Annotated in this window: 51 protein-coding genes (1 of these 51 only partly in view); 23 read left to right on the top strand and 28 right to left on the bottom strand. The window is 72.4% G+C overall.

Going from position 1 to position 56,370, the window contains the following annotated elements; all coding sequences use genetic code 11:
• The 6 genes from ACZ4FV_RS31175 to ACZ4FV_RS31150 form a co-directional block, all read right to left on the bottom strand.
• On the bottom strand, nucleotides 1–158 hold the 5' portion of the coding sequence (locus ACZ4FV_RS31175) for a copper homeostasis protein CutC (protein WP_395858619.1). The gene continues 616 nt to the left of window position 1, outside the view; 158 of the gene's 774 nt are visible here — the first part of the coding sequence; it begins with the start codon at nucleotides 156–158; its stop codon lies off the left edge, out of view.
• Between the two features lie 124 nt (nucleotides 159–282).
• The gene (locus ACZ4FV_RS31170; RefSeq protein ID WP_395858618.1) at nucleotides 283–1,251 is read right to left on the bottom strand and encodes an asparaginase; all 969 of its coding nucleotides are present in this window, start codon (nucleotides 1,249–1,251) and stop codon (nucleotides 283–285) included.
• Nucleotides 1,252–1,367: 116 nt separating this feature from the next.
• Nucleotides 1,368–2,231, bottom strand: a complete 864-nt coding sequence (locus ACZ4FV_RS31165) for an amino acid ABC transporter permease (protein ID WP_465323812.1) — start codon at nucleotides 2,229–2,231, stop codon at nucleotides 1,368–1,370.
• Nucleotides 2,228–2,872, bottom strand: a complete 645-nt coding sequence (locus ACZ4FV_RS31160; protein WP_331770682.1) for an amino acid ABC transporter permease — start codon at nucleotides 2,870–2,872, stop codon at nucleotides 2,228–2,230. Before ACZ4FV_RS31160 ends, ACZ4FV_RS31165 begins: the two co-directional genes overlap by 4 nt.
• A 178-nt stretch (nucleotides 2,873–3,050) precedes the next feature.
• Nucleotides 3,051–4,016, bottom strand: coding sequence for a glutamate ABC transporter substrate-binding protein (locus ACZ4FV_RS31155; protein WP_331770681.1), 966 nt, complete (start codon nucleotides 4,014–4,016; stop codon nucleotides 3,051–3,053).
• Between the two features lie 181 nt (nucleotides 4,017–4,197).
• Nucleotides 4,198–4,965: an amino acid ABC transporter ATP-binding protein gene (locus tag ACZ4FV_RS31150; protein ID WP_395858615.1), complete on the bottom strand. Its 768-nt coding sequence runs from the start codon at nucleotides 4,963–4,965 to the stop codon at nucleotides 4,198–4,200.
• A gap of 148 nt (nucleotides 4,966–5,113) precedes the next feature.
• On the opposite strand from ACZ4FV_RS31150, the gene ACZ4FV_RS31145 reads away from it, so the two are divergent.
• Entirely contained in the window at nucleotides 5,114–6,268 is a 1,155-nt protein-coding gene (locus ACZ4FV_RS31145; RefSeq protein WP_395858614.1) for an ROK family transcriptional regulator, read from the top strand.
• A gap of 62 nt (nucleotides 6,269–6,330) precedes the next feature.
• A complete protein-coding gene (locus ACZ4FV_RS31140) occupies nucleotides 6,331–6,471 on the top strand; it encodes a hypothetical protein (protein WP_395858613.1) in 141 nt (46 codons plus the stop codon).
• A 9-nt stretch (nucleotides 6,472–6,480) separates the two neighbouring features.
• Here ACZ4FV_RS31140 and ACZ4FV_RS31135 read toward each other — a convergent pair whose 3' ends face one another.
• From ACZ4FV_RS31135 to dnaE, 3 genes are all read right to left on the bottom strand, one after another.
• Nucleotides 6,481–6,990: a hypothetical protein gene (locus ACZ4FV_RS31135; RefSeq protein ID WP_395858612.1), complete on the bottom strand. Its 510-nt coding sequence runs from the start codon at nucleotides 6,988–6,990 to the stop codon at nucleotides 6,481–6,483.
• Between the two features lie 93 nt (nucleotides 6,991–7,083).
• Nucleotides 7,084–7,872, bottom strand: a complete 789-nt coding sequence (locus ACZ4FV_RS31130; RefSeq protein ID WP_402230929.1) for an ArsR/SmtB family transcription factor — start codon at nucleotides 7,870–7,872, stop codon at nucleotides 7,084–7,086.
• A 77-nt stretch (nucleotides 7,873–7,949) separates the two neighbouring features.
• A complete protein-coding gene (gene dnaE, locus ACZ4FV_RS31125) occupies nucleotides 7,950–11,546 on the bottom strand; it encodes a DNA polymerase III subunit alpha (protein ID WP_465323811.1) in 3,597 nt (1,198 codons plus the stop codon).
• Nucleotides 11,547–11,696: 150 nt separating this feature from the next.
• Here dnaE and ACZ4FV_RS31120 point away from each other — a divergent pair, with 150 nt between their 5' ends.
• Nucleotides 11,697–12,710, top strand: a complete 1,014-nt coding sequence (locus tag ACZ4FV_RS31120) for a LysR family transcriptional regulator (RefSeq protein WP_395858609.1) — start codon at nucleotides 11,697–11,699, stop codon at nucleotides 12,708–12,710.
• A gap of 103 nt (nucleotides 12,711–12,813) precedes the next feature.
• Here the strand turns inward: ACZ4FV_RS31120 and ACZ4FV_RS31115 are convergent, their stop codons facing one another.
• Nucleotides 12,814–13,392 carry a TetR/AcrR family transcriptional regulator gene (locus tag ACZ4FV_RS31115; protein ID WP_402230924.1) on the bottom strand — a complete coding sequence of 193 codons (579 nt, stop codon included), beginning with the start codon at nucleotides 13,390–13,392 and terminating at the stop codon, nucleotides 12,814–12,816.
• A 263-nt stretch (nucleotides 13,393–13,655) separates the two neighbouring features.
• Between ACZ4FV_RS31115 and ACZ4FV_RS31110 the strand changes: the two genes are divergently transcribed.
• On the top strand, nucleotides 13,656–14,243 hold the full coding sequence (locus ACZ4FV_RS31110; RefSeq protein WP_395858607.1) for a response regulator transcription factor: 588 nt from the start codon (nucleotides 13,656–13,658) through the stop codon (nucleotides 14,241–14,243).
• A gap of 242 nt (nucleotides 14,244–14,485) precedes the next feature.
• Here the strand turns inward: ACZ4FV_RS31110 and ACZ4FV_RS31105 are convergent, their stop codons facing one another.
• From ACZ4FV_RS31105 to ACZ4FV_RS31070, 8 genes are all read right to left on the bottom strand, one after another.
• Complete coding sequence (locus ACZ4FV_RS31105; RefSeq protein ID WP_395858606.1) at nucleotides 14,486–16,210, bottom strand: ATP-binding cassette domain-containing protein; 1,725 nt, start codon at nucleotides 16,208–16,210, stop codon at nucleotides 14,486–14,488.
• A complete protein-coding gene (locus ACZ4FV_RS31100; protein ID WP_465323810.1) occupies nucleotides 16,207–18,015 on the bottom strand; it encodes an ABC transporter ATP-binding protein in 1,809 nt (602 codons plus the stop codon). The genes ACZ4FV_RS31105 and ACZ4FV_RS31100 overlap by 4 nt, the downstream gene beginning before the upstream one ends.
• A gap of 123 nt (nucleotides 18,016–18,138) precedes the next feature.
• A complete protein-coding gene (locus tag ACZ4FV_RS31095) occupies nucleotides 18,139–18,276 on the bottom strand; it encodes a SapB/AmfS family lanthipeptide (RefSeq protein ID WP_395858604.1) in 138 nt (45 codons plus the stop codon).
• Between the two features lie 97 nt (nucleotides 18,277–18,373).
• A complete protein-coding gene (lanKC, locus tag ACZ4FV_RS31090) occupies nucleotides 18,374–20,986 on the bottom strand; it encodes a class III lanthionine synthetase LanKC (RefSeq protein ID WP_402230918.1) in 2,613 nt (870 codons plus the stop codon).
• Between the two features lie 367 nt (nucleotides 20,987–21,353).
• Entirely contained in the window at nucleotides 21,354–22,223 is an 870-nt protein-coding gene (locus ACZ4FV_RS31085; RefSeq protein WP_465323809.1) for a 5-oxoprolinase subunit C family protein, read from the bottom strand.
• Nucleotides 22,220–22,837, bottom strand: a complete 618-nt coding sequence (locus ACZ4FV_RS31080; protein ID WP_402230914.1) for a 5-oxoprolinase subunit B family protein — start codon at nucleotides 22,835–22,837, stop codon at nucleotides 22,220–22,222. The genes ACZ4FV_RS31085 and ACZ4FV_RS31080 overlap by 4 nt, the downstream gene beginning before the upstream one ends.
• A complete protein-coding gene (locus ACZ4FV_RS31075; RefSeq protein ID WP_395858600.1) occupies nucleotides 22,834–23,598 on the bottom strand; it encodes a LamB/YcsF family protein in 765 nt (254 codons plus the stop codon). Before ACZ4FV_RS31075 ends, ACZ4FV_RS31080 begins: the two co-directional genes overlap by 4 nt.
• The gene (locus ACZ4FV_RS31070; protein ID WP_395858598.1) at nucleotides 23,595–24,317 is read right to left on the bottom strand and encodes a GntR family transcriptional regulator; all 723 of its coding nucleotides are present in this window, start codon (nucleotides 24,315–24,317) and stop codon (nucleotides 23,595–23,597) included. The genes ACZ4FV_RS31075 and ACZ4FV_RS31070 overlap by 4 nt, the downstream gene beginning before the upstream one ends.
• Before the next feature lie 154 nt (nucleotides 24,318–24,471).
• Here ACZ4FV_RS31070 and ACZ4FV_RS31065 point away from each other — a divergent pair, with 154 nt between their 5' ends.
• Genes ACZ4FV_RS31065 through pcp form a run of 3 tightly spaced genes read left to right on the top strand, consistent with a single transcriptional unit; the run spans nucleotide 24,472 to nucleotide 26,896 of the window.
• On the top strand, nucleotides 24,472–25,233 hold the full coding sequence (locus ACZ4FV_RS31065) for a DUF969 domain-containing protein (protein ID WP_395858597.1): 762 nt from the start codon (nucleotides 24,472–24,474) through the stop codon (nucleotides 25,231–25,233).
• Nucleotides 25,230–26,198 (top strand): DUF979 domain-containing protein, encoded by a 969-nt coding sequence (locus ACZ4FV_RS31060; RefSeq protein ID WP_395858596.1) that lies wholly within the window; start codon nucleotides 25,230–25,232, stop codon nucleotides 26,196–26,198. Before ACZ4FV_RS31065 ends, ACZ4FV_RS31060 begins: the two co-directional genes overlap by 4 nt.
• A gap of 53 nt (nucleotides 26,199–26,251) precedes the next feature.
• Entirely contained in the window at nucleotides 26,252–26,896 is a 645-nt protein-coding gene (pcp, locus tag ACZ4FV_RS31055; protein ID WP_402230910.1) for a pyroglutamyl-peptidase I, read from the top strand.
• Nucleotides 26,897–26,911: 15 nt separating this feature from the next.
• Here pcp and ACZ4FV_RS31050 read toward each other — a convergent pair whose 3' ends face one another.
• Nucleotides 26,912–27,568: a hypothetical protein gene (locus tag ACZ4FV_RS31050; RefSeq protein ID WP_465323808.1), complete on the bottom strand. Its 657-nt coding sequence runs from the start codon at nucleotides 27,566–27,568 to the stop codon at nucleotides 26,912–26,914.
• Between the two features lie 530 nt (nucleotides 27,569–28,098).
• Here ACZ4FV_RS31050 and ACZ4FV_RS31045 point away from each other — a divergent pair.
• Together ACZ4FV_RS31045 and ACZ4FV_RS31040 are read left to right on the top strand one after the other, a co-directional pair.
• Nucleotides 28,099–28,668 (top strand): hypothetical protein, encoded by a 570-nt coding sequence (locus ACZ4FV_RS31045; RefSeq protein WP_395858593.1) that lies wholly within the window; start codon nucleotides 28,099–28,101, stop codon nucleotides 28,666–28,668.
• Between the two features lie 174 nt (nucleotides 28,669–28,842).
• Nucleotides 28,843–29,532: a class F sortase gene (locus tag ACZ4FV_RS31040; protein WP_402230902.1), complete on the top strand. Its 690-nt coding sequence runs from the start codon at nucleotides 28,843–28,845 to the stop codon at nucleotides 29,530–29,532.
• Nucleotides 29,533–30,252: 720 nt separating this feature from the next.
• Here ACZ4FV_RS31040 and ACZ4FV_RS31035 read toward each other — a convergent pair.
• Entirely contained in the window at nucleotides 30,253–32,034 is a 1,782-nt protein-coding gene (locus ACZ4FV_RS31035; RefSeq protein ID WP_395858591.1) for a histidinol-phosphatase, read from the bottom strand.
• A gap of 205 nt (nucleotides 32,035–32,239) precedes the next feature.
• On the bottom strand, nucleotides 32,240–32,941 hold the full coding sequence (locus tag ACZ4FV_RS31030) for a DUF2306 domain-containing protein (RefSeq protein ID WP_402230899.1): 702 nt from the start codon (nucleotides 32,939–32,941) through the stop codon (nucleotides 32,240–32,242).
• A gap of 157 nt (nucleotides 32,942–33,098) precedes the next feature.
• Here ACZ4FV_RS31030 and ACZ4FV_RS31025 point away from each other — a divergent pair, with 157 nt between their 5' ends.
• Together ACZ4FV_RS31025 and ACZ4FV_RS31020 are read left to right on the top strand one after the other, a co-directional pair.
• Entirely contained in the window at nucleotides 33,099–34,145 is a 1,047-nt protein-coding gene (locus ACZ4FV_RS31025) for a sensor histidine kinase (protein WP_395858589.1), read from the top strand.
• Nucleotides 34,142–34,804, top strand: a complete 663-nt coding sequence (locus ACZ4FV_RS31020; RefSeq protein ID WP_395858588.1) for a response regulator — start codon at nucleotides 34,142–34,144, stop codon at nucleotides 34,802–34,804. The genes ACZ4FV_RS31025 and ACZ4FV_RS31020 overlap by 4 nt, the downstream gene beginning before the upstream one ends.
• 78 nt (nucleotides 34,805–34,882) lie before the next feature.
• Here the strand turns inward: ACZ4FV_RS31020 and fusA are convergent, their stop codons facing one another.
• Complete coding sequence (fusA, locus tag ACZ4FV_RS31015; protein ID WP_402230894.1) at nucleotides 34,883–37,003, bottom strand: elongation factor G; 2,121 nt, start codon at nucleotides 37,001–37,003, stop codon at nucleotides 34,883–34,885.
• Nucleotides 37,004–38,160: 1,157 nt separating this feature from the next.
• On the opposite strand from fusA, the gene ACZ4FV_RS31010 reads away from it, so the two are divergent.
• Together ACZ4FV_RS31010 and ACZ4FV_RS31005 are read left to right on the top strand one after the other, a co-directional pair.
• A complete protein-coding gene (locus tag ACZ4FV_RS31010) occupies nucleotides 38,161–38,634 on the top strand; it encodes a hypothetical protein (RefSeq protein ID WP_402230892.1) in 474 nt (157 codons plus the stop codon).
• Between the two features lie 183 nt (nucleotides 38,635–38,817).
• Nucleotides 38,818–39,600, top strand: a complete 783-nt coding sequence (locus ACZ4FV_RS31005; RefSeq protein ID WP_402230890.1) for a dienelactone hydrolase family protein — start codon at nucleotides 38,818–38,820, stop codon at nucleotides 39,598–39,600.
• Between the two features lie 16 nt (nucleotides 39,601–39,616).
• Here the strand turns inward: ACZ4FV_RS31005 and ACZ4FV_RS31000 are convergent, their stop codons facing one another.
• From ACZ4FV_RS31000 to ACZ4FV_RS30990, 3 genes are all read right to left on the bottom strand, one after another.
• Nucleotides 39,617–40,420 carry an IclR family transcriptional regulator gene (locus ACZ4FV_RS31000; RefSeq protein WP_465323807.1) on the bottom strand — a complete coding sequence of 268 codons (804 nt, stop codon included), beginning with the start codon at nucleotides 40,418–40,420 and terminating at the stop codon, nucleotides 39,617–39,619.
• Between the two features lie 128 nt (nucleotides 40,421–40,548).
• Complete coding sequence (locus ACZ4FV_RS30995) at nucleotides 40,549–42,714, bottom strand: SpoIIE family protein phosphatase (protein WP_395859301.1); 2,166 nt, start codon at nucleotides 42,712–42,714, stop codon at nucleotides 40,549–40,551.
• Nucleotides 42,715–42,759: 45 nt separating this feature from the next.
• Nucleotides 42,760–45,321: a SpoIIE family protein phosphatase gene (locus ACZ4FV_RS30990; protein ID WP_465323806.1), complete on the bottom strand. Its 2,562-nt coding sequence runs from the start codon at nucleotides 45,319–45,321 to the stop codon at nucleotides 42,760–42,762.
• A 330-nt stretch (nucleotides 45,322–45,651) separates the two neighbouring features.
• Between ACZ4FV_RS30990 and ACZ4FV_RS30985 the strand changes: the two genes are divergently transcribed.
• Nucleotides 45,652–46,284, top strand: coding sequence for a hypothetical protein (locus tag ACZ4FV_RS30985; RefSeq protein ID WP_402230886.1), 633 nt, complete (start codon nucleotides 45,652–45,654; stop codon nucleotides 46,282–46,284).
• Nucleotides 46,271–46,945, top strand: a complete 675-nt coding sequence (locus ACZ4FV_RS30980) for a class F sortase (RefSeq protein WP_395858581.1) — start codon at nucleotides 46,271–46,273, stop codon at nucleotides 46,943–46,945. The genes ACZ4FV_RS30985 and ACZ4FV_RS30980 overlap by 14 nt, the downstream gene beginning before the upstream one ends.
• Nucleotides 46,946–47,152: 207 nt before the next feature.
• Here ACZ4FV_RS30980 and ACZ4FV_RS30975 read toward each other — a convergent pair whose 3' ends face one another.
• Nucleotides 47,153–47,941 (bottom strand): NAD-dependent epimerase/dehydratase family protein, encoded by a 789-nt coding sequence (locus ACZ4FV_RS30975; protein ID WP_465323815.1) that lies wholly within the window; start codon nucleotides 47,939–47,941, stop codon nucleotides 47,153–47,155.
• A gap of 50 nt (nucleotides 47,942–47,991) precedes the next feature.
• Between ACZ4FV_RS30975 and ACZ4FV_RS30970 the strand changes: the two genes are divergently transcribed.
• The 3 genes from ACZ4FV_RS30970 (at nucleotide 47,992) to ACZ4FV_RS30960 (ending at nucleotide 49,927) form a co-directional block, all read left to right on the top strand.
• A complete protein-coding gene (locus ACZ4FV_RS30970) occupies nucleotides 47,992–48,303 on the top strand; it encodes a TetR-like C-terminal domain-containing protein (protein WP_395858580.1) in 312 nt (103 codons plus the stop codon).
• 111 nt (nucleotides 48,304–48,414) lie between these two features.
• Nucleotides 48,415–48,879, top strand: a complete 465-nt coding sequence (locus tag ACZ4FV_RS30965) for a hypothetical protein (protein ID WP_331770643.1) — start codon at nucleotides 48,415–48,417, stop codon at nucleotides 48,877–48,879.
• A 127-nt stretch (nucleotides 48,880–49,006) separates the two neighbouring features.
• Nucleotides 49,007–49,927 (top strand): aminoglycoside phosphotransferase family protein, encoded by a 921-nt coding sequence (locus ACZ4FV_RS30960; RefSeq protein WP_465323805.1) that lies wholly within the window; start codon nucleotides 49,007–49,009, stop codon nucleotides 49,925–49,927.
• Nucleotides 49,928–50,057: 130 nt separating this feature from the next.
• Here the strand turns inward: ACZ4FV_RS30960 and ACZ4FV_RS30955 are convergent, their stop codons facing one another.
• Nucleotides 50,058–50,744 carry an NUDIX domain-containing protein gene (locus ACZ4FV_RS30955; RefSeq protein ID WP_465323804.1) on the bottom strand — a complete coding sequence of 229 codons (687 nt, stop codon included), beginning with the start codon at nucleotides 50,742–50,744 and terminating at the stop codon, nucleotides 50,058–50,060.
• Between the two features lie 441 nt (nucleotides 50,745–51,185).
• On the opposite strand from ACZ4FV_RS30955, the gene ACZ4FV_RS30950 reads away from it, so the two are divergent.
• The 4 genes from ACZ4FV_RS30950 (at nucleotide 51,186) to ACZ4FV_RS30935 (ending at nucleotide 54,587) form a co-directional block, all read left to right on the top strand.
• Nucleotides 51,186–51,536 carry a YciI family protein gene (locus ACZ4FV_RS30950; RefSeq protein ID WP_331770639.1) on the top strand — a complete coding sequence of 117 codons (351 nt, stop codon included), beginning with the start codon at nucleotides 51,186–51,188 and terminating at the stop codon, nucleotides 51,534–51,536.
• 26 nt (nucleotides 51,537–51,562) lie between these two features.
• The gene (locus tag ACZ4FV_RS30945; RefSeq protein ID WP_395858577.1) at nucleotides 51,563–52,966 is read left to right on the top strand and encodes an RNA polymerase sigma factor; all 1,404 of its coding nucleotides are present in this window, start codon (nucleotides 51,563–51,565) and stop codon (nucleotides 52,964–52,966) included.
• Nucleotides 52,967–53,035: 69 nt separating this feature from the next.
• Nucleotides 53,036–53,668 (top strand): maleylpyruvate isomerase family mycothiol-dependent enzyme, encoded by a 633-nt coding sequence (locus ACZ4FV_RS30940; RefSeq protein ID WP_395858576.1) that lies wholly within the window; start codon nucleotides 53,036–53,038, stop codon nucleotides 53,666–53,668.
• Nucleotides 53,669–53,792: 124 nt separating this feature from the next.
• Nucleotides 53,793–54,587 carry a class I SAM-dependent methyltransferase gene (locus ACZ4FV_RS30935; RefSeq protein ID WP_395858575.1) on the top strand — a complete coding sequence of 265 codons (795 nt, stop codon included), beginning with the start codon at nucleotides 53,793–53,795 and terminating at the stop codon, nucleotides 54,585–54,587.
• A 61-nt stretch (nucleotides 54,588–54,648) separates the two neighbouring features.
• On the opposite strand, the gene ACZ4FV_RS30930 is transcribed toward ACZ4FV_RS30935, so the two are convergent.
• Nucleotides 54,649–54,939 (bottom strand): type II toxin-antitoxin system RelE family toxin, encoded by a 291-nt coding sequence (locus ACZ4FV_RS30930; protein ID WP_331770636.1) that lies wholly within the window; start codon nucleotides 54,937–54,939, stop codon nucleotides 54,649–54,651.
• Nucleotides 54,940–55,300: 361 nt separating this feature from the next.
• Between ACZ4FV_RS30930 and ACZ4FV_RS30925 the strand changes: the two genes are divergently transcribed.
• Nucleotides 55,301–56,370: acetyl-CoA C-acetyltransferase (locus ACZ4FV_RS30925; protein ID WP_465323803.1), on the top strand; the 1,070-nt coding region annotated here is incomplete at its 3' end.

The following is a 56,370-nucleotide window of genomic DNA, read 5'->3' as shown; positions in this document are numbered from 1 at the left end:
TCGATCAGGCCGAGACTCGGCGTGATGCCGCCCTCGAACAGGTCCGCGCACAGCTCGACGCGGTGCGCGCCCACGCGCTCGGCGGCGAGCGCGCCGGGAACGTCGTCGATGCAGATCTCGTAGGTCAGGGCGGGGGTGGGACCGGCGGTGACGATCATGTCGTGAGTCTCCTGGAGGACAACGGGAGTAGGGGGAGCCAACGGATGTACGGGAGAGCTTGGGGGCGGGCCGGACCCGGACGGCCCGGCGAGGCGACCGCGTCGGGAGGCCGCCGGGCAGGGCCTAGTTCGGGAGGTCGGCCGTCACCCGGACCTCGCCGACCGGCAGACCGCCGCCGAGCACCGGTACGGAAGCCCACTCGCGCGCCGCCTCCGTGTCCACGCCCAGCGCGCGCAGTGCCGCCAGCGCGAGAGCGGTGGTGGCCCGCGGGCTGCCGTCGATCACCTTGACCGCGACCGCGTGCCCGGCCGTCGTCGCGGCCACGAACACGCCCTCGGCGCCGCCCTTGACCAGCGCGCCGGGCAGCAGCCGCATCACCTCGGTGTTGGCCTGCCCTTCCCCGCCCACGAATTCCGGGTGCGCACGCATCGCCTCGGCGACCGTACGCTCGGGCCCGCTCGTCGCGACGGCCAACGCGCGTGCGCCTCGGGCCAGTCCGGTCAGCGTCATCGCGAACACCGGTGCGCCGCAGCCGTCCACGGCGGTGTGCGCGACCGGTTCGCCGGACAGTTCCTCGATGCCCTCGCGGACCAGCCGCTGCAACGGGTGCGCCGGATCGAGGTAGCCGTCGGTGGGCCAACCGGCCGCGACACACGCGGCCAGCATCGCGGCGTGTTTGCCGGAGCAGTTCATCCGCTCGCGCGAGTCCCCCTCACCGCGCCCGATCATCGCCCGGTACGCCGCCTCGTCCTCCGGGCGGCTCGGCGGACACCGCAGCGCGTCCGCGGTCAGGCCGGCCGCCGTCAGGATCTCGTGCACCGCGTGGACGTGGAAGTCCTGCCCGGTGTGGCTGCCCGCCGCGATCGCCACGTGCGCCCCGTGCAGCGGCGCGCCCGCGCGCAGGCAGGCCAGCGCCTGGAACGGTTTGGCCGAAGAGCGCGGGATCACCGGGTCGTTCGGGTCGCCCACCTCGATCGCGGGCCGCCCGTCCGGGGCCAGCGCGACCAGACTGCCGAAGTGCCGGCTCTCCACGAAGCCGGAGCGGACCACCTCGGCCAACTCGGCGTAACGCGGGCTGGGTTCGGGGCGCACGGTGTCCTCCTGGCGGATCGGGTCCTGCGGGGCCTGCGACCGAGTGGCCGCCGGTGACGGGGGTGTCGCGGGTGTTCGAGGGCTCGTCGTCGCGGCGGTCACCACCGGCACGGTCGTCACAGCCGCGCGTCCGAGCGCGCACGAGCGCGCACCAGCGTGCGCAGGCTCCGGCAACCCGCCGGTCGGAAGCCCTGCCGGGCCTCCAGCGTGCGGGCCAGCTTGGACAACGACGCGTTGAGCACGATGTAGACGAGCGCGATGATGATGTAGGTCTGGATCAACAACCGGTTGTAGCTGGCCAACACCCGCCCGCTGTACAGCAGTTCGGAGTAGCTGACGATGAAGCCGAGCGAGGTGTCCTTGAGCAGGCCGACCGACTGGCTGACCAGGGACGGCAACAACCGGCGTACCGCCTGCGGCAGCACGATCAGCCGCATCGTCTGTGTGTCGGTCAGCCCGACGGCCAGGCCCGCCTCGCGTTGCCCCCGGTCCAGGGACAGGATCCCGGCCCGGAAGATCTCCGCGAAGATCGCCGCCGCGGACACCGACAGCGGCAGCACCAGCTTCCAGAACAGCGGCAGGTCCACGCCGTAGTGCGGCAGCCCGAACAGGACCAGATACACCAGCAGCAGCACCGGAACCGTGCGCATTACCTCGATGTACACGGTGGCCGGCCACCGCAGCGCGCGCCGCCGGGACAGCCGGCCCAGGGCCAGCACGATGCCACCGGCCACGGACAGCGCGGTGGCGACCGCCGCGGCGCGCAGCGTGGCCCACAGGCCCTCCAGGAGGTAGCGCCACATCGGCCACGTGGTGTACGGCCGCCACTTGTCCGCGTCCAGCTGACCGTGGTCGGCGAACCGCCGTACGGCCAGGGCCAACAGCGCGGCCACCGCGACGGCGACCACGATGCCGGCGATCCGCATCCGGCGTCGCGCGATCGGGCCGGGCTCGTCGAACAGCACTCGGGACGCGCTCATCGCACGATCGCCACCTTCCGCTCGATGACGCCGGTGAGCAGACCCGCCGCGGCGCAGATGACCATGTAGCCCAGACCCGCACCCACGAACACCGGGATGGGCTGGGCCTCCAGCAGGTTGACCCGGTTGGCGGCGGAGGTCAGCTCGACCACCCCGACCGCCGCCGCCAACGAGGTGTTCATGGTCAGCGCGATGAAGATGTTGCCGATCGGCTGGACCACGCCGCGCAGCGCCTGCGGCAGGATCACCAGGCGCAGCGACTGGCCGAAGGTCAGTCCCAGCGCCCGCGCCGCCTCGGCCTGGCCGATGGACACGGTGTTGATCCCCGAACGCACGGCCTCGGCGATGTAGGCCGCCTCGTAGAGCGCGATCACGATCACCGCGGTGGTGAACAGCGGGAAGATCACCCCGACTTCGGGCAGGCCGAAGACGAACAGGACGAGCAGGACCAGCAGCGGGGTGTTCTGGAAGGTCTCCACGTACACGGTGCCCACTCCGCGCAGGGCGGCGACGGGGGACACCCGCATGGCGGCCACCACGATGCCGATCACCAGGGCGCCGGCGAAGGACAACGCGGTGAGTTCGAGCGTGGTGGTGATGCCGTCGGTGAAGGCGGAGAGATGTCGCAGCACGACATCCATCGGCGATGGCCTTTCGGGAGAGGGCGGAGAGAGGGCGCGGGCGGGTCCCGCCGCGCGGGAAGACCGCTTCGGGGCGCCGGCCGGCGGCTTGGGGCCGGATGCCCGGGCCGGCAGGGGATCCGGCCCGGGGCGGCCCGGGCCGGGAGGGCGTGGCGTGCCGCCCTCCCGACCCGGGGGATCAGGAGCCGGGGACGCCGCCGATCGCGGGCGGCGTCGGCGGGTTGCCCTCGACGACCGTGCCGAGGGTCTGCTTCCAGACCGTCTGCCACGCGCCGTTCTGGCCGATCTTGCGCAGCCAGTCGTTGACGAACGTCTTGAACGCGGCGTCGTCGTGCTTGAGCCCGATGCCGTACGGATCGGCCGTGAACGGCTCGCCCACCACCGTGGTGTCGGGGTTCTGCTTCACGTCCGCGACCAGGAGCGCCTGGTCCTGGACGTACGCGTCGCCGCGGCCCTGGCGCAGCGCCGTGACGCACTCGGGGTCGCTGCCGAAGGTGACCACCTTCGCGTCCGGCGCGACCTGCTTGATCGCGGCGATCGCGGGGGTGTTGGCGCCGGCGATGACGGTCTTGCCGTTCAGGTCGGCGGGCAGCTTGATGCCGCCGGTGCCCTTCTTGACCAGGATGGCCTGGCCCGACGAGTAGTACGGGCCCGCGAACGCGACCTGTTCGGCCCGCTTGGGGGTGATCGTATAGGTCTGGAAGACCACGTCGACGGTGCCGTTCTGGAGCAGCGCCTCACGGGTCTCGGTGGCCGAACTGACGATCTTCACCTCGGGCTTGCCGATGATGTACTTCGCGAGCAGCCGGCCCATCTCGGCGTCGAACCCGTCGGTCTTGCCGGATATCGGGTTGAGCTGCGACCACAGCGGGGCGTCCTGGGAGCCGCCGACGATCAGGTAGCCGCGCTCCTTGATCTTGGCCATCGTGGAGCCGGGCAGGATCGCGGTGTCCGGCGCGACGTCGGCCTGCTTGGCGACGTCCTCGCCGGCGGGCTTGGCGCCGCCGGGGACGTCCGAGGAGGAGCCGCCGGAACAGGCGGCCAGCGCGGTCAGGGACAGTGCCGCGAGGACCGCCGGGGCGGCGGTGCGCAGGCGACGCGGGGACGCGGCGGTGCGCAGGCGACTCAGGGGGAAGCCGGACATCGGGGGGCCTTCCTTCGCAGGTGGGTGTGGGGGACGAGGGCGTTCGGGGCCGGGGAGCGGAGCGGTGGCCCCGACGCTCGGCGGTGCGGTGCCGCGATGGGCCGGGGTCGGTGCCGGCGCGGTGACCCGGGAACCGGGGCTGCGGACTGGCCGGCGGGCGGTGGCGCGGCGGCCGGGGCGGTCAGTGGTTGAGCACCTTGGACAGGAAGTCCCGGGCGCGTTCGGTGGTCGGGGTGGTGAAGAAGGTCTCCGGCGTGCCGACCTCGACGATTCGGCCGTCCGCCATGAAGACCACCCGGTCGGCGGCCCGGCGGGCGAAGCCCATCTCGTGCGTGACCACGACCATGGTCATCCCCTCGCGGGCCAGGTCGACCATCACGTCCAGGACCTCGTTGACCATCTCCGGGTCCAGCGCGCTGGTCGGCTCGTCGAACAACATCACCTTGGGTTGCATGGCCAACGCCCGGGCGATGGCCGCGCGCTGCTGTTGGCCGCCGGACAGCTGCGCCGGGTAGTGGTCCGCCTTGTCGGCGATGCCGACCCGGTCCAACAGCGCCCGGGCCTGCCGGTCCGCGTCGCTCGCGGACAGCCCCTTGACCCGGGTCGGCCCGAGCGTGACGTTCTGCAGCACGGTCTTGTGCGCGAACAGGTTGAACTGCTGGAAGACCATGCCCACTTCGGTGCGCAGCCGGGCCAATGCCCGACCCTCGGCGGGCAGTTCCTCCCCATCCAGTAGAACCACGCCCGAATCGACGTTTTCCAGCCGGTTCAGACAGCGGCACAGCGTCGACTTGCCCGCGCCGGAGGGGCCGATCAGCACGACCACCTCGCCGGCGGCGACGGTCAGGTCCACATCGGTCAGCACGCGGACCGCGCCGAACGACTTGTTGATGGCGCGTGCCTCGACCATGGGCGTCAGTACGGCGGAAGAAGGCGACGCGGACTTCATCAACGCTCCATCTTTGTTCGGAATCGAAGTTTCGTGTGACAGTAGAAGCGAAATTCGAAGGAAGTCAATGCCTTGCTGGTTATTACCTGGTGTGCTATTCCTGTCACAGCCGTACCGCAGCAGGTGTGCCTCGAACGGGAGTGGGACGTTGGCTGGAAGCGCGGGTGACCTGGTGCGACTGGTGGCCAAGGGGCACGGTCGATCCCGGGCGGAACTCGCCCGATTGAGCGGCATGGCCCCGTCGAGCGTCTCGCTGCGCGTGGAGGAACTCATCGACGCGGGCCTGCTGCGCGAGGACGGCGAGGGCGCCTCGCGGGGCGGCCGTCGTCCCCGGCAACTACGGCTGCACGAGAACGCGGGCGTGGTGGTGGCCGTCGACGTGGGTACCCACCACGTGCGGATGGCGGTGCTGGACCTGGCCGGCCGTGTGCTTTTGGAACACGAACTCCCGGGCGACATCGCCGAGGGTCCCGAGCGGGTGAGCGAACGCCTGCTGGAGCACATCCGGGTGACGCTCCGTCAGGCGACGGTCGAGCGACTGCCGCTGCTCGGGGTCGGCATCGGCATGCCCGGTCCGGTCGACCCGGGCGCCGCCAAGGTGGTCGCACCCTCGCGGATGCCGGGCTGGAACGAGTACCCGATCGGCCGCCGGATGAGCGAACTGCTGGGCGTACGCGTGGTGGTGGAGAACGACGCCAATCTGATGGCGGTGGGCGAACACCGCTACGGCTGGCCGGACCGGGACAACCTGATGGCGGTCAAGGCCGGCACCGGGATCGGCTGCGGCATCATCGCGTCCGGGAAGCTGCACCGGGGGCGGGGCGCGGCCGGCGACATCAGCCACGTCCCGGTGCACGTCCCCGAACCGGTCACCTGCTCGTGCGGCCACTCCGACTGCCTGGAGGCGCACGCGAGCGGCGCGGCGCTGCGGCGGACGCTGCGCGCGCAGGGGATCGAGGTCTCCTCGTCGCGGCAACTCGTCGAACTGGTCAACGACGGCGTCCCGGAGGTGACCACACTGGTGCGCAACGCCGGCCGCCTGGCCGGTCAGGTGCTGACCCCGCTGGTGAACTTCTTCAACCCCGACGTACTGGTCCTGGGCGGCGGCCTGTCGGCGGCCGAACCGTTCGTCGCCGCCGTCCGCGGAGCCATCTACGAACGCTGCCTGCCGCTGGCCACCCGCGACCTGGAGATCGCCACCGCCGTGACCGGCCGAGACGCGTGCATGCTGGGCGCCGGGGCACTGGTTCTGGACGAGGTACTGGCCAGCGAATGGGTGGACGACACCCTCAGCGCCCGCTGAGCCGCCGCGGCCGGTGCGCGCGGACGGATCTGTGCAACCCGGTGGTATGGAGCCATCGTGGCGTGCGTCAAGTGACGCTATGTCACCGCGTGGAGGTCCACCGCACCGCCCTGGTGGTCCTGGCCCAGTCCACCGCCGACGTGGTCACCGCCGAGGAGTTCCTCGCGCGGGTACGAGAGCCCGCGGTCGACCGGGAACGGTAGGGCGCCGGCTCAGGCGCCGCCCTCCAGCGCGGCGCGCGCCGGCAGCAGGGCCAGGAGTTGCCGCGTGTGGCCCGGGAGTTCCGCTTCCGCGAGGCCGGTCAACAGGTCGCGCAACGGTACCGGCCGATCTACCAGCGCCGCGTCGTGGGACAGGAGCACCGTGGGCATCGGGGTGTCGAGTTCGGTCTCGCTCAACGTCGGTCCGCTCAGTGCGCACAGGGCTTCGCCCTGGACGCGGATGCGTTCTCGGATCCCGGTATTGCCCCCGGCGAGCGTGAAGACGCGGTCGAGGGTCCAGGTGTCGTGCGCCAGTCGGTTGTCGTACGTCGCGATTGTTCCGGTGGCGACGGAGGAGACGGCCGCGATGGCGCCGGCGCCGACGATGGCGATGTGCGCGAGGATCTCGTCCGCGTTCCACTCGCCCGTCGGTGGGACCGGGCTCGGATCGCCGGAGTCGGCCACCGTGGCGGCGGCGTCCAGCAACGCACGGTAGGCGTCCCGAAGCGGGGTGGTGTCCATTGTGTCCTCATTCTTTGTGATCCTGCGCGGAAGGGGGAGCGCCGGCCGGGAACGGCGGGAACGACTGCGGGACGGGCGGCGACGCCCGCCCGCTCAGTCGTGCGCGGGGGACATCTCCCACGGCGCCTGCGGAAGGACCTCGCCGGTCTCCAACAGGGACTTGAGGTTCGCCAGCACCGCCGGCCACCCCCGGGAAATGCCGCCGAGCATCTCCAGGTTGGGGAGGTTCTCGTGGGTCACGGTGAGTCGGACGATGTCGTGGTGTGGTTCGACGAGGAAGGTGACCACGGACGGCTCCCTGGGCGCCTCGGCGTCGGGGGTGTCCTCGAAGGTGACGACCAGGCGCGTCGGGGGCTCGGTCGCCAGCACGCGACCGACGGCGTCGACGGCACCCGACCCGTCGACGCGTCGGTGCTCCCAACCCGAGCCCGGCTGCCAGTCCGAGACGTTGGCGTGTCCCCAATAGCGTGCCGTCAGGTCCGCGTCGGTCAGGGCCCGCCACACCTGCTCCGCGCTCGCGCGGATGTAGGTGACGTAGACGTAGGTCGGCACGGATGCGGATTCGTCGGTCATGGCGTACTCCTCTGCCCGATTCCTGATGGCACTGATCGTTTGTAGGCGCGGCTTGTCGAACCCCGAGATCCAGCGCTCCTCGATCTCGTGGATCGGCCCGGGATTGAGGTAGTGCAGCCGTTCCCGTCCGCGTCGCACGACGGTCACGAGGTTGGCCCGCTGGAGGATGTCGAGATGTTGCGTCGCCGACTGGCGTGCCATGTCCAGGCGCTCGCACAACTCGCGCAGAGTCTGCCCGTTGTGCTCGTGCAGGCGGTCGAGCAGGAGTCGCCGCGTGGGGTCGGCCAGCGCCTTGAAAACCGAGTCCATCGCTCTCCCTTCCAGGCTCACGCCCAATTATGCAGGTGAATGCCTGCCTATTGTCAACGACGCCGCCACGCCCCACCTCACGCGCTGCCCACCCACGCCTCGGCGCCGAAGGTCGCCTTCACCTCGGAGGCGATGCCCGCCGCGTGCACCGTGGCCGCCAGGGCGTACACGGTGGTCTTGTGCACGCCGCGCACGGTGAGGTGGACCGGGCTGTCGCCCGGATGGGCGGCGAGGATGCGCTTCAGCTCGGCCACCGCGTGCTCGGTGACCCGGTGCTCGGGCAGCGCGAGCCGCACGGGAGGTCGCCCGCCGTGCTCGGCGGAGGACACGTCCAGCACCGTCACCTCCCGGCCGAAGACGTTCACGGTCCCCTCCCGGTCCTCGACCCTGCCCTTGACCGAGACGACGTGGTCCTCGACCAGCGTGTGCTGCACGAGTCGATAGGCGGCCGGGAAGAACAGGACCTCGACGGTCGCGTCCCGGTCCGCGAGGTTCGCGATGGCCCACGCGTTGCCCTGTCTGGTCATCTTGAGCTGGACACCGGTGATCAGCCCGGACAGCCGTACCTCCCCGGTGGTGCGCTCGGAGGCGAGCAGTTCGGCGATCGAGCAGTCACGCGCGCCGGAGAGGATGTGTTCGGCGCCGTCCAGCGGGTGGGCGGAGACGTACAGACCCAACATCTCGCGTTCGCCGGCCAGCAGTTGCCTGCGCGGCCACTCCGCGTCGTCGACGGGGAAGTCGAGGCCGAAGGCCGGCCCCGTGCTCGCGTCCCCTCCCGGGTCGGCGAAGAGATCCTCCTGCCCGAACCCGGCCGCGCGCTTGACCGGGATGATCGCGTCGATCGCCTCCTCGTGGACGGCGGTCAGGCCCTTGCGCGAATGACCCAGCGAATCGAAGGTGCCGGCCTTGATCAGCGACTCCACCGCCCGCTTGTTGAGCGCGGGCAGGTCGGCCTTGGCCAGGAAGTCGGCGAACGAGGCGAACTTCCCCTTCCGCCGACGTGCGTCCACGACGGCCTCGATGACGTTGTCGCCCACGTTGCGCACGGACCGCAGCCCGAACCGCACGTCCTCGCCGACGGCGGTGAACTCCGCGACGGACTCGTTGACATCGGGTTGCAGGACGCGAACGCCGTTCTTGCGGGCATCGGCGAGGTAGACCGCCGCCTTGTCCTTGTCGTCGCCGACGGAGGTGAGCAGCGCGGCCATGTACTCGGCCGGGTGGTTGGCCTTGAGGTAGGCGGTCCAGTACGAGACGAGACCGTAGCCGGCGGTGTGCGACTTGTTGAACGCGTACCCGGAGAACGGCAGCATGACGTCCCACAGCGCCTTGATCGCCTCCTCGCCGAAGCCGTTGGCCCGCATCCCGTCGTGGAACCTGTCCCACTCCGCGGCCAGCACCTCCGGCTTCTTCTTGCCCATCGCGCGCCGCAGCAGGTCGGCGCCGCCGAGCGTGTAGCCGGCCAACTCCCGGGCGATGGCCATGATCTGCTCCTGGTAGACGAGCAGATGGAAGGTGTTCCCCAGGATCGGCTCCAGCGCCTCGCGCAGTTCCGGGTGGATCGGGGTGATCGCCTGGCGACCGGTCTTGCGATGCGCGTAGTTGGTGTGCGCGTTCGCCGCCATCGGGCCGGGCCGGTACAGGGCGTTGACCGCCGCGATGTCCTCGAACCGGGTGGGTTCCATCTGCCTGAGCAGCACGCGCATGCCGCCGCCGTCGAGCTGGAAGACCCCGAACGTGTTGCCCTCCGCGAGCAGTCGGTACGTCCTGGCGTCGTCCAACGGGATCACGACGGTCGCGGGGTCGCCGTCCATCGGGTCCACGGTGGCCAGCGCGATGCCCCGGTTCTCCCGGACGTTCTCGATGGCCTGGTCGATCACGCCCAGGTTCCGCAATCCCAGGAAGTCCATCTTGATCAGCCCCATCGCCTCACACGAGGGGTAGTCGAACCCGGTGATCCGCACCCCGTCCGAGGCGCGCATGTGCAGCGGGATGCGGTCGGTGAGCCGGGTCTTGGACAGGATCACCGCGGCGGCGTGCACTCCGGTGCCGCGGATCAGGCCCTCCACCCCGCGGGCGGTGTCGATCACCCGCCGCACGTCCTGCTCTTCCTCGTACATCCGCCGCAGCTCGCCGGCCTCGGCGTACCGCTCGTGCGCCGCGTCGAAGACGGCGGCCAGCGGAGCGGACTTGCCGTTGTTGTCCGGCGGGAGCGCCTTGGTGATGCGCTCGCCGTGCGCGTACGGATAACCCAGGATGCGCGAGGAGTCCTTGATCGCGTTCTTGGCCTTGATCCGGCCGAACGTGTTCACCATGGCGGTGTACTCGTCGCCGTACTTCTCGGTGACGTAGCGCACCATGCGGTCGCGCCGGCGGTCGTCGAAGTCGAGGTCCACGTCGGGCGGGTTGATCCGCTCGGGGTTGAGGAACCGCTCGAACAGCAGGCCGTGTTCCAGCGGGCACAGCTCGGTGATGCGCGTGGCATAGGCCACGATCGAGCCGGTGGCCGAGCCGCGTCCGGGACCGAGCGGGATCCGGTTCTCCCGGGCGTGCCGGCAGATGTCCGCCACGACCAGGAAGTACGAGCTGAAGCCCATCGGGCCGATGACCGACATCTCGGTCTCGAAGCGGTCCAGCACATGCTCGGGGACGGGGTCGCCGTAGCGCAGGGTCAGGCCCGCCAGGACCTCCTTGCGCAGCCACGACTCCTGGCTCTCGCCCGCCGGCACGTCCGGAAAGTGCGGCATCTCGTCGACGTAGTCGAAGACGTCCTCGTAGGACTCGACGCGCTCGGCGATCAGCAGGGTGTTGTCGCAGGCCTGGGGCAGCTCCGCGAACAGGGCGCGCATCTCGGCGGCGGTCCTGAGGTGGTAGCCGGAGCCGTCGAAGCGGAATCGCCGGGGATCGTCCTTGTTCTTGCCGACACCGATGCACAGCAGGCTGTCGTGCGCGTCGGCCTGGTCCTCGGTGACGTAGTGCGCGTCGTTGGTGGCCAGGAGCGGGAGGTCCAACTCCCGGGCCAGGCGCAGCAGGCCGTCGCGGACATCGCGCTCGATGGCCAGGCCGTGGTCCATCAACTCCAGGAAGTAGTTCTCCCGGCCGAAGATGTCCCGGTAGGCCGCGGCGGCGGCCCTCGCCTCGTCGTACTGGTTCAGCCGCAGTCGGGTCTGGACCTCGCCGGACGGACAGCCGGTGGTGGCGATGATGCCGTCCGGCCGTTCGGCGATCAACTCCCGGTCCATCCGCGGCTTGCCGGCCGGGAACTGGCCCTGGTAGCCGGCCTGGGTGCTGAGCCGGAACAGATTGCGCAGGCCCTGGACGTTGCGCGCCCACATGGTCATGTGCGTGAACCGGCCGCCACCGGAGACGTCCTTGGAACCCTCGCCGTCGTTGCCCACGGCGCGTCGGCCGCCCGGTCCCCAGAACTCCTGCCTCCGGGAGAACCGCGAGGACGGCGCCACGTACGCCTCGATGCCGATGATCGGTTTGACGCCCTCGAAGCCCTTCGCGACCTGCGCGAACTCGTAGGCACCGAACATGTTGCCGTGGTCGCTCATGGCGATCGCGGGCATCCGCTGCCGGGCCACCTCGGCGAACATCGGCTTCAGCTTCTGTGCGCCGTCCAGCATCGAGTACTCGGTGTGGTTGTGCAGGTGGACGAAGGAATCGGGCATGCGTGAGTCATCTCCGAGGGCGAGGGGGCGGGCGCCATCCGCGAAACCGAGCGTTGACCGGAGACATCCAATCGGGCATCGCGCAGGGGGATCAAACAACCATCTCGCCCATTGCCTACAACCCTTGGTTGTGTCCCTAGGATGTGCGGCGTGGACCCCATCGCCGTGCGCACCTTCGTCGCCGCCGTGGACGCGGGGCAGTTCCAGACCGCCGCCGCCCGGCTGTCGATCACCCAGCAGGCCGTCTCCAAGCGCATCGCCGCGCTGGAGCGGGAACTCGGGGTGCGGCTGTTCGTGCGCACCGCGCGCGGGGCCCGATTGACCATCGACGGCCAGGTGTTCCTGCCGCACGCGCGGGCCCTGCTCCTGGCCGAGGAGCGGGCCGCGGCCTCCGTACGTCCGGGCCGGCGCATGTTGCGGGTGGACGTGGTCGGCCGACGGGCCGCGCCGGCCGGTCTGCTGCGCGGCTTCCACCGCGCGCACCCGGACATCGGGCTCGACGTGGTGACCCTGTTCGGTGCCGACGCGGCCGTCGACGCCGTGCGGTCCGGTGCCATCGACGCGACCTTCCGCGCGGTCACCATGCCCGGGCGACAACTGCCGGACGGCGTCGAGGCCACCCCGGTCCTGGACGAGCCGCTGCGGCTGTTCACCGGTCCCGACCACGAGTTCGCCACGGCGACGGCGGTCGAACTCGGCCGGCTCGCCGGACACCGAATCTGGATGCCGAGCAACACCCGCGGCACCGAGTGGGCCGCCTACTACGACGAACTCGCCGCCGCGTTCGGGTTCACCATCGACACGGTCGGCCCCGACTTCGGCCTCGAGGCGCTGCTCGACACGATCGCCGACTCCTCGACCCTGGCCACCTTCCTCAGCGAGCGCACGCCGCTGGTCTGGCCCGTCGGGCACGATCTGCGGCTCATCCCGCTGCGCGATCCGATCCCGGTCTATCCGCACTCGTTGGTCTGCCGCGCCGACAACCCGCACCCCGCGCTGAGCACGCTCCGCGAGTACCTCGCCGGCCTGAAACCCGAACGCCTCGACTCCCAGGTCTGGACACCGACCTGGGCCCGGCGCCGCAGCCGGGCGCGCCGGCCGGACGGCGGCAGCGGCGGCCGTGCCGCCGGCCCGGTGAGGCATGTGGGCGGAGCCGGCATCTAGTGTCCCGACCCGCGCGTCCGCGACCCGTACGGTCGTGCCGACCGGGTCCTGTGGGCGCCGATCGTGGCCGGTGGGCACCGGCCGGTCGATCTCCCGGTCCGGGTCAGCGTTCGAGCCGGCTCAGTTCCGTCTCGATCGCCTCGGTGAGGAGGTCCCGGGCGTGCGATATCGGGAGGATCCCGGCCAGCCAGCGGCCGCTGAGGCCTTCGAGGAGGGCGGTCAGGCGCTCGGCGGCGGCCCGGGCCGCCCGCGGGGGCGCGCTCGGGACGGCCTCGGCGATCAGGTCGCCGATCTCGACCGACCACTCCGCGGTCGCGTTCGCCAGGTCGGTCCGGAGGGATTCGTCGAACACTGCGCTGGCGCACAGTTCGTTCCACGCGGTGCTGTTCTCCCGGACGATCGGGTCGTCCTGCAACTCCAGCAGCAGCCGGTGGCTCAGCTCGGCGCGCGCCGGCATCGGTGCCGCGCCCGGCTCCCGCTCGGTCGTGTACCGGTCGGCGCGGTCGTTGATGAAGCCCAGGGTGGCCCGCAGGACTCCCGTACGGTCCTTGAAGTGGTAGTAGATCAGGCCCGTCGAAACGCCGGCTTCGGCCGCCAACTCCTCGACGCGCAGCCCTCGTACCCCCCGGCGTGCGATGACGCGTGCGGCGGCTTCCATGATCGTGATGCGACGGTCGGACACAAATCGACACCCTAGCGCGTGTCCTCATTTCCCCATCCGACCCTCGCCAGGACATCCGGGAGGCGCCGGTCACGATCGCCACCGCGTCACGATCGAGACCGGCCGCGAGCGATCGTGGTCGGACAGGAAACGCGAGCCGTACAGCAAACTGTCGCCCAAACGAATCAACCGGTTACCGGGTGTCGTGTGTGCCGTGGGGCGGGGTAGCTATCGAGATGCTCGACGGGCAACCACGGGACGTCGATGTCGACTGGGGGGCGAACATGATCCGGGTTCTATTGGTGCACGACACGGAGCTGATCCGTTCGGCGCTCGCCGCGCTGCTCGATCGGGAGGAGGACATCGAAGTGGAGGCGGAGAGTTGGGACGGGGCCGCTCGACGGGCGCGATCCCAACTTCCGCACGTGTGCGTGGTGGACGTGGACTGTCCGGGGGCCTCGCTGTTACCGATGCGGCCGGTCGACCCGGACTGCGCGCTCCTGGTCCTGGCCACCACCGCCCGGCCCGGCAGTCTGTGCCGGGCGGCCGAGGCCAAGGCCCTCGGCTTCGTGGACAAGGACGCCCAACCACCGCAACTACCACGTGCGATAAGACTGGTGGCCGCCGGTCGGCGCTACGTGGACGGCTCGCTCGCGCTCGACCTGTTGCAGGCCGCGACCGCGCCGCTGACCCCGCGCGAGCTGCGCGTACTCTCACTTGCCGCCGAAGGGGCCTCGGCCCCGGAGATCGCCCGCAACTTGCGGCTGAGCATCGGCACGGTGCGCAACTACATGTCCGCGATCACCCGAAAGACGGGTGCGCGCAACCGGATCGACGCGATCCGGATCTCACAGGACGCGGGCTGGGTTTAGACCGGCCCGGTCGGATTCGGGCACCGCGCCGGAGCCCGGGTTCGACCGCACTCGGCGTGCGGGTATCCGCACGGACGCCCCGCCGAGAGCGCGATCCGGACGCTGTTCGACTCGGATCCGTTCGACTCGGATGCGTTCCCCGCAGGACCGTTTCCCTCGGATGCATTCCGCCGGGATCCGCCGTGTCCGGATTCGCCGCCTTCGGATCCGCCGCATCGGTCGCGTCCGGGGATCCGTTCCGCTCAGATGCGTTCGGCATGCCAGTGTCCGACCAGATCGCGGTAGAGCGGTGAGCGGTCCAGGAGTTCGCGATGGGTGCCACACACCGCGTGTGCGCCGTCCAGGACCAGGATGCGATCGGCGCGGCGGGCCGACGTGATCCGGTGGGCCACCACGATCAGCGTCCCGGGCCGGGCGGCGAAGGCCCGTTCGGCCCGCTCCTCGGCGATCGGGTCCAGATGACAGGTCGCCTCGTCCAACAACACCAGCGGGGCCGGCGACAGATGTGCCCGGCCCAGCGCGATCAACTGGCGCTCGCCCTGGGACAGGGACGCGGGGTCCACGAGCGCGTCCAGGCCGCCCAGTCGACGAACCAGCGGAAGCAGGCCGACCGCTTCCGCCGAGGCGGTCAGCGCCGCGTCCTCGGCGCCGTCCGGGCACAGGTACAGCAGGTTCTCCCGCACGCTGCCGGTGAACACGTACGCCTGCTGCGGGATGAGTACCCGCAGCCGGGACGGATCGCCGCCGACCGGACGCACCGAGCGACCCCCGACGCGCACCTCGCCCCGGTCCGGGGCCAGTAGAGCGGCGACCAGCGCGACCAGCGTCGACTTGCCGATCCCGCTCGGGCCGACCACCACGACGTGTTCGCCGGACTCGATGCTCAGATCGAGGTCGCGCAGGACCGGCTGCGCGTTCGGCCCGTAGGCGAAGGTCACCCCGCGCAGCTCCACCCGGGGTGGCCCATCCGCGTCCGGGACCGCCCGCGCGGCCGGCGCCGGAGGGTTCGCGGGGGGCTCGGTGAGCCGGTCGAGCACCACCAGGAGCCGGGTGCCGGCCGCGCCGAGCGCGTTCATCAAGGTGTGCAGGGCGGGCAACAACGACTGGGTCAGGTAGGTCAACGCGCCGAGCAGGGCCCCGGCGGTCAGTCCTCGGCCCAGCAACCACGGGGTGCTGATCAGCAACAACAACACCGGAAGTTGCCCGGCCACCGCCAGGGCCAGGGCCCGGGCGGCGGCCCAGCGGGCGAGCGAGCGCGCCGCCCGGGCCTCGGCCTCGATCAGCGTGTGGGTCCGGGCCGCGACCGGCTCGCGAGCGCCCGCCGCGAGCACGTCGCGCAGGCCCTCCGCGACCTCGCCGAGGCGCGTCGACAGTGCCTCGTCGGCGTCCAGGAAGGTGCGCTGCCGGGCCGCCATCGGCACCAGCGTGGCCACGAAGAGCAGCAGACCGAGCACCAGCGGCGGGCCCACCACGAGCAGCAACTCCGGCGCCAGCGCGCCCAGTCCGATCAGCGCGCCGAGCGCGGTGAAGACGAACGAACGGGCCACCAGGACCAGTCCGGCGAAGCTGTCCCGGGCGATCTCGGTCTGATTGGTCAACCGGGACACCACCGCACTGTCCGACCCGCGGGAGGGCGCCGCGATCGCATCGCCCAGCGCCCGTGCCGCCACGCGCCGCACCAGACCGTCGCGCAACGGCTCGACCAGATCCGCCAGACCGCGAAAGATCCCACCCGTGGCCAGGCCGCCGAGCACGATCGCCGCCGCCGCGACCGCCAGCCAGACCAGGCCGAGCGCGGTATTCCCGGCCAGGAACCCCTGATCGACGGCCATTGCCACGCCGTAACCGACCAGGAACGTCTGCGCCGCCTCCAGCAGCGACCAGGCCGCGAGCCGGGCCACCACCAGCCGCCGTCGGCTCACGAACCGCCGAGCCAGGGCCCACACGCGAGACCGTTCGCCCCTCATGCGCGGTCCCCGTCGGGCCCGGTCGCGTCGACCCGTTCGCCGGAAGTCCGCCCCACCGCATCCGGATTCGCCGCAGCCGGATTCGCGAACACCGCCCGGTAGTCCGGGTCCTCCCACAACAGTTCGTGCGTTCCGATCGCCCGCACCCGGCCGCCGGCCAACCACACGACCCGGTCCGCCCGGGCGGCCGAGGAGGCCCGGTGGGCGACCAGCAGCCGGGTGCCCGCGCGCACGTCTCGGACCAGCGCCCGGCCGACCCGCAGTTCGGTGACGCTGTCCAGACTGGATGTGGCGTCGTCCAGCACGAGAAGTCGACCGGCGTGCGCGAAGGCCCGGGCCAGACCGAGGCGTTGCAGTTCGCCGCCGGACAGTGGCGCGGTGCCCAGGGGCTCCGCGTATCCGGCCGGCAACAACCGGATGAAGGTATCGGCCCCGGCCGCCTCGGCGGCGGCCTCGATCTCGACGGCTGATGGCGCGTACGGCCCGAAGCCGATGCCTTCGCCGATCGTGTCGCCGAACAGCGCCGGTCGCTCGAACGCGTAGCCGACCTCCCGGCGCAGCAGCTCCGGTTCGACCTCGGTCAGCGGCACCCCGTCCAGCAGCACCGTGCCCGCGTCCGCGTCGGTCAGCCGTCCGGCCACCGCGGCGAGCACGGACTTGCCCGCGCCGGAGTGGCCGACCACGGCCATCGTGCTCCCGCCGGGCACGACCAGGTCGACGCCGCGCAGCACCGGTGTCCCGCCGCGTACGACGGTGACCCCGCGCAGTTCCAACCGGCCCGGGCCCCCCGGCGGCAGGTCGCGGTCGCCGGAGCACAGCGCGGGTACGGCGAGCAACTCGGCGATCCGGCCGGCGGCGGCGCGGCTGCGCACGAGCGAGTCGAGGGCGCCGACGGCGGCGCCCAGACCGGCGGCGAGCACCGCGTAGCGTGACGCGGCGAGCAACTCGCCGACGCTCAACTCGCCCTGGGCCAATCGCGTTCCGCCCATGGCGAGGACCGCCGTGGTGAGCAGCGGCACCAGCACGCCGGTGCCGGCCATGGCGCGCCCGTAGACCTGCCACATCCGGCGCCCCTGCGCGCTCAGTTCGGGCAACGGGGCCAGGATTCGATCGAGCTCGCGCCGTGAGCCGCCGGCCGCGGCGACCGAGCGGGCGCCGCCGAGGGCCTCGACCAGGCGGGTGGCGATCTCGGCCTGGACGCGCTGATAGTGCGACACGCTGTCCGAGGAGCCGCGGACGAAGACCCGCAACAACCAGAGCAGCAGCGGTACACCGGCCAGGAACACCGCGAGCAGGCGCAGGTCGATCAGCGCGAGCGCGACCAGTCCGCCGAGCGGCACACACAGCGCGGCCAGTCCGTTCGCCGCGGTGGTGGGCGCGGTGCTCGCCTCGGCGACGTTGCCGGTCAGCCGGGTGACCAGGTCGCCGGGTGTGCAGCGGGCGGCGGCGCGATGGGGGGCCAGGGTCAGCAGATGGTCGACGCCCCGGCGGCGCAACCAGGCGGCGGTACGCGCCCCCGTGACCCCGCCGAGCAGGGTCTCCAGGGTGTCGAAGACGACCCCGGCGACGATCAGGAGCACGCACAGGGTGACCGCGCCGCGCTGCCCGGGGGCGTCGTCGAGCAGCAGGTCGAGGGTGTGGCCGAGGACGGCGGGCAGTGCGATCGCGACACCGGCGGAGCCCGCGCCGCAGACGAACCCGGCCGAGATGCGGCCCGCGCTGTGCCGCAGCGCGCCGGCCAAGAGCCGCCCGGTACCGGAGTACGCGGGCGGCGGCGGGTCGGGGGTCCGGCGCGAGTCGGCCATGCTGGTGCGGTTCCTCGCCTTCGGGAGAGGGGTACGGCATGGGCAGGTCCCGGGCGGAATGCCGCCGCCCGGGACCGCGGTGCCCTCGTCACCTCGGGGTACTCACCCCTGGGTGCGGGTGCGTCAGTGGCAGGTGATCAGGCTCAGGCTGCTGTTGCCGCAGAGCAGGACGCTGAGGTAGCTGCCGCCACCGCCGCCACCGCCGCCACCGTTCAGCTCAACCTCTTCGGTCTCCATCGTCTGCAGGTCGAGAAGTGCCATGGTGTTGTTTCCCTTCGGTTGTCGTACTCGATGGTTCGAGATGGTGCGCCGGCCCCGTGCGGGGCCGGTCTTGCCTCGATCCCGCAAGGGATCGGCTTCAGGGCCGCCGGGTCGGCGGCGGGAGGAAGGGCAGGTGCACGGGTCGGTCGTGCAGCGCGCTGCCCAATGCGAGCAGGCAACCGGCGGTGCCGGTGCTCAGGTCCATCGACAGCCGCATCATCTGCTCGCCGGCGAAGGCCAGTTCCCCCCGATAGGGGAGCGCCCCCCAGGCCAGCGAGTCGATCTGGCGGCGGATGTCGCCCGGTTCGACGCCGGGTCCGTCGGTGGTGGTACGGCTCAGGTGCAGAACCATGCCCGCCGCGCCGCGGAACAGTCCGGGTTGGGCGTAGAACCTGGCCTGCGCGGCCCGGACGATCTCGCCTCGGGCGGCCTCGAACTCGGCGTCGGCACGATGCGCGAGGTAGTCGTCGAGCACCATGCCGATGCCGACGCTGCCGGCCCCGAGGTAGGGCATCGTCCGTCGACCCTCGTCGACCTGGAGGGTACCGCCGACGGCGACCACACAGCGGGCCAGATCACGGCGCAGCGCCTCCGCGGCGGCTTCCAACAGATCCGGCTCGCCCACGCGTTCGTACAGCCGCAGGTACAACAGCGCACTTCCGGCGGCGCCGTACAGCAGCCCGGCCCGGGTCGGTGCGGGTTCGCTGCGGGTCCGCTCGGCCAGCTCCTCGGCGCACGCGAACGCGTGCGCTTGCAGAGCGTGTTCGCCGGTGGAGGCAGCGAGCGCGTCGAGCGCCAGGCCCAGGCCGGCCAGGCCGCTGTGCAGATCGCGGGCCAGCGTGCGTCGGTCCTGGGCGAGGATCAGGTCGACCAGTTCCAGGGCCTGTTCGCGATGACCGAGTCGGTCCAGCGTCCAGGCCACTCCGGCCAGGCCGTCGTAGAACCCGATCGGGGTGCCGGACCGCGGGTTCTTGGCGGCGCGCAGCAGCCATTCCTCGCCCTCCGGACAGGCCGCGGCGCCGGTCTCGGCCAGCGCGTACAGCACCCCGGCCGCGCCGTGTGCGAAGCACGCGCCTCCGCCCGGAATGGCGAACTGCGCGATGTCGCCCGGGAAACAGCGGTCCTCGCGATCCGGGGTGGCCGACGCCCGGATCGCCCGCGCCATCGAATCGCGGCTCTGCGGCCAGTTCGCGGGAGTCACCGGAAGGTAGTCGTGCGTCGACCCCGTCCCGCGCGACACCGCCGGCACCGCGAGCCCGGCCTCGCCGGCGGGCCCGTCCGGGTGCGGGTCGCGCAGGATCTCCTCGACCGCGGAGTCCAACCAGCCCTCGGGGATCGGGAATTCCGCCATGGCGATCCGGACCAGGTGCCGGGCCTTGCCCCGATCCACGGTGAACAGGCTGGTCAGCGGTAGGAACAGGGCGATGCGCAGGCACGCGAGCGCGTACCGGTCCACATCCGCGCCGCGCCGGTCGGCGGGAGCCAAAAAACCCGGGTTGGCGACCACTTGCCGGCGGGTCTCGTCGTCGACCGTGGCGGCCTCGAAGTCGAGCAGCGTCACCGAGCTCTCGTCCTCGGACATCATGATGTTGAACAGGTGCAGGTCGTTGAACACCACACCGCGTGCGTGGATCTCCGCCACGGCGTTCTCGACCAGCCCGTACACCCGCATCGCCCACTGTGTGTACTCGGCGAGGCGCTCGGGCGAGGGATCCGTCTCGATCAGCGGGTGGCGGTGCGCGAAGAAGGTGTTCAGCGGGCTGCCCTGGACGAACTCCAGGACCAGGAAGCGATGATCGCCGAGGGTGAACCAGTCGTGCACCTCGGGCGTGCACACGAGCCCGCTCAGTCGGCGCAGGGCGTCGCGTTCGCGCTCCAGGCGGGTGACCGCGTCCGCGCCGTCCGCGCCGAGTCCGGCGTAGGGGCGGGCCTCCTTGAGCACGACCTGCTCGTCGGTGCGCAGGTCCCGGCCGATGTAGACGCCGCCGCCATTGGAGAAGTGCAGCGCGCGCTCGATCCGGTACGGGAGTTCACCGACGGTGGTGGCGGTACGGGCGGCCAGGTGTGGGGCCAGGAAGGCGGGCAGGGTGAGCCACGAGGGTACGTGGAAGGTGGGTTCCCTGCGGTCCGGGACCAGGGTGCCGGTGTCGTCCTCGATCGCGGGGCACAACACGCCGTTCGCGTCGTGACACGTGCGGTCGGCGAAGCTGCCGTAGCGCACGAACACCGGGCCCTCGCCCCAGCGCAGATCGCTGAGGATGTACGGCCCCGGTTCGCCGGCCAGCAGCGCGGCCAGGTCCGTCGCGACGACCCGACACTGCTCGTCGTCGGCCGGGTAGACGGTGACGAACTTGCCGCTCGCGGCCCGATCGGCGTACTTGGCGTTGCGGGTGTGCAGCAGGTACGGACTCGGCATGCACTTGAAGGCGATGCCGCGCGGGACGCAGTGGTCCCAGATCGCGGCGAGCACCCTGTCGGCGTTGTCCAGGCACGCCGACACGTGGATCTTCCAACCCTGGTCGGGCAACCGGCAGTCCACCGGGCGGAACGCGAGCCAGTCGCCGGAGCGGTGGCGCAGCCAGCCGTCCGGAAGTTCACGACGGGCGGTCTCGTAGTGCGCCGCCGGGCCACCCTCGTCCGTGCGAAGGCGATGCGGCGCGTCGTAGAACTGCCGATCGGCGTCGCAGTAGGCCGCGTAGCCCTTGTTCATCGTGCTCCCTTCCCGGTGGCCGGGGTGCCGTGGGGAACACTGCCGGCGGGTGGGAGCGGCGGACAGTCGCAAACGTCACGAATCATCGGTGAGGAACGAATGCCTCCGGTCGTGAGGAACTCACGTTCGCGGCGGTCGAGTTGCCGGTCACCTGCGGCGGAGTACCGGACCGACGCACCGGCGTCGCCGGTGCGCGGTGCCGGTGAGGCACACACGAAAGCGCCGCGCCGTCGATGCACGATGCCGGTGAATCGCACGGAAGCGCCTGTGCGGTCGGTGCGCGGTGACGACGACGATGATGACGGCGAGCGTGGGCGCCCGTGCCCTCGGCACGTGGTGACGGCGCCGCGGACGGGCGCCCGCGCCGTCAGCGCGCGGTGACGGTGAAGCGCACCGGAGTGCCCGGAACCGCCTGGGCGGCGTGGGCGAGGTACTCCTCGGGGACCACGCCGATCACCGGATAGCCGCCGGTGACGGGGTGATCGGCCAGGAAGAGCACCGGACGCCCGTCCGGAGGCACCTGAACCGCACCCAACACCATTCCCTCGCTGGGCAGTTCGTCGGTGCGTGCCCAGCTCAGCGCAGGTCCCTCGGTGCGCAGCCCGATCCGGTTGCTCGCCGACGCCACCGTGTAGCGCGCGGCTCCGAGCGAGGCGAGGGCGCCGGGAGTGAACCAGTCCTGCCGGGGGCCCGGGATCAGCGGCAGCACCAGTTCGGTGGGCGGCCCCGGCCGCCGCGAGACGTCCGCGCCCGCCGGAGTGGGTCCGGACGGCTCGCCCAGCGCGAGCACGTCGCCGTCGGCGAGCGGCGCCGGTCCCAGGCCGGACAGCAGGTCGGTGGAGCGGCTGCCCAGGATCGGCTCGACCGCCACCCCGCCGGCGAAGGCCAGATACCCGCGCAGCCCGGCGGTCGCGGGGCCGACGTCCAGCACGGCACCGGCCGGCACCCGGATCGCCGCGCCCCACGCGACCGGGCGGCCCTGTACCCGGACCGTGCAGGGTGCGCCGACCACCGCGGCCACGGTGGTCGTGCGCACCCGCACGGCGGTGCCGGTCAGCGTGGTCTCCAGGGTCGCCGCGCCGGACGGATTGCCGACCAGATGGTTGGCATGGCGGTGCGCGGGCTGGTCCAGGGCCCCCGAGCGTGGCACACCCAGGTGCGCGAACCCGTCCCGGCCCAGGTCCTGAACGGTGGTCAGGGCCCCGGCCCGGACCACCTCGACGGCGCGCGCGTTCATCGCTCCACCGCCACGAAACGCACCCGGACGCCGGGCGCGAACAACGCGGCGGGCTCCCGGGCGGCGTCCCACAACACCGCGTCGGTGCTGCCGATCAACTGCCAGCCGCCGGGCGACGAGCGCGGGTACACGCCCGCGTACTCGCCGGCCAGCGCCAGCGAGCCGACCGGCACGGACGTGCGCGGGGTGGCCCGGCGGGCCAGGTGGTAGCGCTCGGGCAGGCCGGTCAGGTAGCCGAAACCGGGCGCGAAGCCGCAGAACGCGACGCGGAAGGTGATCCCGCCGACGATCTCGGGGACGCGTTCGACCGGCACCCGCCACAGGTCGGCCACCTCGGCCAGGTCGGGCCCGTCGTAGCGGACCGCGATCTCGATCCGGTCGCCCGCCTCGGCGGACAGCGGCGGGATCCGCCAGCCGGGCACGTCGGCGGCCAGCGCGGCGGGGTCCGCGAGCCCGTCGAGCAGCACGGTGCGCGCGGCCGGGACGATCTCGCGTACCGCCGGCAGCGTGCCCGCGGCGCGTCGGCGAAGCAGCTCGGCGTGCAGCGCCTCGGCCCGGTCGGCCGTGTCCACCTCCAGGAGCAGCGCGTGTCGGCCCACCGGCAAGGCCCTCACGCGAACGGCTCCAGGGACACTCCGGCGGCCGACAGCGCGCGGCGGACCCGCAGCGCCAGCTCGGCCGCGCCCGGGGTGTCGCCGTGCAGGCACAACGACCGGGCCGAGACGGCGACCCGCTCTCCCGTGATGGCGACGACGGCGCCCTCACGCGCCATCGTCAACGAGCGGGACACGACCCGGTCGCCGTCCTGGACGACGGCACCGGGCTCCCCGCGCGGCACCAGGGTGCCCTGCGCGGTGTATGCGCGGTCCGCGAACGCCTCGGGTACGCAAGGCAGTCCGGCGGACTCGGCGGCTTCGAGCAGACGTGAGCCGGGCAGCCCCAGAACCGGCAGCGCACCACCGGCCAGCAACACGCCGGCGACCACCGCGCCGGCCTGATCCCCGTCCCACACCGTGCGGTTGTACAACGCGCCATGCGGCTTGACATAGGCCACACGGGCTCCGGCGGCGCGCGCGAACACCTCCAACGCGCCGATCTGATAAGCCACTTCGGCGGCCAGCTCGGCGGCCGGCACGTCCATCGCGCGGCGGCCGAAACCGGCCAGGTCGCGGTAGGAGACCTGCGCGCCGATCCGCACGCCGCGTTCGGCGGCCAGTTCGCACACCCGGCGCATGGTGACCGGATCCCCGGCGTGGAAACCGCATGCGACGTTGGCGCTGGTCACCGCGGACAGCAGCGCCTCGTCGTCGGTCAGCGTCCAGCGACCGAAGCCCTCGCCCAGGTCGGCGTTGAGGTCGATCACGGTGTCACTCACGCGCCGTCCATTCGCATCGCCGCGCAGATCATCTCGCACGCGTCGTCCAGATACCGCTCCAGGACCACCGCCGCGCCGGGCGTGTCGCCGGCCGTGAGCAGGTCGACGATCTCCCGGTTGCGCCGCAGGAACGGCTCGTGCAGCGCGCGGGCCGAGGGCATGGCCAGGAAGGCCAGGCGCAGTTCGGCGATCAGCCGGGTCATGTACTCGTCCAGGCGCGGGCTGCCCGCGAGCGCGACCAGCGCCCGGTGGAAGCGCAGGTCGGCGGTGCCGACCTCGGGCCAGTCGCCGATCTCGGCCGCGGCCTCGCCGCCGGCGACCGCCGCGTGCAGCGTGGCGAGCCGTTCCGGGCCGGCCGACGCGGCTGCTCGCAGGCCGGTACCCTCCAGGGCCCGACGGACCGCGTAGATGTCGGTCACATCGTCGGGGTCGAGCATCCGGACGAAGACGCCGCGATTCATCTCGTGGACGACCAGGCGGCCGTCCACCAGCGTGCGGAACGCCTCGCGCAACGTGTTGCGGGAGACGCCGAGGGCCGCGCCCAGGGCCTGTTCGGACAGTCGGGTGCCGGGTGGCAGCGCGCCCTCGGCGATGCGATCCCGCAACACCTCGGCGACGCGTTGTGCGGTGCCGGCGCGTCCGAGCAGGTCGCGATCGGCGGCAAGGCGTCCGAGCGTGTCGTCGGCCGACGGCCGGGCGAGGTCGACGTCTTGGCCCATGTGGGGTCCCCCAGAATGCGACGAGCGGTGCGGGAGGAGTAGATCAAGTTCCCGTACCGTTCACAAGGTCTTGTGGGATTGTTCAACAATAGCTTAGCCTCCTCGGCACCTCCTCGTCCCCCTGTTCGAGGACCCGAGCGTGGAAGGCTGCGCAATGATTGTGCTCCTCGGCGTCCTACTGGTGATCGTAGGGTTCGCCACACGACGCAACCCCCTGCTGGTGGTCGGTGTCTCCGGCGTGGCCACCGGCCTGCTCGGTGACCTGTCACCGCGCGAAGTGCTCGCCGCCTTCGGCAACGGCTTCGCGTCCAGCCGGGGCGTGACGATCTTCGCGATCACCCTGCCGGTGATCGGCCTGCTGGAGCGCAACGGCCTCCAGGAGCAGGCCCGGACCCTGATCGCACGGTTCGGCAAGCTCACCACCGGGCGCTTCCTGGTGTTGTACCTGGGCCTGCGCCAAGTCACCGCCGCCGTCGGCCTGGTCAGCCTGGGCGGCCCGGCCCAGACGGTCCGGCCGCTGGTGGTTCCGATGGCCGAGGGCGCCGCCGAGCGCAGCCACGGCGCGCTCCCGGACAAGACGCGCGAGAAGATCCGTTCGCACGCCGCCGGCGCCGACAACGTCGGCCTGTTCTTCGGCGAGGACTGCTTCCTCGCGGTCGGCTCGATCCTGCTGATCACCGGCTTCGTGAACACCACCTACCACCAGCACATCGAGCCGCTGCACGTGGCGCTGTGGGCGATTCCCACCGCCGTCTTCGCGTTCCTCATCCACGGCGGACGACTGCTGCGGCTGGACCGCACGCTGGCCCGCGAGTTCGCGGCGGTGTCCGCCGCCGGGCCGCCCGCCGAGACCGCCGCCGTATCCGCCGCCGCAGGTTCCGCCGCCGGCACCGTCGCCGAGGGGAAGCTCAAGTGATCAAGGTCGAGTGGTTCTTCTGGCTCGTCGGCGCCGTCTTCCTGGTGATGGCCGCGCAGATGCTCGTGGACCGCAGCAATCCCAAGCGATTCGGCAGCGCCGCGTTCTGGGGCCTGCTCGGCGCGGGTTTCATCTACAGCACGCGGGTCGTGGAGAAGACCTCCCCGGCCGAACCGCTGGGCGTGGCCGTACTGGTGATGGTGTGTCTGGCCGGCTTCGGCTTCACCGGCAAGGGCACCGTGCACACCACCGACCGCGAGCAACGGGTGGCCATCGCCGCCCGACTCGGCAGCCGGATCTTCATCCCGGCACTGACCATCCCCGTGGTGGCGATGGTGTGCGCGGTGCTCGTGAAGAAGTGGCACATCGGTTCCGAACCGATCCTGCAAAAGGGCAGCGAGACCATCCTGGGCCTGGGAGTCGGCGCGATCGTCGCGCTCGTGGTGGGCATGCTCGTGGTCCGCGAGAAGCGGGTCAGCGTGCCGATCCACGAGGGCCGTTCGATGCTGGAGGCGATGGGTTGGGCCCTGCTGCTGCCGCAACTCCTGGCCACCCTCGGCTCGATATTCCAGGTCTCGGGGGTCGGCAAGCAGGTCGGCGTGATCACCTCGAAGGTGTTGCCGGACGGCAAGATCTACATCGCGGTGATCGTGTACTGCCTGGGCATGTTCCTGTTCACCACGATCATGGGCAACGCGTTCGCCGCGTTCCCGGTGATGACCGCGGCGGTCGGCTGGCCGGTGCTGGTGGTCGAGGGCGGCGGCGACCCGGCGGTGGTCCTCGCGCTGGGCATGCTCGCCGGCTTCTGCGGCACGCTGTGCACCCCGATGGCGGCCAACTTCAACATCGTTCCCGCGGCACTGCTGGGACTCAAGGACCAGTACGGACCGATCAAGGCGCAACTGCCCACGGCGGGCGCGCTGCTGGTCGTCAACATCGGCATCATGTCGGCATTCGCCTTCTGAGCCGACCGCACTCCGCCCCTCCACCCGCCCAGCCGTCCCAGGAGACAGCAGCCATGACCCGCGTACTCGTCACCGGATTCGACACCTTCGCCGGTGAGGCCACCAACCCCTCGTGGGAGGCGGTCCGCCTGCTCGCGGACCTGCCCGAACCGGGCCTGGAGGTCACGGCGGTACGGCTGTCCTGCGTGTACGGGGTCGCGTTGGAGGAACTGCGGGCAGCCGTGGAGCGGGTAGATCCCGACCTGGTGCTGTGTGTGGGCCAGGCCGGCGGCCGGCCGGACGTCACCGTGGAACGCGTCGCGATCAACGTCGACGACGCGCGGATCCCGGACAACGCCGGCCGGCAGCCGATCGACGTCCCCATCGTCGAGGCCGGTCCCGCCGCGTACTTCGCCACGCTGCCGGTCAAGGCGTGCGTGGCCGCGGCCCGCGCGGTAGGGGTGCCCGCGTCGGTGTCGCAGACCGCGGGCACCTTCGTCTGCAACCACGTCTTCTACGGGCTGATGCACCTGCTCGCCACCGAACGCCCGACCACCCGGGGCGGCTTCGTGCACGTCCCGTACTCCTCCGACCAGGTCACCGAGCGTGCGGCCCCCTCCCTCCCGCTGCCCACGATCGCCGCCGGCCTGCGCGCCGTGATGACCACGGCCGCGACCCGCACCCAAGACATCACCGCCGCCGGCGGCGCCACCCACTGAATCCAGGCCGTCCGGTCAGGCGTCCGCGGCCGACCAGAACACCCCGACCTCGTCCTCGGCGACCACGACCGGTCCGACATCGCCGGCCACCGTCACCAGGCCGTTCGAGCAGCGCACGGGGTCGTGGTCGCGGGCCGCCAACGGGGTGGGGCTGTCGTTGGCGTAGTAGCGGGCGCGGCGACCGAAGCGGCCGAGCAGCGTCTCCGCGGCCTCGATCGCCCGCTCGTCGGCACGGGCGACCGCCTCCCACGCGAGTGTCCTGAGGCACTCCGAAGCCGCGCGCCAACCCACCTCGTTCAATTGCGCCATCAGCGTGTGCCCGTCGGTGACGGTGAACTCGACCCAGTCGGTGACCAGATTCGCCCATCCGCGCGGGTCACCGTCGTACGTCACGGTCGCGAACCACGAGCGGGGGCCGCGTGCCCGCCGATCCGGCTCGGGCAACTCCGGGTTGTGTCGCCGCATCACCTCCGCGGCCACCCGCGCCCAACCCCGGTTGTCGGGCAGGTCCGCGACAGGGAACGGATACGTGTCCGCGAGCTCCAGCGCGGACGAGCGCCACGGACTCCGACGCGATCCCCGGGCCGCGACGCGAACCACCTTGAGGTGGTCCCGCAACTCGCCCGACGCGGCCTCCCAGGCCACGGCCTCCCGTGTCGTGCCGGCGCTCATGACCGCGAAACGATCACGACCCGGGACCTGTTCCCACCGGCGGCGCGCCCCGGTCGATACTGGTGATCGGTCATCGCGCTCGCTCCCGAAGCCGATGGCTCGAGGGTCCGGGCCGACCGCCGACGCGTCCCCGACCGGCATCGCACGCCGGATGCGGCCGTCGGGCACCGGGGCGGCATCGCGACAGGACCCGCCACCGCGCGTCGCGGTTCGGCGAAACCCGGGTCATCGACGAAGGACCCAAGCCGGGGGAACGGCCTCGAATCCCGACGCCGGAACGCCTCGCGGCGTCGGTGGTCACCCGTTCGGGTAGGCCGGCGCCGAGTTGTGCGAACCGCGCTCGCGGACCCGGTCTCGCGCGGAAACTCCGGGGCCGTGCGCGTGACACAGTGTAGCCGGCCAGCCTCGCCACGGCATTCTCGGCATGCGTGGGGTCGGACGCCCGGCTTGGCTGGAGGTCGCGAGCACGGCTGTCCCAGCGGTAGGTCGCTACCGCGTCCGGGCTCGCCGGAGGTTGCATCATGCGTTCGATGAACAGGCTTGCGGGCGCCGCGCTGCTCGGCACGAGCCTCGCGCTGGCCGCCCCGGCGGTCGGCCACGCCGCCCCCGCCCGGTCCCAGGTCAACCCGGCCGACTGCGCGAAGGCGGTCGCCGCCGCGGCGAAGGCCCAACTGCAGTACGACGCCGCGCTCGCGGAATACGGCAAGGACGCGGCCGCCGCCGGCGGGAAGCCCGACAGGTCCCGGCAGGAGCAACTCGACCGCGCCAAGCACGAGTTCGACGCCGCGGCATCGGCCGCCGCCAAGGCGTGCCCGAAGGTCGAGTCCGCCGGCGAGAAGAACGGTTCCGGCGAGAAGGCCGGCACCGGCGAGAGCGGCCACGACAAGGACCGCGCGGACTCCGCCGAGGATGCGCAAGGCGGCACCGGCGGGTACCAGGGCAGCCACGCCGCGGCTCCCTCGGGCAGCATGCACACCGGTGCCGGCGGGACCTCCACCGGCGCCGGCGGCAGCGAGATCGCACTCGGCGCCGGCCTGTTCGCGGCCGGCGCCGGCGTCCTCGTGCTGCATCGTCGTCGACGCGCGGGCGGCCGGATCTGAGCGGATCCTTCCCGGCCGCAACGCCGCAGCACCGCAACGCCGCAACGCCGCAGTACCGCGTTCCCGCACCGCCCGACCACGGTCGCGCGGTGCGGGAACCGGGCGGAACACACCCACCACGCGGGCGACTTCAGGCCGAGGCCGGTCGCCGGGCACAGTTGTTCGGGAGCATTCGTGGAACCTTCGGCGCCGGCCGACGCCGCACCCGAGCGCAAGCGCGGCAGGGGACCGGTGGGCGCCGCCGCAGCCGCGATGTGCCTGGGTCTCGTACTGATCGTCAACGGCACCGGGGCCGTCGACCCGCCGCCGCAGCCCGGCCAGGCCCGGGTCTATCCGGACCAGCCGCGCCCGGCGCCGCACGATCCGCCTCCGCTGGCCCCCCTGCCGACCGCGGCGCCGATCCGGGTGCGGATCCCGGCGATCTCGGTGGACGCCCCGCTGACCGGGCTGGCGCTCGAGGACGGCGGCCGACTCGCGGCCCCGCCGGACGACGAGGGCAATCTCGCCGGCTGGTACCGCGAGGGCACCGCGCCGGGGGCCGGCGGCACCGCGATCATGGCCGGACACGTGGACACCCGGCAGGGTCCGGCGGTCTTCTACCACCTCGGCGAGCTGCGCCGGGGGAACACCGTCGAGGTCGATCGGGCCGACGGCGACACCGCGATCTTCACCATCGACGCCATCGAGGTCTATCGCGCCGAACGATTCCCCGATCGACGGGTCTACGGTGCCGCGAAAGGGGCGGAGTTGCGGCTGATCACGTGCGGGGCGGGCTTCGACGAGGTCGAACAGCGCTACCGGGGCAACGTGGTCGCGTTCGCCCACCTGACCGGCCGCCGCCCGGCCGACGCACCGGACGGATGACATGCCGCCGCCCCGCCGACCGGGTGGCCGTCGGGGCGGGCGAACAGCGTTGCGATTCGGATCAGTTGGCCGTACCCGCGGCGACGGCGAGCTTGTTCGTGTCCGCCTGGTCCGTGTCCGTGTCCGTGTCCGCGCCGGCGCGTCGGACCCGGACGCGTCGGACCTGGGCTCGCGCATCAGGATCAGGGCGAGTGCGGCGGCGGCCCGGAAGTCGGCGGCGCCGGCCCGGAAGCCGGCCGACATCGCGCTGGTGAAGGCCTCGCGGGCGGCGTCCGCCAACCCGTGGTCACCGGAGGCGACCAGGATCCGGCACGGGTCCGCGACGAGAACTTCGACGACGGCCTCCAGCGCGTGCCGGACGGCTTGGCCCTTCGGCTGGGCCAGGTCCTGTCCGGCGGATCCTGGTGGGTCCGCGCCGCCCGGCACCGCGCCTCGCCGCACCGGAGAAACAGCCGAAGAGAACCACTATGCGGCTGCTTCTCCGGCACGCCGATGCACGGCATCCGCCCTTCGGGCTCCTCGCTGCGCTCACGACGCGGCCCGATCCACCAGGATCCGCCGGACAGGGCCTGTCCGCACCGGCGGGTCCCGCGGTCCGGCCGCGGTCCCCGGCGGCGCATCATCGAATGCTCGGCCGGGTCCCGGCGCGCACCGGTACCCGGCTCGCGGCCGAGGCCGGGGATCGATGATCCCCGGCCTCGGCCGTGCCGTGCGCGTCGGTCAGTCCCGGTGCGAGCCCTTGACGTCGACGAAGATCGGGTTGCTGTAGAACCAGATGTCGCGCCACGGGTCGCCGTCGTTGTTCGGGTGCTGGATCGGCCCGGCCGGGTCGACCCGCGGACCGAACGGGCCGACGCCGTGCCGGTTTCCGTCGCTGCCCCGGAGCCGGATGTAGTACGGCTTGTTCCGGCGCGGCAGCTGCACCTTCAGGGTGTAGGTGCCGGTCCGGCCGGCCACGTCGATGCGCTTGCTCACGCGTGTGTCCGGGGCCTGCCACGAGTCGGCGTCGCGGGACTTGCCGGTGACGGTTCCGGTGATCACGTCCACATGCGCGAGTCGGGGAATCTCGCCGTGGTAGTTCGGCCGGCTCGCCGTGGTGACCCGGATGTAGAGCGTGGCGCCCCGGTTGGCCGCCAGCGGCAGCCGGCCGCCCAGGGTGACCGGCTCGGTGCGACCGTTGTCCGCGACCAGCCACACGTCCAGACCGTCCAGCAACTGGCCGTGGTCCACCCACACCCGCCCGGCGCGCAGGCCCGCCATCACGTCGCGGTAGCCGAAGCGCTCCACACCCACGTGGGTGCGGCTGAACTGCCCCGGCCAGAAGTCGCTGCCGGGCTGCGGGACCCCGGTGTCCACGGGCAGCGGCTTGGAGCCGAGATCGTCGAAGCCCTTGCCGGGCGGGTAGGCGCCGTCCGCGTAAGTGTCGAACATGGTGCGGTGGTTGTCCGAGTTCGAGGTGACCGACCACAGCCGGCCCTCGGCGAGCAACGCGTCCCACATGCCGCCGACCGTCGCGGTCATCCAGTCGAAGCCGCCGTGCGTGCGATAGCTCTCGATCGGGTACCTCGGCCAGCTCTGCGGCGACGGCGCGTTCTGGTACTCGCCGCGCTGGAAGCTGCCCGGCCCCGACTGCCCCTCGCGAAACTTCACCCATTCCGGGTCGGCGTTGGCCTGCGAACCGGGCGCGCCCTCGAAGCCGAGGAAGATCGACGGGTCCGCGTCCTGCCACGCGCGCAATTCGTGCGGGGAGACGATGCCCAGCCGGCTCGGGTGGTTGGCCAACACCAGCACGTCGTCCACGTAGCCCTCGCGCCGGCGCTGCCCGAGCCAGCGGATCGCCTCCACGGCCTTGGCCTCGTTTGCGGCGGTGGCCGGGTCGCCCACCGCGCCGACGTCGAACTTGTTCAGCTTCGCGTCGAACTTCAGCTCGAACTGCCGCAGCAGCTCCACCTCGTTGGCGCCGGGCGCGACCATCAGGGTGGCGTGCTCGGCGGCGGGCACGTACCACTCCAGGCCCTGGAAGATCAGGACCCGGGGGTTCTCCTTGCGTGCCTTGACGATCTCCTCGTGCTCGCGCTGGGCGCCGCCCGCGTTCGCGTGGCCGAAGTTGGCGTGCTCGGTGTAGACGATCCAGTCCAGGCCGAACTGGCGACCCTGCGCCGCCGACTGGGCGAAGCCGTACTTGGCGTCGTGGCTGTAGACGGTGTGCACGTGGTGGTCGCCCACCAGGTAGGCGTACTTGGCGGGCGGACCGTCGTGACCGGGACGCGAACTCGCCTGCACCCCGTCGTCGGACTCGGCCGCGGCGGCCGAGCCGGCGCCGACCGCACCGAGCGCCGACGCGCCCAGGAAACCGGCCCCGAACAGCCCCGCCCGACCGATCAGGCCGCGTCGGGACACGCCCTGCGCGTCGAGCCGGTCCTCGGCCACCTCCGGGTCGGCCCACTCGGGCAGTCGCACTGCGGGGTGATCGGGTTGGTTCGAGTGATCGGCGGTCGCCATGTGGGGTCCTTGCGGTCGGGGGCGTCGGGGGATGCCGCCGTGACGCTATGGGCCGCAGGTGGCGAACGGGCGACGAACATCCCGCGCGCACGTGACGGGCGGAATGATCTTCGGGTGCGCGCCCCCCGCGAGCCCGGGCCTTGCGACGAGACGGAGGGCCCCTGCTCGACGTCGCCGTGTTCCCTCCCCCGCACCGGGGCCCGTCTCACCCGGTCCGAACCAGCGAATCGGGTGTGTCGCCGGGACGCCGCCGCGACGTCGACCGGCCCCGCCCGTTCCGGCGCAGCAGCAGCTCGACCACGATCAGGTTGGGCACCCAGCACAGGAACGGGACCACCTTGTACGCGCTGTCGAAGTCGGTGAACGGGACCAGGATCACCAGCCACAGCCGCAACGTCACCGCCGCGTAGGTGAACGCGAAGGTCCGGTGCATCCACCGGCGGTGCTCCTCGACCGCGCCGCGCCGAATGGCCCGTACGGCCGCCAGCGCGCAGGTCGTCCACAACACCGCGAGCATGCCGAACCCGGCCGTGCCCACCGCGCCGGCGTAGCTCATCGGCGCGAGGGTCAGGCCGGCGACGCCGCCGACCACGATGCACGCCACCACCACCCGACCGCAGACCCGGTGCAGCCTCGGCGCGCGGGCCCGGGCACGGGCCGAGAGCTGTGCCGGGGACAACAGCAGGGCCACGGCGGCGGGCACGATGTGGGCGTAGAAGGCGGCGCGGACCCACGCGGGTCGGTCCGCGTAGTTCGCGGCGATGTCGCCGTCGTCCGCGGCCAGCTCGGCCAGTGAGGTGGTCAGGTAGGGCAGCGGCGCGAAGACCGCGATGGCCAGGGCCGTCAGGGCCAGCCACCAGACCCCCGCCGTGCGCCCTCGGGTCGAGTCGTGCGTCACCGCCGTCATGTCCGTGCGTCCTTTCGCTGCATGCCGGCAACGCTAGGAAGCACGGGGTGCCGCGCTCGCCCCTCGGGGCGGGGGAACCGTCTCCCTCCTGCGAGGGAGGGTGGTCTCCGCCGAGGGGAGGTGGACCGATCCGGCCCCGATCGGTGCAGGATGGGCCATGCGCATTTCCGACGCCTGGCTGACCGTGGCATTCGTGGTCTGCGCGGCCTCGGTGACCGTGTTCATGCCGGCCGGTTCGCCCTATCGCGGCCCGGACGCGGCCGGCCTGGCACTGGCGGTCGCGGCGGCGGTCTGCCTGTGGTGGCGCCGGACCGCGCCGGTCGTGGTGGTCGTCGTCGCGTCGGTGCTGGTGGTGGTCAACTCGGTGGCGGGTTATGCCACCACGGTGACCCAGTGGCCCGCGTGGATCTCGCTGTTCACCCTCTTCTCGCTGCGCGGCGCGCTCGATCGATGGGTCGGCGCGGTGGCGGGGCTGGCCGCGGTGAGCGGCTACGTGTTGTCCGATCGCGAACCGGTCGGCGCGGTGGAGGTGTTCAGCCTGTTGGTGTGCTTCCTGATCGCCACCGTCACCGGCGACGCGGCGCGCAGTCGACGGGCCGCCACCACCGCCGAGCACGCCCGGGTCCGGGCCGAGGAACGCACCGAGTTGGCCCGTGAGCTGCACGACTCGATCGGGCACGCGGTGAACGTGATGGTCATGCAGGCGGGGGTCGGCCGCCGGGTGTTCGCGGCGGATCCCGCCTTCGCGCGCGAGGCGCTCGGCAACATCGAGAGCGTGGGCCGCGAGGCGCTCGGTGAACTCGACCGTCTGGTCCGGGTGATGCACGCGGCCGAGCCGGTGACGGACCTGACCGGCCTGGTCGATCGGGTCCGGGCCGCCGGACGGGAGCTGCGGCTGGACGCCGCGGAGGTCACGATGAGCGCCGGTGTCGCCCGGGCACTGCACCGGATCGTCCAGGAGGCGCTGACCAACGCACTGCGCCACACCGAGGCGGGCCGGATCGACGTGCACCTGGCCCAGGTCGGCGCCACCGTGGTGCTGGAGATCGTCAACCACGGCGGAAACCTTCGGATCGGCCGGCCAGGTCGCGGTCTGGCCAACATGCGCGAACGCGCCCGCCTGGTCGGCGGCGAGGTGGAGGCGGGCCCGATCCGCACCGGATTCCGGGTACGCGCGACCCTGCCCGCACAGGCGCCCTCGTGATCCGGGTCCTGCTGGCCGACGACGACGCGCTGGTCCGCGGCGGCCTGAAGGCGCTGCTTCGGGCCGAGCCCGGCATCGAGGTGGTGGGCGAGGCCGCGAACGGCGTCGAGGCGGTGCGCGCCGCGCTCGCGCTGAAACCCGACGTGGTGGTGATGGACATCCGGATGCCGGTCCGCGACGGGGTCTCCGCCACCCGCGACCTGATGGCCGCGCCGGATCGCCCGAGGGTCCTGGTGCTCACCACGTTCGACCTGGACGAGGTGGTGGACGACGCGATCACCGCCGGCGCGGACGGATTCCTGCTCAAGCGGGCCACCCCCGAGGAACTGGTCACGGCGATCCGCGCGGTCGCCGCCGGCGACGCGGTGGTGTCGCCGGCGGTGGCCCGCAGGTTGTTCGCCTCGCACGCCGCGCGGGTGGGTCCCGACCACGAGCGCGCGGCCCGGCTCACCGAGCGTGAGGCGGACGTGCTGCGGGCGATGGCGCTGGGCCTGTCGAACACCGAGATCGCCCGTTCGCTGCACCTGTCCGTGGAGACGGTCAAGACGCACGTCAAACACGTGCTGGCCAAGCTCGACGTGCGCGATCGCACCCAGGCCGTGGTGTGGGCCTACCGGACGGGCTTCGCCTATCGCGGCACGTCCACCGTCGTGGAGTGAACCGGGATCCCGTCCCCCGGGACGGGACCCGGGTGCGGGGCTGCGCCCGCAGGCGGAGCCCCGCACCCTTCTCGACCGCTACGCCGTGCCGGCCTTGGCCAGGATCGTGTCCGCGACGTGTCCGGGCACCGGTGCGTACGAGTCGAACTCCATCGTGTAGCTCGCCCGACCCGAGGTCCGGCCCCGCAGGTCGCCCACGTAGCCGAACATCTCGGCGAGCGGCACCAGCGCGGCGACCACCTTGGCGCCGGAGCGCTCCGACATCGTCCTGACCTGTCCGCGACGGGCGTTGAGGTTGCCGATCACCTCACCGAGGTAGTCCTCGGGCGTGGTCACCTCCACCGCCATCATCGGTTCGAGCAGGGTCGGCGACGCCAGCCGCGCGGCCTCCTTGAAGGCCAGCGATCCGGCGATCCGGAAGGCCATCTCGGACGAGTCGACGTCGTGGAAGTCGCCGTCGAGCAGGGTGACCCGAAGTCCGGTGAGCGGGTAGCCGGCCAGCACCCCGAACTCCATCGCGGCCCGGCAGCCCGCGTCCACCGACGGGATGTACTCCTTCGGAATCCGCCCGCCGGTGATCTTGTCGACGAACTCGTAGCCGTCTCCCTCCAGTGGTTCGATCGCGATCCGGACCTTGGCGTACTGGCCCTTGCCGCCGGTCTGCTTCCGATAGGTGTAGTCGTGCCCGGGTACCGCCGCGCGCACCGTCTCGCGGTAGGCGACCCGTGGCCGGCCGACGTCGGCGGCCACGTCGAACTCCAGCCGCATCCGGTCGACCAGCACCTCCAGGTGCAGTTCGCCCATGCCCGATACGACGGTCTGGCCGGTGTCCCGGTCGGTCTTGACCCGGAACGACGGGTCCTCCTCGGCCAGGCGCTGGATGGCGGCGCCCAGCTTCTCCTGGTCGGCCCGGGACTTGGGCTCGATGGCCACCTCGATCACCGGGATCGGGAAGTCCATCGATTCCAGCACCACCGGGTGCGCCGGGTCGCACAGCGTCTCGCCGGTGGTGGTCTGGCGCAGCCCCATCACCGCGACGATGTCGCCCGCGCCCACGGACGCGATCTCCTCTCGTTTGGCGGCGTGCATTCGGTAGATCTTGCCGACCCGCTCCTTGCGGCCCTTGACCGAGTTCTGCACCTGGTCGCCGGTGCGGAGCCGGCCCGAGTACAGCCTGATGAAGGTCAGCTTGCCCAGGTGCGGATCACTCGCGATCTTGAACGCGAGGGCCGCGAGCGGCTGTTCGTCCGAGGGCAGGCGGACGACCTCGGGCCGCGTCGGGTCGACCGCGTGGCCCTCGATCGCCCGCACGTCCAGCGGGGACGGCAGGTAGCGTGCGACGGCGTCGAGCAGAGGTTGAACTCCCTTGTTCTTGAACGCTGTTCCACAGAGCACGGGGGTCACGGTGCGACCCTCGTGGAGACCGGAGGCGATGGTGATCCGGCGGATCGCGGCGTGCAACTGCGCCTCGGTGGGCTCCTCGCCCGCCAGGTACGGCTCCAACATCGCCTCGTCGTGTTCGGCCGCGGTCTCCAGCAGTCGGGCACGCCATTCGAGCGCGGTCGCGCGATGCGCGGCCGGGATCTCGACGTCCTCGTACGCCTCGCCCAGTCCGGTCTCGGCCGACCAGAGCAGGGCACGCATGCGCACCAGGTCGACGACGCCGCGGAAGTCGGCCTCGGCGCCGATCGGCAGTTGCAGCACCAGGGCCACCGCGCCCAGTCGTTCGCCGATCATCTCGACGCAGCGACGGAAGTCGGCGCCGGTGCGGTCGAGTTTGTTGACGAAGCAGATCCGGGGCACCCGATAGCGGTCCGCCTGACGCCACACCGTTTCCGACTGCGGCTCGACGCCGGCGACCCCGTCGAAGACGGTCACGGCGCCGTCGAGGACGCGCAGGCAGCGCTCGACCTCGACGGTGAAGTCGACGTGGCCGGGCGTGTCGATGAGGTTGATCCGGTGCCGCACACCCTCCAGTGTCCAGTCGCACGTGATCGCGGCGGACGTGATGGTGATGCCGCGATCGCGTTCCTGGGGCATCCAGTCCGTCGTGGTGGTGCCGGCGTGTACTTCGCCGATCCGGTGCGAGGCGCCCGTGTAGAACAGGATCCGCTCGGTGGTGGTGGTCTTGCCGGCGTCGATGTGGGCCATGATCCCGATGTTGCGGATGCCGGCGAGGTCGCGGGCGGTTCCGGTCATGACTGGTTCTTCTCTCCTGCTCGATGGATGGGTGGAGACGAATCCGGGCAGCCGCCATCGACCCGTGACCCCGTCGGCGAGACCCGGCACCCGGCGGCGCCGCGTGCGGTGGGCGAACGGTACGAAGGGGAAACGGACTTCGTCACATGGCAGGTGCGGTGCGGACGCAAGCGCAGACGCAGAGGCAGGCGCAAGCGCGGACACACAGGCAGGCGCAGGGGCCGCCGGGGCCGGTCGGGACACGACCGGGCACACCTCATCGACCCATGGGCGCACCGCGTGCAGCGGTCGACGACACCGGCGCGCGCCGTCGGGACGGCGTGGCGGTGTGGCCGGACCGGTGCGGCGCGGGGGCGCGGCATGGGGGCCGGTGAGGGTTCGACGTGCGCCGGCGAAGCCGGGACGAGCCGGGCTCAGCGCGGGGCGGCGGCCTTCGGGTCGGCTCGGTGGCGGCTGTGGCGTCGCGGGCCGGCGGGTGGGACGACGGGTGTCGTCCCCCTGGCTACCGGTGGCGAATCAGCCGCGAGGCGACCCGGAGCGATCGGGCCAACGGCCCTTCCACGGCTCCCGGTTCGACGTCGGACGCGCGCTTCGCGGCCGGGTGCCGAACGCGGGGCGCGGCGCTCCGATCCGCTTGCAGGTCACGTCCATGCGGCCACCATAGATCGACAACTCCGGCGCGGTCACCTGGATTTCCGGAGGGACCGGCCGAGGGGCCCGCGGGTGGGGAGGGTGATGGGTCGGCAGGCGGTTCCCGCACCCGCCGTCGGGCCGGGGCGTGCCGGTGTCGGATCGGGCTCGCCCACAGGAGAGCGGGCGAGGAAGCGATGCCGCACAGGGCGGCGAGGGCGCCCCGGTTGCCCGGTCAGGTGGCGGTCGGACCCACGGTCGGCGCCCGATCGCCCCCGGACGGGCCGCGGCGAACCGGTCGAGCGGCAGCGCGCAGGCGGCAGCACATCGGGTCATGCCGGGTCACGCCGAGTCGTGCGGGCGTCGCGCGATGTGGTCGAGTTCGGCGAAGTCGGCGTGTTCGAGCGCGGATGTGGGCAACAATGCGCGCAACGGCGGGCCCGGGAGGACGGACTCGGCGACGACACGGTTCGGGCGGGGCGCGCGTGGGTCCACCCGTCCCGGTGCGGACGGCTACGGGGGGCGGCGTGGAAGCGGAACTGATGACGCTGGCGACATCCGGCGCGACCACGATGGTGGGCCTGATGGTCTCCGAGTCCTGGGCTCAGGCCCGGGCCCGGATCGCCACCCTGTTCGGTCACGGGGATCCGGCCCGAGAGACCGAGATCGAGGAGGACCTCGAACTCTCGCAACGCGAGTTGATCGTGGCTCGGGACGCCGGCGACGACCTGGTGGCGGCGGACATCGAGGCCGAGTGGCGGACCAGGCTGCGTCGACTGCTGCGGGAGGATCCGGTCGTGGCGGCGGAACTGCGCGCGCTGCTGGACGAGTTGGCCCCGGCGGGAGAGGGCGGGTCGGGCGCGGTGCACAACACGATCAGTGGCGGGACCCAACTCGGTCCGGTCGTCCAGGGCCGGGACTTCGACAGATTGACCTTCAACGCGCCCGGAATCCCGCCATCGGTCGATCGGGACCCGGGCGGTCCGGGAGCGCGCCCCTGATCGAGGTCGCCGGATCGATCGGTGACGTGGTGCGCACCGGCCGTTGTCAAGACCGAGTGGGCCCGGTCCGCGCCGCCGTCTCGCCGCGCGCGGCGGGCCCGGGCGTACCAGGGTGGGATGTGGCGGCCTCGTAGCCCGTGCCACCCGCCGCACCGCAATCGCCTGGATGTCGAGGACCTCGAGATGAACGACTCCCACGACCACGACCACGGTCTCGGCTCCGGCCGATGGATCACCGTGCCGACCGGCGACGGTCCGATGCGGGTCTACGCGGCACACCCGCACGGCCCCGACGGCGGCCACGACAACCCCACCGCCCGAGTCGCCGGTGCCGTCGTGGTGCTCCAGGAGGCGTTCGGAGTCAACGAGCACATCCGGGACATCACCCGCCGGTTCGCCGCCCGCGGCTACCTGGCCCTGGCACCCGACCTCTTCCATCGCAACGGGGTGCGTACGCTCGACTACGAACAGCGCGCCGAGGCGATGTCGCTGATCGACGCGATCGGCCCGGCGGCGATCGCCCTCGACATCCGCGCGGTGTTGGCCCACCTCGCCGAGCACGAGTCGATCGGCACCGGCCGCACCGCACTGGTCGGCTTCTGCTTCGGGGGCCGGGCCGCGTTCACCGCGGCCACAGCGATCGCCGGCCTCGCCGGCACCGTGGTCTTCTACGGAACGGGCATAGCCTCGGGGCCGCACGCCGTACTGGGCCGGGCCAAGTACCTGGACGCACCGCTCCTGCTGCACGTGGGAGCCGAGGACTCGACCATTCCCGCACCCCGGGTCGAGGCGATCGACGAAGCGCTGCGCGCGGCCGGCGCGAACTTCGAGAGCCACGTGTACCCGGACGCGGGTCACGCCTTCGCGTGCGAGGCCCGCCCGCAGCTGTACCGTGCCCGGGCCGCCGAGACCGCGTGGGCCCGTACGTACGCCTTCCTCGATCGCCGACTGCCCGTGATCGGCTGACCGCGCCGAGCCGTCCCTACAGGCCCATCCGGGCCACCTGGGCGGACAGTTCGGCGGCCGTGGCGCAGACGGCCGCGACGTACTCCGGCACCCGATCGTCGGAAACCCGGTGCGACAGCGCGGCGATGCTCACCGCGGCCACGACGGCGCCGTCCTCGCGGCGCACGGGGGCGCCGATGCCCAGCACGTCCGGGTCGAGTTCACCGCGCGCCACCGTGTACCCCTCGGCGCGGATGTCGGCGAGGCGTCCGCGCAGTTCGTCGGGATCGGTGACGGTGGCGTCGGTGAAACGGGGGAGCGGGCGGGCGAGCAGTCGCTCCACCTCGGCGTGATCGGCCCAGGCCAACAACGGCAGCGCCGCGGCGCCGGCGTGGACGGGCAGTACCTGACCGCGCTCGTAGGACAGGCGCAGCGTGTGTGTCGCCTCCTCGCGTTCGAGGCACACCACCGCCTCGCCGGCCCGCCGGGTCAGCAGCACCGGCTGGCCGACCGCGCGGGCCAACCCGCGCATCAACGGCCGGGCCAGGTCGGACAGCCCGACCCCCTTGCGGGCCAGCCGGGCCAGGTCCAGCACCCGCGGCCCGAGCCGGAAACCGGAGCCGCCGTCGTTCTCCTCCAGGAACCCGTTGGCGGTCAGGCTCTGCAGGTAGCGGTACGCGGTGGAACGGGCGACGCCCAGGTGTTCGGCGACCTGGTTCGCGGACACCGCGAGTCGCTCCTCGTCGAACAGCAGGAGGATGTCCAAAGCGCGATCCGCGGTGGAGTTGCGCCCGCGGTAGGCCTGGCCATTTCCTGCTTCCCGGGGAATGGTTCCTGACATGCGAAAACGGTATCAGCGGGGGCGCCGGCCGCGGCCCGCCGAACTCCCCGCCGCGCCGGTCCCGGTCGGTTGGAGCGGCCGGATCGGCGATTGCCCGGAACGGGGCGAGCCGGTCGGCGCGCGCCGGGTCAGCCCTGTGCGGGCAGGGACTGCTCCGCCCAGATCGTCTTGCCGTCACCCGTGTAGCGGGTGCCCCAGCGCTGGGTGAACTGGGCGACCAGGAACAGCCCGCGCCCGCCCTCGTCGGAGGTGCGCGCGTGGCGCAACCGGGGGCTGGTGCTGGTGGCGTCGGACACCTCGCAGATCAGCGTGGCGTCGCGGATCAGCCGCAGGCGGATCGGCCCCGAGGCGTACCGGATCGCGTTGGTGACCAGTTCGCTGACCACCAATTCGGTGGTGAACGCGATGTCGTCCAGTCCCCACTCGGCGAGTTGCCGTCCGGCCAGCGTGCGCGCCTCGGCGACGATGGCCGGATCGGCGGGCAGGTCCCAGGACACCACCTTCGAGGAGTCGAGCGTGCGGGTGCGCGCGACGAGCAGTGCCACGTCGTCCCGCGGCGGATTGTGCGACAGGGTGCCCAGGACCGAGCGACACAGCTCGTCCAACGGTCGGTCGGGGTCGGCCAGCGACGCGCACAGTCGGTCCATCCCGAATTCCACGTCCCGATCGCGCGTCTCGACCAGACCGTCGGTGTAGAGCACCAACAGGCTGCCCTCGGGCAGTTCGAACTCGGCCGATTCGAACGGCAGGCCGCCCAGGCCCAGGGGCGGTCCGGCGGGCAGGTCGAGGAACTCCACCGCGCCGCCGGGCCGGACCAGAGCGGGCGGCGGGTGCCCGGCGCGCGCGATCGTGCACACCCGGCCGACCGGGTCGTATACCGCGTACAGGCAACTGGCGCCCAGCGCGGTGGTGTCCACGCCGCCCTCGCCGATGCCCTCCTCGTCGACGAACCGGATGACCAGGTCGTCGAGGTGGGCGAGCAACTCGTCCGGTGGCATGTCCAGATCGGCCAGCGTGTGTACGGACGCGCGCAACCGGCCCATCGTCGCCGCGGCGTGCGTGCCGTGCCCGGCCACGTCGCCCACCACCAGCGCGACCCGCGCCCCGGACAGTGGGATCACGTCGAACCAGTCGCCGCCGACCCCGGCCCGGTCGTCGGCGGGCAGGTAGCGACTGGCCACCTCGACCGCGGTCTGTCGAGGCAGCCCGTGCGGCAGCAGGCTGCGTTGCAGGGCCAGTGCGGCGGCGTGCTCGTGGGTGAAGCGGCGCGCGTTGTCGATGCACACGGCGGCGCGCGAGACGAACTCCTCGGCCAGGATCAGGTCGTCACCCTCGAACGGGTCGGGGGTGTCCCGGCGGAAGAAGTGCGTCACGCCCAGGATGGTGCCGCGGGCCCGGATCGGGACCACCATCATCGAGTGCAGACCCACCGTGCGGGTCCGGTCCGTGGACACCGTGTCCTCGGCCAGCCAGGGCAGGATCTCCGGGTCCAGGACCGGTTCCAGGACCGCCTTGCCGTCGACCAGGCACCGGGCGCCGGGGGAGTTGGGGGCCACCGGGGCGGGCTCGCCGATCCGGGCGATCGACTCGGCCAGGTTGCCGCCCGCCCCCGCCGCCGCACCGTCGCGCCCCTCGCGGGCCGAGCGCTGGCCGAGCCGGATCAGCTCGGGGTTGTCCCGGCGGACCGGGCCCGGCGCCGGCTCGACTCCGCTGAGCACCGGCTCCAGCAGGTCGACCGCGACGAAGTCGGCCAGGTCGGGGACCGCGACGTCGGCGAGTTCCTGCGCGGTGCGCGCGACGTCCAGGGTGGTGCCGATCCGCGCGCCGATGTCGCTGAGCAGCGCGAGCCGCTGCCGGGCCCGCCACCGGTCGGTCACGTCGATCACGAGGTAACACACCCCGGCCGGCGCCCCCGCGCCGTCCTCCAGCCGGAAGAACGAGGTCGAGTACGCGTGCACGTGGTCGGGATCGCTCGCGGTGCGGCCCTGGTACTCGTGGTCGATCAGCGGGACGCCGGTCTCCAGCACGTCGCGCATGACCGCCTCGATGGTCTCGGCCGGCAGGCCGGGCAGCACCTCGCTTATCCGCCGACCCAGCCGCAGCGCGCGCGGGATCCCACCGCTGCGTTCCAACTGGTCGTTCAGCCACACGCAGCGCAGCTCGCGATCGACCACCGCCATGCCGATGGGTGCCCGGTTGAGCAGGTGGTCGAGCAGCGCCCGGTCCGCGCCCCAGGGCACGGCGGACGCGTCGGCACCGCCATCGTCGGCACCGGCGGTGTGGGGTGTGCCCATCAAGCCCTCCTGTTCCTCCTCTTTCCATGGTCGCGCGTTTGCCGCTCAGCGCAGATCGGCCGCCGCTCCCGGGTCCGTGCCGGTTCCGGCCGACCCCGGCGGCCCGTCCCGGGGCGCCGGCCAACGGGTCAGCAGTACGGCCACGTCGTCGGCCCGCTCGGTCAACCTGCCCGCGTCGCGCAGCATTCGATCCGCGAGCTCGGCCAGGCTCGCGTCGGCGGCGCGCGACAGGGACGCGCGCATGCGGTCGATGCCCAGGTCCAGGTCGGCGCCGACGTCCTCGACGAGGCCGTCGGTGTACAGCGCCAGGACCGAGCCGGGATCCAGGGCCAAACGGGTCACCGGGTACTCGGCGGCCCGATCCACCCCGAGCAGGGTGCCGCCGGCCAGCTCGAGCACCGTGGTCCGCCCGTCCGGGCGGCGCAGCAGCGGCGGCGGATGACCCGCCCGCACCGCCTCGGCCGTGCCGTGGGCCGGGTCCAGTTCGATGTAGCAGCAACTGGCGAACAGGCCGGTGTCCAGATCGGCGAGCAGCCGGTTGGTGCACCGGACCACTTCGTCGGGCCGCTGCCCGCCGGTGGCGAACGCCCTTACCGCGCTTCGCAGTTGACCCATGATGCCGGCCGCGGCCACGCTGTGCCCCTCGACGTCGCCGATCACCAGGACCACCCTGCTCCCGGTGTCGATCACGTCGTACCAGTCGCCGCCGATCTCCATGCCCTGAGTGCCGGGGAGGTAGCGGGCGACCACCTCCAGGTTCGGCAGATTCGGCAGCCGGTGCGGGAGCAGCGCGTGTTGGAGACCGCGGGCGAGGGCGAATTCCGCGTCGTAGAGCCGGGCCCGCTCCAGCGCCTGGGCGATCAGGCCGCTCAGCGCGGTGAGCACCGAGCGCTCCTCGGGGGTGAACGCGTGCCGCCGGTCGAAGCCGAGGATGCAACTGCCCACCGGGCGGTCCGAGGCGATCAGCGGCAGGAACGCCCACGCGGACATCTCGTCGAGCGGGATGCCCGGATACGCCGCGGACAGCTCCTCCGCCGATTCGAAGAAGATCGGCACGCCCTGGGTGAGCGCCTCGACGCCGGGCAGCGCGGCGTCGAGTCGTACGCCCTCGAACCGGTCCAGGAAGCCCTCGGGATAGCCGGTCTGCAGGGCCAGGAAGAAGCGCTTGTCTTGGACGATGTAGACGGCCAGTTCCCGGCCGCCGAACGCGGGCAGGATCTGGTCGGCGACCACCTCGCACACCTCGCCCACCGACACGGCCTCGGTGAGCGCGCCGGCCATCTGGAGCACGTGGTAGATCGCGCCGAGCCGGGGTGGCGCGGCCTCGGTGTCCACCCGGGTCGCCTCGCCGCCGACCGTGCCCCCCGCACCCGGCGGCGCGCCCACCGGGACCACCTTGCCGGTCAGGCCGTACGGGTCCGGATACAGCGAGAAGGCCAGCCAGCGGTCGCGCGGGGTGCGGGCCAGGAAGGATCCGGGCTGTTGGGACAACATCGCCGCCCGATAGCGGTCCTCGTAGGAGGGGTCGGCCAGCCACGGCAGCGCATCCCACGGGGTGCGGCCCAGCACGTCCTCCACCGCGACGCCGAGCAGGTCCGCGAGGTTGCGGCTGGCGTAGGTGATCCGGCCCTCGGGGTCGAGCGAGAACACGCCGTCGCGCAGCCGCTCCACCGCCTCGGCCGCCGCCGCCCCGGTGCCCAGGTCCAACACCGCGCCCACCAGGTGCCGCGCCCGACCGGCGACCTCGTCGTCGGGCACCCGCCCCCACACCTCCAGGGGGCGGTTGGCGCCGTCGGGGCCGGTCACCTGGAGTCGCCAGGCGAGTACCCGGCCGGTGCGCACGGCCTGCTGCGCGGCCTCGCGGAACTCGCGCCCGCCGCCGGAGACCACCCGGGCGGCCAGCGTCGTCGCGCGTCGATCGAAGCGGGCCGGGTCGACGCCGAACAGCTCGCACAGTTCCTCGTCGGCGTCGAAGTCGCCGGTGGCCACATTCCAGTCGAACAGGCCGACCCGGATCAGCGGGAAGGTGTTGGCGGGCAGCAGCGTCACCGTCGGCGGGCCGTCGTACTCGATGCGCGCGCCGCGGTCGGCCCGTGCGCCCAGCGCGTTGCCCAGCCGCTTGGCCGCCGCGCGCAGTCCTCGGCGCCGGGAGGCGGGCAGGCCCCGGCCGGGCGAGGCGGGCCACATCACCGTCACCACGCCGAACGTCTCGGTGCCCGCACGCACCGGCGCGGACGCGGACGCGTAGGCGTACGGCATGCCCAGCGCCAGTTGCGGGAAGCGCCGCATGGTGTCGCCGTCGTCGGCGAGGAAGACCGTGTGCCCGGTGCGGTACGCCTCGGGGGCGGGCAGCGCGCCGGTCACCGGGACTCGGCTCCACGGGCCGAGCAGCGACACGGCCAGCCCGGCGACCTTGGCCAGTACCAGCGAGCGCCGATCGGGCGAGCGCAGGTAGACCACCCCGGCGTAGGCGCCGGTGGCCCGCACCGCCATGTCCAGCGAGGTCGAGCACTCGGCCAGGATCGCGTCGGGCTCCTCGTGGCGATCGGCCTCGGTCCGCAACGCGCGAAGGGGATGGGAACCGGGTCCGGGCACGGTTCCGGTCATGGGCGCCACCCACGTCCGTGGGCCGGGCGTCTTTCCACCGTGCGGCGCGGCGGCCGCTCCGCTGCTTGCGCGCGCATAGTCTCGGAGTACGCCTGCGCGCAGCCGATGTCAAACGGGCGCAATCGTGGTGAGACAGGCATATCGCCGAGTGTGGCACGGGTGCGGTGACGGACCGCGACGGGCGCCGCACGGTGGGGCATACGGGTGAAATCAAGGCGGGGCGGCGCGTGTCGCCGGTGGGGCGATGTGTGGGCGCGTCACGGTCGAAATGTCCCGTCTTCAGGTGATTCGACGATCCGTCGTCCACCCTCCCCGTGGAGTGCCATTGTGATGCCATCCCCCAGCCCCAGTCCGTCCCCCCGCCTACGGCGGCTGACCGTCGCCGCGATCGCGGCGGGCGCCGCCACGTTCGCCGGTGCCGGCACGACGCACGCGCTCCCGATGGCACCCGGGGACAACGGAGACGTGAAGGTGCACAAGAGCACCACTTCGCCGACGAACCAGAGCAACGAGCCCAAGGTGTGCCAGTTCCACCTGGCGGCCTTCAACTTCGACGGACTCCAGGCGGTCACGTACACGATCGCCGCGCAGCCGGCCGACGGCAACGGGACCGTGCTCGGCGGCAACATCACCCTCGCGGCGGACGGGACCGGGCACACCTCGACGCTGTCGCTGCCGAACGGGCAGTACAAGCTGGTGTGGACCTTCGAGGGCGAGCAGGGGGCGGGCAAGCAGAAGGTGTTCCAGGTCGATTGCCCGAACGGCACCACCAACGGCGGGACCACGAGCGGCAGCACCGGCGGGCGGCCGGTGGGCAGCGTCAACGCCGGTGGCGGCGGTGGTAGTTCGCAGGTCGACACGGGTGAGGTGACGGCCGGCCTGCTGGTCGGGGGCGTGGCCCTCGGTGGCTTCGGCTTCTACCTCCACCGTCGTCGCCGGGCCACCGGCGATGGGTCGAACTGAACCCAGGCCGGCGCACCGCAAGCGTCGCTCCGGCCCGTTCGCGGCCGGAGCGACCGCGTTGGCGCTCGTCGTCGGACTGTGGCTGGTACAGCACGGAACCGGTGACGGCACGGTCGAGCGGCCGCCGGCTCCCGTCTCGGACGTGGCGCCCGCTCGCGCCCGCGTCCCGAACGACGCGGGACACCGGGTGGACGTCACCCCGATGTCGGCGTCGGTGGCCACCCGGATCAAGATCCCGTCGATCGGCGTCAACGCGCCGATGAGCCCGCTGGGCATCGGTCCGGACCACCGGCTGGCCACGCCCCCGGTGGGCAACAAGAATTTGGTCGGCTGGTATCGCGACGGCGTCGCCCCCGGCGCCCGAGGAAACGCGATCACCGTGGGCCACGCGGACACCCGCTCGGGCCCGGCGGTGTTCTTCAAGCTCGGCCTGCTCCGGGTGGGCGATCGCATCGAGGTACAACGGCGGGACCGACACACCGCGGTCTTCTCCGTCGACGCGGTCCGGTCCTACCCGAAGGACGACTTCCCGGACGACGTCGTCTACGGCCCGACCGACGCCGCCGAGCTGCGGGTGATCACCTGCGGCGGTCGCTACGACAAGCACACGGGCTACGCCGCGAATGTCGTCGTCTTCGCGCACCTGACGGGCAGCCGCTGAGATATCCCGGGGGCTGCTCGATACGCCCGCGACGCCCGACCCGCACCCGCCTTCGCGCGGGGCGGGATCGGCGCGGGCGTATCGGCCCGGCCGCCGCCCCGGGCTCGGGTCGTCCGAGTCCCGGGCGGCGGCCGAGGAGCCGAGCCCGCCCGGACTCGGCGCGGGTGCCCGTGCGGCGGCGGGGTCGGGGCGGACGCGAATCGACCGTCAGGCGTTCGCGGCGCGGAACCAGGCGACGGTGCTCGCGATCGCCTCCGCGTGCGGGGTCGCGGGCAGCGGTCCGAAGGTCTCGGTGAACTTGGTGGAGTCGACCACGAACGGGCGGTCGTGCTGGTGCCAGGTCTCGCCGAGGGCGCGCACGGTCGGATTCACCAGGCCGAGCACGCGCTGCATGGTGCGGCTCACCGAGGCGGACTTGTCCGGGCCGCCCGACTCGGCGAAGACCAGATCGAGGAACCGCCGCCCGGTCAGCGGCTCGGCCGTGGGGATGTGCCACACCTGTCCGTCCGCCCGCGCGTCCTCGCCGAGCAGGACCAGACCCTTGGCGAAGTCGGGGAGGTAGCTGAACGAGTGCGGCTGGTCCAGGGGCCCCACCCAGCGCGCGACCTTGCCCCGCACCGCCGCGCCGAACACGGTCTCGCCGACCGTGGTGTCGACCCCGCGCGGGCCGTAGTAGTCGGACGCGCGCCCGATCGCCACCCGCAGCTCGCCGGCCTCGTGCGCGGCCGGCAGCGAGCGCGCCATCGCGGCCCGGACCCGGCCCTTGGGATTGCTCGCGGCGGACGGCATGTCCTCGGTCATCGGCGCGCTCACCGGCCCGTACGCGAACAGGTTGTCCGCGAAGACCAGCTTGGCCCCGGCGGCCGCCGCGCCGCCGCGGATCGCGTCGGTCATCCGCGGAAACTCGCTCACCCACGCGGTGTAGGCCGGAGCCGCGCAGTGGTAGACCACGGCGGCGCCGGCGCAGGCCGCCTTCGCACCGTCGGTCGTGGCGATGTCGCCGCGTCGGACCTCGACGCCGTCGGGAACGGTGAGCGCGCCACCTGATGTTCGGCCGCCCGATCGCCGACTACCGTCCCGACGAGGCGGATCTGGCCCGGATCCAGGGCACCTTCGAGACCCTGGTGCGTGCCGTCGAGCGCTGCGTGGCCGCCGGCCGGTTCGCGCCGACCGATCCGTACGACACGGCCACCCATCTCAGCGCCCTGGTGCACGGCCTGGCCGGCCTGGAACTGCGCGGCGCGCTGGGCGACGAGGAACGGGCCGAGCACCAATGGCGGGTCGCGCTGGAGGCGGCGTGCCGAGGCCATCGCGCGACACCCGGAGCCGTCGTGTCGGCGGCCGACGCGTCCGGCTGACGTCGGATCGGATCTCCCCGGCCGGCGCTCGCGCCGAAATCCGCTCGCCGTTGTCGGTGCGCTTGCCTACGCTCGTGCCATACCACGCGACGACACCTCGGGGGAACCCTCATGAGCATGCCGAACTACACCCAGGACCCACTGGTTCGACTCGACCGCCACCGGATCGAGTTCACCACCTACCCCGGAGACCACGCCGCACTCGGCTTCGTCGCCACCCGCGCGACCTGCTCGTGCGGTACGTGGGCCTCGAACCGCCCGTGGGAGCGCGGCGATCACCTGCGCGCGTTCGGTCGGCACATGAACGACGTCCAGGTGATCGCGCACACCGTGCCCCGCGAGTACGAGCAACTCGCGGTGGTGCCGCTGCGCTGCGTGGACGCCGACCGGGCCGCGGCCGTGGTCCGCGACTGGCCGGAACCACAGGACGCCGAACACGGGTTGTTCCGGCGCGAGGAGACCGTGTTCATCGCCTACCGGGACGGCGAGTTCCCGTGCTCCGTCGCGGTCTGGGCGCATCTGCGAGGCCACGTGAGCGACGTGTACGCCGGGCGCCTGTTGCGTGACGTGTCCTGACCGATCCGGCCGGCCGCAACGCACGGGTAGGCTGAGACCATGATTTGACGCCTGCCCGGCTGCCGGGCACCCCCATCACCTCCTTCGTACCCGTGAGAATCCGGAACCCACGAAGGAGAAACCCGATATGAGTACGTCGATTTCCGTCGGCGTTCCCGCCGCTTTCGCCCGCTCCTACGGCCGCCAGGGCGCCCACGCCCTGGCCTGGCTCGACGCGCTGCCGAGGCTGGCCGCGGACACCCTGGATCGCTGGTCGCTGCGGCCGGACGGCCCCGCCGGGCACGGCATGGCCGCGCTGGTGCTGCCGGTGACCCGCGCGGACGGCACACCGGCGGTGCTGAGACTCCAGCAGCCCACCGAGGACAACGCCGGTGTCGCGCTCGGTCTGCGGACCTGGAACGGCGACGGCGTCGTGCGGCTGCTCGACCACGACCCGGACGACGGCACCATGCTGCTCGAACGACTGGACGCGACCCGGTCGTTGTCGTCGGTGCCCGATGACGACGACGCGATGCGAACCCTCGCCGAGTTGATGGCACGCCTGGTGGCGGTGCCGGCGCCGGCGGGCCTGCGGCACCTGGCGGACATCGCCTCGGCCATGCTCGACGAGGTGCCGCGTGCGGTGCCGGCCCTGCGCGACCCGGCCGAGCAACGCCTGGTGCGCACCTGCGCGGGCGCCGTCGCCGAATTGGTCGGCGAACCCGGCGACCGGTTGCTGCACTGGGACCTGCACTACGACAACGTCCTGGCCGCGGCGCGCGAACCCTGGCTGGTCATCGATCCCGAACCGCTGGCCGGCGACCCGGGGTTCGAGTTGTGGCCGGCGCTGGACAGCCGATGGGCGGACGCGGTGGCCGGCGGTGACGTGACCCGCACGGTGCTCCGCCGCTTCGACCTGTTGACCGAGGTCCTGGACCTGGATCGGCGGCGGGCGACCGGGTGGACGCTCGGCCGGGTGCTCCAGAACGCGCTGTGGGACATCGAGGACGGCGAGACCGCGCTGAACCCCGCGCAGGTCGCCGTGGCGGAGGCGCTGCTGGGCAGATGACGCGCGGCCGTGGATGGGCGCCCCGGTGCGCGGGGTCCTCGGCGCCGATCGCCGGGGTGGGGCCGCACCTGCGGGCCCGCCGTACCGTCTCCGCTCGGGGTCGGTACGGCGGGCGAGGGCGGTGCCGGGGCTATCGGTTCGCGGCCGGGCCGACGATCGGGTCCGACCGGAACGGGCCGTCCAGGGCCGCCCATTGGAGCAGCATGATGGTCTTCGCGTCGGCGATGGAGCCGTCCCGGATCATCGCGAGCGCGTCGGCGAAGGGAAGTTCGAGGACGCTGATGTCCTCGCCCTCGGCGGCGATCCCGCCGCCGGCGTCGGTGGCGGTCCCCGAGCCATAGGGCGCGGCGAAGAAGTGCACGCGTTCGGTGACCGAGCCGGGGCTCATGTAGACGGCGAAGACGTACTCGGGTTTGCCGACGGTGTGTCCTGTCTCCTCCGCCGCCTCGCGCCGGATGGCCTCCTCGGGGCTGTCGCCGTCGAGCAACCCGGCGGCGGTCTCGATCAGCATCCCGTCGGGGTGCCCGTTGACGTAGGCGGGCAGGCGGAACTGGCGGGTGAGCAGCACGGTGCGGCGATCGGCGTCGTAGAGCAGGATCGTGGCGCCGTCGCCCCGGTCGTAGTTCTCACGCTGCTCACGACTCCAATGCCCGTCGGCGTGTCGGTAGTCGAAGGTGGTCTTGCGCAGTACGTACCAGTCGCAGGCCAGTACCTCGACGTCGCGGATCCGCACCCTCGGGTTGCCGGTCGGGTCGCGGCCGTACCGGTCCAGTCCGGTACGGCCGCGACGGTCGGGGATGTCGATGCCCTCGATCATCGGTTGCCGGCCGGGGCATCACAGGTGCGACGGGTCGTGCTCATGGTGGTGTCTCCTTGCGTCGGACGGCCCGGCGGCGGGCCGGGGGCCGCGTGGGCGGGAGCCGACCCGGCTCGGGAGCGCGCGGGTGCCGGGCTCGCGCGGGGCCGCCGACGGGGGGACGCGTGATCGAACAGGGTCATGGGGGAATGATCGCTCGGCGTCGGGTGGGATGAGTGCGTCGGGGCCTCCGGCGGCTGGGGGACCGGATCGACTCCCTGGCCCGAGTCGTCCCCCACCGACCTCGACGCCCGATCATTGCCGACGCCGCTCGTTACACACGGTGCGGAGAGGTCACGGAAAGTTTTTTCGGGGAGCTGTCGATTCGGTCGTTGCCCGTTCGTCGTCATGGTGTGCGGCAGGGTGCCGGGCGAGGATGTGAAGGACGAACGGGAGTCGGACATGAAGTACATGTTGTTGATTCACAGTGGAGCGATCGACGCGGACGGCGGCGCCGAGGGGTGCACCGTCGAGGACTGGATGAGCTACGACAAGGAGGTCAAGGACGCGGGGATCTTCGTGTCCGGGGAGTCGTTGGCGGATCTGATCACCGCGACGACCGTTCGGGTCGGGCCGACGGGTGAGCGGACGGTGACGGATGGACCGTTCGCCGAGACGCGCGAGGTGCTCGGTGGCATCTACGTGATCGACGTGCCGGATCTGGATGTCGCGCTCGACTGGGCCGCGCGTTGTCCCGGTGCGCGTGGTGGTGGGTCGATCGTGGTGCGGCCGATCGCCGACTTCGACGCCTGACGGCCCGAGGCTGAGGGCGGACGGCGATGAATGAGCGAGCAGCCGATGCCGGGTGGCCCGCGGGCGCGGCCGGGCACGGAGCCGAGGATGTCGGTCGGGGGTCGGGGGACGGGGCGGTGGGCGCGTCCGTCGAGTCGGTGTTCCGGGAGGAGCGAGGTCGGCTGCTCGCGTCACTCGCGCGCCGATTCGGTGATCTCGACCTGGCCGAGGAGGTGGCTTCCGAGGCGATCGAGGCCGCGCTGGTGCACTGGCCCGTCGACGGCGTGCCGGACCGGCCCGGGGCCTGGCTGCTGACCACGGCGCGCCGTCGTGCGGTGGATCGGCTGCGGCGGGACCGGACGTACGCCGCTCGGCTGGCCGTGTTGCAGGTGGAGGCGGATCGGGCCGATCCCGCGCCGCCGCCGGAGGCGGACGCCGACCTGCCCGACGACCGGCTGCAACTGTTCTTCACCTGTGCCCACCCCGCGCTGCCCGCCGAGGATCGCGGCGCGTTGACGCTGCGCTGCCTGGCCGGGCTGACCACGCCCGAGGTGGCCCGGGCGTATCTGGTGCCGACGGCGACGATGGCCCAGCGGATCGTCCGGGCGAAGAAGAAGATCCGCGAGGCGCGGATCCCCTTCCGGGTACCCGGCGCGGACGAGTTGCCGGAGCGCCTGCCCGGCGTGCTCCAGGTGGTCTATTCGATCTTCACCGAGGGCTACGCGGCCAGCTCCGGACCGCGGTTGCAGCGGCTCGACCTCGCGGAGGAGGCGATCCGGCTGGCCCGGATCCTGCGTCGGCTGTTGCCGGCCGAACGCGAGGTCGCCGGGCTGCTCGCGCTGATGCTGCTCACCCACGCGCGCCGCGCGGCGCGGACCGATCCGGACGGCAACATCGTGCTGCTCGACGACCAGGACCGCGGACGGTGGGACCGGTCGATGATCGAGGAGGGTCGGGGCCTGGTGGTGGCCGCGCTGACCGGTGGGCCGGCCGGGCGGTACGCGGTGCAGGCCGCGATCGCCGCGCTGCACGACGAGGCCGCGGACGTCGCGACCACCGACTGGCCGCAGGTGGTGGCGCTGTACGACGTGCTGCTCGTGCTCACCCCCTCGCCGATCGTCGCGCTGAACCGGGCCGCGGCGGTGGCGATGCGGGACGGCCCGGCGGCGGGTCTGGCGTTGCTGGACGAGTTGGCGGGTGAGCCGAGACTGCGCGGCTATCCCCCGTACCCGACCGCGCGGGCGGATCTGCTGGGTCGACTCGGCCGCTTCCCCGAGGCGGCGGCGGCCTACCGCGAGGCGCTGGAGTTGGCCGGCACGGAACCCGAACGGGCACACCTGCGGCGCCGGTTGAGCGAAGTCGAGCCGGTCCCGGGACCCGAGCAGGTCGAGCCGCCCGAACCGCCCGGGTCGGGCGAGCGGTCCGGCTCGGACACGGCCGGCGATCGCTGACGGTCGAGGTCGTCACCACACCCGCGACGACACCTGTACGACAACGACATGACCCGAGGAGAGCCGGACATGGACCGCGACGAAATTCTTGCCTGGGTACGGGACGAACGACTGAGCCTCGCCGACTTCCTCGACACGCTCGACGCGGACGACTGGCGGGTGACCTCGCTCTGTTCCGATTGGACGATGCACGAGTTGGCCGCGCACCTGACCACGTCGACGCGTACGACGCTGAGGAGCATGATCAAGGGCGCGATCCGGGCCCGGGGCGACTTCGACCGGATGACCGCCGACGAGGCCCGGGAGCTGGCCGCCAGGTTCACTCCGGCGGAACTGATCGCCCAAGTCCGCGAGACGGCGGGCTCGGCCCGCCGCGCACCGCTGGCGGCGCCGCTCGACCCGCTCGTCGACGTGCTGGTGCACGGGCAGGACGCCGCGCGACCGCTGGGCCGGGTCCGGGAGATGCCGACGGAGCGGGCCCTGGCAGCCCTGGGCCACGTGCTGTCCAGCCCGTTCTACGGCGCCCGGAAGCGCTGCCGGGGCACGCGCCTGGTGGCCACCGACGCGGAGTGGTCGGCGGGTACCGGCCCCGACGAGGTACGCGGCCCGACCGCCGATCTGCTTCTCCTGGCCACGGGCCGTCCGGCCGGCCTCACGGGCGTCTCCGGCCCGGGCCGCGCCCGGATCGCGAGTGCGCTGTAGGGCACGGCCTTCGGGCATGCGGCCGTCCGGCATGTCTTCGGCGGTGCTCGGTGCCGGGGGAGTTCGGATGCGAAGGTGGGTCGATGACTCTCTCGGTGGTGTGGCGGCGCATGGCGAGGTGGCGGTGAGCGAGGCGGAGGAGCGGTTGGCTCGGGTCGCCCGGGGATGGGACGCGGCGGCCGAGGGGTACGACAACTATTTCGTGCCCCGGTTCGCGCCCTGGGTGCGCACGGCGGTGGCGGGTGTCGGCGGTGCGTCGCTGCCGGAGGGGCCGATTCTGGTGCCCTGCTGTGGGACGTTTCCCGAGCTCGACGTGCTGACGGAGGATTTCGCGGAGCGCGAGATCGTCGGCATCGACCTGGCCCCGGCCATGGTTCGGCGGGCCCGCGAGCGGGCCGCGGGTCGGCCTCGGGTCGGTGTGGTCGAAGGCGATGCCACGTTGCCGGCCGCCCGGTGGTCGGGCCGATGCGCGGCGGTGGTGTCGGTGTTCGGCCTGCAGGCGCTCGCCGAGCCCGAACTCGCGATGGCGTCCTGGGCGGCGGCGCTTCGCCCGGGCGGGCGGCTCTCCGTGGTGTTCTGGCCCGAGCGTACGGAGACCGACGGGCCGTTCGCGCTGATGAGCGACGTGATCCGGGCGCACGTGCCGCCGGGGGACCGCTCCTGGGAGGGGCGACTCGCGGACGTGTTGGCGGCGCGAGGCGCGGTGATCGAGCGGGACGAGTATCCGGCGTACCGGATGTCGCACGCGGACGCGCCGACCTTCTTCGACGCCTTCACCCGGTCCGGGCCGCTGCGCGTGCTCGCCATGGAGCGCGGAGACGAGTTCGTCGCGCGAGTGCGTGCGGAGTTCCTCGGGCGGGCTCCGGCCGGCGTCTGGCACCATCGGCCGCGCGCCCGGCTGATCGTCGCCCGCGGCTGACCCAGGGGCCCCGGGAGGCCCCGAGACGGTCGGTCGCAGCCGGCGCCATGGGGCGCCGGCGCTACTCGTCGGTGTCGCCGAGGAATTCCATGCCGTCGAGGACGGTCACCACGACGACCACCATGACCCCGCGCAGTACGCCGTACTCGATGAGCAGCGCCGAGGCGACCATCGCCTGACGGGTGTCGTCGTCGGGGCCGATGGGGGCGGACGCCTTGGTGTACGGATCGCGGGCCAGGACCCGGAGCGCCTTGGTGAGCTGCTCACGGCGCTCGGGCGGGAGCGAGTCGCGTACGGCGGCGGCCGTTTCCGTGTACTCCACGCGGTACGGGCCGCTCGGGTGCGCCTTCACGGTGCCCTCCCTTCCCCTGGCGTTCCGGTCCTGAGGGGACGGTAGCCGGTGCTCGACGCGGAGACCAGATCGGGGCGGGGCGAGGGGGTGGAATCCGGGTCGGTGCTCCTCGATCGTCGGTTGTCGGACATCGCCGCGCCGTGGGGTGCGCCCGGACGCGCGATCGGTGGTCGGCGAGACGGGTTCGGGATCCGGTGTCGGTGGGCGTGGCCTCTGGCGGAGATACCGACCAGTCGGTACCTTCATGGGGTCGCGGGTTCGGTGCCGCCACCCGCTCGTACTCGCACCGGTTCCGCTCTCACCAGCCGCACTCGGGGCCGGTCGCACATAGGCCGGTCACACTCACAGCAGGGATGCCGTCATGCCCGAAGCAGTCATCGTCTCGACCGCTCGCTCGCCGATCGGGCGTGCGTTCAAGGGTTCGTTGAAGGACGTCCGGCCGGACGACCTGGCCGCCATGATGGTTCGGGCCGCGTTGGACAAGGTCCCCGGTCTGGACCCGCACGACATCGCCGACCTGATGCTCGGCTGTGGCGGGCCCGGCGGCGAGCAGGGCTTCAACATGGGCCGCAATGTCGCGGTCATGCTGGGCATGGATCACCTGCCCGGAACCACCATCACCCGTTACTGCTCGTCCTCGTTGCAGACCACGCGCATGGCGATGCACGCGATCAGGGCGGGGGAGGGCGACGTGTTCGTGTCGGCCGGTGTCGAGTCGGTCTCCCGGGCCGCGCTCAAGGGCAGCAGCGATTCGCTTCCCGACACCCACAACCCGCTGTTCGTACCGGCCGAACAGCGCTCCGCCGAGCGGTCCGGCGCCGCCACCCCGGACTGGATCGACCCACGCGAGGAGGGTCTGCTCCCGGACGTGTACATCGCGATGGGCCAGACCGCCGAGAACCTCGCGCGGCTCAAGGGCGTCTCGCGGGCGGAGCAGGACGAGTTCGCGGTGCGCTCGCAGAATCTCGCCGAGCGGGCGATCGCCGACGGCTTCTGGGCCAAGGACATCACCCCCGTCACGCTCGCCGACGGCACCGTGGTGGCCAAGGACGACGGCCCGCGCGCGGGCACCACGCTGGAGGGCATCTCCGGGCTCAAGCCGGTCTTCCGTCCGGACGGCACGGTCACCGCGGGCAACGCGTGTCCGCTCAACGACGGCGCCGCGGCGTTGGTGGTCATGTCCGACACCAAGGCCCGCGAACTCGGCCTGACCCCGCTGGCCCGGGTCGTCTCGACCGGTGTCACCGGACTCTCACCCGAGATCATGGGCTACGGCCCCGTCGAGGCGTCCCGGCAGGCGCTGCGCAACGCCGGTCTCACCGTCGCCGACATCGATCTGGTGGAGATCAACGAGGCGTTCGCCGCACAGGTCATCCCCTCCTACCGCGACCTGGGCTTCGACGTGGACAAGGTCAACGTCAACGGCGGCGC

This window comes from Embleya sp. NPDC025285 (assembly GCF_055558835.1).
The sequence above is the reverse complement of the archived record's forward strand: the minus strand, read 5'-3'. Positions and strand labels throughout refer to the sequence as shown.

Coding starts and splice junctions, on each gene's coding strand:
- ACZ4FV_RS31165 (WP_465323812.1), bottom strand. CDS start 2,231: ATGAGCGCGTCCCGAGTGCTGTTCGACGAGCCCGGCCCGATCGCGCGA.
- ACZ4FV_RS31160 (WP_331770682.1), bottom strand. CDS start 2,872: ATGGATGTCGTGCTGCGACATCTCTCCGCCTTCACCGACGGCATCACC.
- ACZ4FV_RS31155 (WP_331770681.1), bottom strand. CDS start 4,016: ATGTCCGGCTTCCCCCTGAGTCGCCTGCGCACCGCCGCGTCCCCGCGT.
- ACZ4FV_RS31150 (WP_395858615.1), bottom strand. CDS start 4,965: ATGAAGTCCGCGTCGCCTTCTTCCGCCGTACTGACGCCCATGGTCGAG.
- ACZ4FV_RS31135 (WP_395858612.1), bottom strand. CDS start 6,990: ATGGACACCACCCCGCTTCGGGACGCCTACCGTGCGTTGCTGGACGCC.
- ACZ4FV_RS31130 (WP_402230929.1), bottom strand. CDS start 7,872: ATGGACTCGGTTTTCAAGGCGCTGGCCGACCCCACGCGGCGACTCCTG.
- dnaE (WP_465323811.1), bottom strand. CDS start 11,546: ATGCCCGATTCCTTCGTCCACCTGCACAACCACACCGAGTACTCGATG.
- ACZ4FV_RS31110 (WP_395858607.1), top strand. CDS start 13,656: ATGATCCGGGTTCTATTGGTGCACGACACGGAGCTGATCCGTTCGGCG.
- ACZ4FV_RS31105 (WP_395858606.1), bottom strand. CDS start 16,210: ATGAGGGGCGAACGGTCTCGCGTGTGGGCCCTGGCTCGGCGGTTCGTG.
- ACZ4FV_RS31100 (WP_465323810.1), bottom strand. CDS start 18,015: ATGGCCGACTCGCGCCGGACCCCCGACCCGCCGCCGCCCGCGTACTCC.
- ACZ4FV_RS31095 (WP_395858604.1), bottom strand. CDS start 18,276: ATGGCACTTCTCGACCTGCAGACGATGGAGACCGAAGAGGTTGAGCTG.
- lanKC (WP_402230918.1), bottom strand. CDS start 20,986: ATGAACAAGGGCTACGCGGCCTACTGCGACGCCGATCGGCAGTTCTAC.
- ACZ4FV_RS31085 (WP_465323809.1), bottom strand. CDS start 22,223: ATGAACGCGCGCGCCGTCGAGGTGGTCCGGGCCGGGGCCCTGACCACC.
- ACZ4FV_RS31070 (WP_395858598.1), bottom strand. CDS start 24,317: ATGGGCCAAGACGTCGACCTCGCCCGGCCGTCGGCCGACGACACGCTC.
- ACZ4FV_RS31065 (WP_395858597.1), top strand. CDS start 24,472: ATGATTGTGCTCCTCGGCGTCCTACTGGTGATCGTAGGGTTCGCCACA.
- pcp (WP_402230910.1), top strand. CDS start 26,252: ATGACCCGCGTACTCGTCACCGGATTCGACACCTTCGCCGGTGAGGCC.
- ACZ4FV_RS31050 (WP_465323808.1), bottom strand. CDS start 27,568: ATGAGCGCCGGCACGACACGGGAGGCCGTGGCCTGGGAGGCCGCGTCG.
- ACZ4FV_RS31045 (WP_395858593.1), top strand. CDS start 28,099: ATGAACAGGCTTGCGGGCGCCGCGCTGCTCGGCACGAGCCTCGCGCTG.
- ACZ4FV_RS31035 (WP_395858591.1), bottom strand. CDS start 32,034: ATGGCGACCGCCGATCACTCGAACCAACCCGATCACCCCGCAGTGCGA.
- ACZ4FV_RS31030 (WP_402230899.1), bottom strand. CDS start 32,941: ATGACGGCGGTGACGCACGACTCGACCCGAGGGCGCACGGCGGGGGTC.
- ACZ4FV_RS31025 (WP_395858589.1), top strand. CDS start 33,099: ATGCGCATTTCCGACGCCTGGCTGACCGTGGCATTCGTGGTCTGCGCG.
- fusA (WP_402230894.1), bottom strand. CDS start 37,003: ATGACCGGAACCGCCCGCGACCTCGCCGGCATCCGCAACATCGGGATC.
- ACZ4FV_RS31005 (WP_402230890.1), top strand. CDS start 38,818: ATGAACGACTCCCACGACCACGACCACGGTCTCGGCTCCGGCCGATGG.
- ACZ4FV_RS31000 (WP_465323807.1), bottom strand. CDS start 40,420: ATGTCAGGAACCATTCCCCGGGAAGCAGGAAATGGCCAGGCCTACCGC.
- ACZ4FV_RS30995 (WP_395859301.1), bottom strand. CDS start 42,714: ATGGGCACACCCCACACCGCCGGTGCCGACGATGGCGGTGCCGACGCG.
- ACZ4FV_RS30990 (WP_465323806.1), bottom strand. CDS start 45,321: ATGACCGGAACCGTGCCCGGACCCGGTTCCCATCCCCTTCGCGCGTTG.
- ACZ4FV_RS30985 (WP_402230886.1), top strand. CDS start 45,652: ATGCCATCCCCCAGCCCCAGTCCGTCCCCCCGCCTACGGCGGCTGACC.
- ACZ4FV_RS30980 (WP_395858581.1), top strand. CDS start 46,271: ATGGGTCGAACTGAACCCAGGCCGGCGCACCGCAAGCGTCGCTCCGGC.
- ACZ4FV_RS30970 (WP_395858580.1), top strand. CDS start 47,992: ATGTTCGGCCGCCCGATCGCCGACTACCGTCCCGACGAGGCGGATCTG.
- ACZ4FV_RS30965 (WP_331770643.1), top strand. CDS start 48,415: ATGAGCATGCCGAACTACACCCAGGACCCACTGGTTCGACTCGACCGC.
- ACZ4FV_RS30960 (WP_465323805.1), top strand. CDS start 49,007: ATGAGTACGTCGATTTCCGTCGGCGTTCCCGCCGCTTTCGCCCGCTCC.
- ACZ4FV_RS30955 (WP_465323804.1), bottom strand. CDS start 50,744: ATGATCGAGGGCATCGACATCCCCGACCGTCGCGGCCGTACCGGACTG.
- ACZ4FV_RS30950 (WP_331770639.1), top strand. CDS start 51,186: ATGAAGTACATGTTGTTGATTCACAGTGGAGCGATCGACGCGGACGGC.
- ACZ4FV_RS30945 (WP_395858577.1), top strand. CDS start 51,563: ATGAATGAGCGAGCAGCCGATGCCGGGTGGCCCGCGGGCGCGGCCGGG.
- ACZ4FV_RS30940 (WP_395858576.1), top strand. CDS start 53,036: ATGGACCGCGACGAAATTCTTGCCTGGGTACGGGACGAACGACTGAGC.